At 63.7% G+C, this 57476-nt stretch carries 51 protein-coding genes and 1 other RNA gene (2 of these 52 running past the window's edge); 20 read left to right on the top strand and 32 right to left on the bottom strand.

Translation table 11 applies throughout. The features are described 5' to 3' along the window. The 3 genes in view from BG60_RS20965 to BG60_RS20975 are tightly spaced (at most 14 nt apart) and all read right to left on the bottom strand, a layout consistent with a single transcriptional unit that may run on beyond the window. Nucleotides 1-381, bottom strand: partial view of a MetQ/NlpA family ABC transporter substrate-binding protein gene (locus BG60_RS20965; protein WP_008342356.1) — the beginning only. The gene continues 414 nt to the left of window position 1, outside the view; only the first 381 of its 795 coding nucleotides appear in the window; it begins with the start codon at nt 379-381; its stop codon lies beyond the left edge, outside the window. Nucleotides 382-395: 14 nt separating this feature from the next. Continuing rightward, nucleotides 396-1049 (bottom strand): methionine ABC transporter permease, encoded by a 654-nt coding sequence (locus tag BG60_RS20970; protein ID WP_008342358.1) that lies wholly within the window; start codon nt 1047-1049, stop codon nt 396-398. Further along, nucleotides 1039-2073 carry a methionine ABC transporter ATP-binding protein gene (locus tag BG60_RS20975; RefSeq protein ID WP_008342360.1) on the bottom strand — a complete coding sequence of 345 codons (1035 nt, stop codon included), beginning with the start codon at nt 2071-2073 and terminating at the stop codon, nt 1039-1041. Before BG60_RS20975 ends, BG60_RS20970 begins: the two co-directional genes overlap by 11 nt. Nucleotides 2074-2237: 164 nt before the next feature. Here BG60_RS20975 and BG60_RS20980 point away from each other — a divergent pair, with 164 nt between their 5' ends. Beyond that, nucleotides 2238-3119, top strand: a complete 882-nt coding sequence (locus BG60_RS20980; protein ID WP_034472700.1) for an alpha/beta hydrolase — start codon at nt 2238-2240, stop codon at nt 3117-3119. Here BG60_RS20980 and BG60_RS20985 read toward each other — a convergent pair. Then, the gene (locus tag BG60_RS20985; RefSeq protein WP_034472703.1) at nt 3116-4039 is read right to left on the bottom strand and encodes a histone deacetylase family protein; all 924 of its coding nucleotides are present in this window, start codon (nt 4037-4039) and stop codon (nt 3116-3118) included. The genes BG60_RS20980 and BG60_RS20985 overlap by 4 nt on opposite strands. Before the next feature lie 308 nt (nt 4040-4347). Here BG60_RS20985 and mltB point away from each other — a divergent pair, with 308 nt between their 5' ends. Continuing rightward, the gene (mltB, locus tag BG60_RS20990) at nt 4348-5520 is read left to right on the top strand and encodes a lytic murein transglycosylase B (protein WP_008342366.1); all 1173 of its coding nucleotides are present in this window, start codon (nt 4348-4350) and stop codon (nt 5518-5520) included. 73 nt (nt 5521-5593) lie between these two features. Here mltB and cysM read toward each other — a convergent pair whose 3' ends face one another. From cysM to gyrA, 16 genes are all read right to left on the bottom strand, one after another. Further along, nucleotides 5594-6496, bottom strand: coding sequence for a cysteine synthase CysM (gene cysM / locus BG60_RS20995; RefSeq protein WP_034472705.1), 903 nt, complete (start codon nt 6494-6496; stop codon nt 5594-5596). A gap of 257 nt (nt 6497-6753) precedes the next feature. Further along, nucleotides 6754-7128, bottom strand: coding sequence for a ComEA family DNA-binding protein (locus BG60_RS21000; RefSeq protein ID WP_008342369.1), 375 nt, complete (start codon nt 7126-7128; stop codon nt 6754-6756). Nucleotides 7129-7203: 75 nt separating this feature from the next. After that, nucleotides 7204-8196: an ADP-glyceromanno-heptose 6-epimerase gene (rfaD, locus tag BG60_RS21005; protein WP_008342370.1), complete on the bottom strand. Its 993-nt coding sequence runs from the start codon at nt 8194-8196 to the stop codon at nt 7204-7206. Nucleotides 8197-8215: 19 nt separating this feature from the next. Then, nucleotides 8216-9190, bottom strand: a complete 975-nt coding sequence (gene rfaE1 / locus BG60_RS21010; RefSeq protein WP_008342371.1) for a D-glycero-beta-D-manno-heptose-7-phosphate kinase — start codon at nt 9188-9190, stop codon at nt 8216-8218. After that, a complete protein-coding gene (locus BG60_RS21015; RefSeq protein WP_034472707.1) occupies nt 9156-10559 on the bottom strand; it encodes a UDP-glucose dehydrogenase family protein in 1404 nt (467 codons plus the stop codon). Before BG60_RS21015 ends, rfaE1 begins: the two co-directional genes overlap by 35 nt. Nucleotides 10560-10641: 82 nt before the next feature. Next, nucleotides 10642-11817, bottom strand: a complete 1176-nt coding sequence (gene lapB / locus BG60_RS21020; RefSeq protein ID WP_008342373.1) for a lipopolysaccharide assembly protein LapB — start codon at nt 11815-11817, stop codon at nt 10642-10644. Nucleotides 11818-11855: 38 nt separating this feature from the next. After that, nucleotides 11856-12149 (bottom strand): LapA family protein, encoded by a 294-nt coding sequence (locus tag BG60_RS21025; protein WP_008342374.1) that lies wholly within the window; start codon nt 12147-12149, stop codon nt 11856-11858. Between the two features lie 295 nt (nt 12150-12444). Beyond that, on the bottom strand, nt 12445-12774 hold the full coding sequence (locus tag BG60_RS21030) for an integration host factor subunit beta (RefSeq protein ID WP_008342376.1): 330 nt from the start codon (nt 12772-12774) through the stop codon (nt 12445-12447). A 23-nt stretch (nt 12775-12797) separates the two neighbouring features. After that, nucleotides 12798-14528, bottom strand: coding sequence for a 30S ribosomal protein S1 (gene rpsA, locus BG60_RS21035; RefSeq protein ID WP_174447740.1), 1731 nt, complete (start codon nt 14526-14528; stop codon nt 12798-12800). Nucleotides 14529-14640: 112 nt separating this feature from the next. Next, on the bottom strand, nt 14641-15327 hold the full coding sequence (gene cmk / locus BG60_RS21040) for a (d)CMP kinase (protein ID WP_008342380.1): 687 nt from the start codon (nt 15325-15327) through the stop codon (nt 14641-14643). Between the two features lie 75 nt (nt 15328-15402). Further along, nucleotides 15403-16707 (bottom strand): 3-phosphoshikimate 1-carboxyvinyltransferase, encoded by a 1305-nt coding sequence (aroA, locus tag BG60_RS39630; protein WP_008342383.1) that lies wholly within the window; start codon nt 16705-16707, stop codon nt 15403-15405. 21 nt (nt 16708-16728) lie between these two features. Then, on the bottom strand, nt 16729-17649 hold the full coding sequence (locus BG60_RS39635; protein WP_034472710.1) for a prephenate dehydrogenase: 921 nt from the start codon (nt 17647-17649) through the stop codon (nt 16729-16731). 34 nt (nt 17650-17683) lie between these two features. Further along, nucleotides 17684-18766 (bottom strand): prephenate dehydratase, encoded by a 1083-nt coding sequence (gene pheA, locus BG60_RS21055; protein WP_034472713.1) that lies wholly within the window; start codon nt 18764-18766, stop codon nt 17684-17686. 26 nt (nt 18767-18792) lie between these two features. Next, nucleotides 18793-19875 (bottom strand): 3-phosphoserine/phosphohydroxythreonine transaminase, encoded by a 1083-nt coding sequence (gene serC, locus BG60_RS21060; protein WP_008342388.1) that lies wholly within the window; start codon nt 19873-19875, stop codon nt 18793-18795. A gap of 207 nt (nt 19876-20082) precedes the next feature. Then, nucleotides 20083-20697, bottom strand: a complete 615-nt coding sequence (locus BG60_RS21065) for a DUF2059 domain-containing protein (RefSeq protein ID WP_008342389.1) — start codon at nt 20695-20697, stop codon at nt 20083-20085. A gap of 150 nt (nt 20698-20847) precedes the next feature. Further along, nucleotides 20848-23493: a DNA gyrase subunit A gene (gene gyrA / locus BG60_RS21070; RefSeq protein ID WP_075583528.1), complete on the bottom strand. Its 2646-nt coding sequence runs from the start codon at nt 23491-23493 to the stop codon at nt 20848-20850. 732 nt (nt 23494-24225) lie between these two features. Here gyrA and ompA point away from each other — a divergent pair. The 4 genes from ompA to ssrA all read left to right on the top strand — a co-directional run bounded on the left by ompA (nt 24226) and on the right by ssrA (nt 26966). Beyond that, nucleotides 24226-24888, top strand: a complete 663-nt coding sequence (ompA, locus tag BG60_RS21075) for an outer membrane protein OmpA (protein ID WP_033537188.1) — start codon at nt 24226-24228, stop codon at nt 24886-24888. Nucleotides 24889-25080: 192 nt separating this feature from the next. Beyond that, on the top strand, nt 25081-25779 hold the full coding sequence (gene ubiG / locus BG60_RS21080) for a bifunctional 2-polyprenyl-6-hydroxyphenol methylase/3-demethylubiquinol 3-O-methyltransferase UbiG (RefSeq protein WP_008342396.1): 699 nt from the start codon (nt 25081-25083) through the stop codon (nt 25777-25779). A 4-nt stretch (nt 25780-25783) separates the two neighbouring features. After that, a complete protein-coding gene (gene gph, locus BG60_RS21085; RefSeq protein ID WP_008342397.1) occupies nt 25784-26548 on the top strand; it encodes a phosphoglycolate phosphatase in 765 nt (254 codons plus the stop codon). Nucleotides 26549-26607: 59 nt separating this feature from the next. Beyond that, nucleotides 26608-26966, top strand: a transfer-messenger RNA (tmRNA) gene (gene ssrA, locus BG60_RS36640). Nucleotides 26967-27348: 382 nt separating this feature from the next. Here the strand turns inward: ssrA and BG60_RS21090 are convergent. Both BG60_RS21090 and BG60_RS21095 read right to left on the bottom strand, forming a co-directional pair. Then, complete coding sequence (locus tag BG60_RS21090) at nt 27349-27618, bottom strand: hypothetical protein (RefSeq protein ID WP_008342435.1); 270 nt, start codon at nt 27616-27618, stop codon at nt 27349-27351. Nucleotides 27619-27712: 94 nt separating this feature from the next. Continuing rightward, nucleotides 27713-28783 carry a substrate-binding domain-containing protein gene (locus BG60_RS21095; protein WP_008342436.1) on the bottom strand — a complete coding sequence of 357 codons (1071 nt, stop codon included), beginning with the start codon at nt 28781-28783 and terminating at the stop codon, nt 27713-27715. 128 nt (nt 28784-28911) lie between these two features. On the opposite strand from BG60_RS21095, the gene BG60_RS21100 reads away from it, so the two are divergent. From BG60_RS21100 to BG60_RS21115, 4 genes are read left to right on the top strand one after another with little or no spacing between them, the layout of a single operon-like run. Further along, entirely contained in the window at nt 28912-29400 is a 489-nt protein-coding gene (locus tag BG60_RS21100) for an NAD(P)H-dependent oxidoreductase subunit E (protein ID WP_008342437.1), read from the top strand. Continuing rightward, on the top strand, nt 29397-30953 hold the full coding sequence (locus tag BG60_RS21105) for a formate dehydrogenase beta subunit (RefSeq protein WP_034472717.1): 1557 nt from the start codon (nt 29397-29399) through the stop codon (nt 30951-30953). Before BG60_RS21100 ends, BG60_RS21105 begins: the two co-directional genes overlap by 4 nt. A gap of 16 nt (nt 30954-30969) precedes the next feature. After that, nucleotides 30970-33891, top strand: a complete 2922-nt coding sequence (gene fdhF / locus BG60_RS21110; protein ID WP_034472719.1) for a formate dehydrogenase subunit alpha — start codon at nt 30970-30972, stop codon at nt 33889-33891. Between the two features lie 3 nt (nt 33892-33894). Next, nucleotides 33895-34140: a formate dehydrogenase subunit delta gene (locus BG60_RS21115; protein WP_008342440.1), complete on the top strand. Its 246-nt coding sequence runs from the start codon at nt 33895-33897 to the stop codon at nt 34138-34140. A 32-nt stretch (nt 34141-34172) separates the two neighbouring features. Here the strand turns inward: BG60_RS21115 and BG60_RS21120 are convergent, their stop codons facing one another. The 3 genes from BG60_RS21120 to BG60_RS21130 are packed head-to-tail and all read right to left on the bottom strand — an operon-like array spanning nt 34173 to nt 37347. After that, a complete protein-coding gene (locus BG60_RS21120) occupies nt 34173-35909 on the bottom strand; it encodes an FAD-dependent monooxygenase (protein ID WP_051996560.1) in 1737 nt (578 codons plus the stop codon). A 57-nt stretch (nt 35910-35966) separates the two neighbouring features. Next, nucleotides 35967-36962 carry a cation diffusion facilitator family transporter gene (locus tag BG60_RS21125; RefSeq protein ID WP_174447741.1) on the bottom strand — a complete coding sequence of 332 codons (996 nt, stop codon included), beginning with the start codon at nt 36960-36962 and terminating at the stop codon, nt 35967-35969. 25 nt (nt 36963-36987) lie between these two features. After that, entirely contained in the window at nt 36988-37347 is a 360-nt protein-coding gene (locus tag BG60_RS21130; RefSeq protein WP_085955275.1) for an ArsR/SmtB family transcription factor, read from the bottom strand. A gap of 131 nt (nt 37348-37478) precedes the next feature. On the opposite strand from BG60_RS21130, the gene BG60_RS21135 reads away from it, so the two are divergent. Then, nucleotides 37479-39338 (top strand): tetratricopeptide repeat protein, encoded by a 1860-nt coding sequence (locus BG60_RS21135; RefSeq protein ID WP_034472722.1) that lies wholly within the window; start codon nt 37479-37481, stop codon nt 39336-39338. A 51-nt stretch (nt 39339-39389) separates the two neighbouring features. Here BG60_RS21135 and tcuC read toward each other — a convergent pair whose 3' ends face one another. After that, nucleotides 39390-40685, bottom strand: coding sequence for an MFS transporter (tcuC, locus tag BG60_RS21140; protein WP_034472725.1), 1296 nt, complete (start codon nt 40683-40685; stop codon nt 39390-39392). Nucleotides 40686-40932: 247 nt separating this feature from the next. Between tcuC and BG60_RS21145 the strand changes: the two genes are divergently transcribed. The 3 genes from BG60_RS21145 to BG60_RS21155 all read left to right on the top strand — a co-directional run bounded on the left by BG60_RS21145 (nt 40933) and on the right by BG60_RS21155 (nt 43441). Then, nucleotides 40933-41445, top strand: a complete 513-nt coding sequence (locus BG60_RS21145; protein WP_034472728.1) for a GNAT family N-acetyltransferase — start codon at nt 40933-40935, stop codon at nt 41443-41445. Nucleotides 41446-41656: 211 nt separating this feature from the next. Continuing rightward, entirely contained in the window at nt 41657-42676 is a 1020-nt protein-coding gene (locus tag BG60_RS21150; RefSeq protein ID WP_152563224.1) for a hypothetical protein, read from the top strand. A 51-nt stretch (nt 42677-42727) separates the two neighbouring features. Then, nucleotides 42728-43441 carry a DUF2968 domain-containing protein gene (locus tag BG60_RS21155; RefSeq protein ID WP_034472732.1) on the top strand — a complete coding sequence of 238 codons (714 nt, stop codon included), beginning with the start codon at nt 42728-42730 and terminating at the stop codon, nt 43439-43441. 87 nt (nt 43442-43528) lie between these two features. On the opposite strand, the gene BG60_RS21160 is transcribed toward BG60_RS21155, so the two are convergent. The 5 genes from BG60_RS21160 to BG60_RS21180 form a co-directional block, all read right to left on the bottom strand. Further along, on the bottom strand, nt 43529-44935 hold the full coding sequence (locus BG60_RS21160) for a gamma-glutamyl-gamma-aminobutyrate hydrolase family protein (protein WP_008342450.1): 1407 nt from the start codon (nt 44933-44935) through the stop codon (nt 43529-43531). Nucleotides 44936-45097: 162 nt separating this feature from the next. Continuing rightward, nucleotides 45098-46855, bottom strand: coding sequence for a cation:proton antiporter (locus BG60_RS21165; RefSeq protein ID WP_034472734.1), 1758 nt, complete (start codon nt 46853-46855; stop codon nt 45098-45100). Between the two features lie 167 nt (nt 46856-47022). Further along, nucleotides 47023-47361 carry a P-II family nitrogen regulator gene (gene glnK / locus BG60_RS21170; RefSeq protein ID WP_008342452.1) on the bottom strand — a complete coding sequence of 113 codons (339 nt, stop codon included), beginning with the start codon at nt 47359-47361 and terminating at the stop codon, nt 47023-47025. 129 nt (nt 47362-47490) lie between these two features. Continuing rightward, nucleotides 47491-49545 carry an NAD(+) synthase gene (locus BG60_RS21175; RefSeq protein WP_034472737.1) on the bottom strand — a complete coding sequence of 685 codons (2055 nt, stop codon included), beginning with the start codon at nt 49543-49545 and terminating at the stop codon, nt 47491-47493. Nucleotides 49546-49601: 56 nt separating this feature from the next. After that, nucleotides 49602-50744, bottom strand: coding sequence for a GNAT family N-acetyltransferase (locus tag BG60_RS21180; protein WP_034472740.1), 1143 nt, complete (start codon nt 50742-50744; stop codon nt 49602-49604). Between the two features lie 165 nt (nt 50745-50909). Here BG60_RS21180 and BG60_RS21185 point away from each other — a divergent pair, with 165 nt between their 5' ends. Beyond that, the gene (locus tag BG60_RS21185) at nt 50910-51203 is read left to right on the top strand and encodes a GIY-YIG nuclease family protein (RefSeq protein ID WP_008342455.1); all 294 of its coding nucleotides are present in this window, start codon (nt 50910-50912) and stop codon (nt 51201-51203) included. 51 nt (nt 51204-51254) lie between these two features. On the opposite strand, the gene ppa is transcribed toward BG60_RS21185, so the two are convergent. After that, on the bottom strand, nt 51255-51782 hold the full coding sequence (gene ppa, locus BG60_RS21190; protein ID WP_008342456.1) for an inorganic diphosphatase: 528 nt from the start codon (nt 51780-51782) through the stop codon (nt 51255-51257). Nucleotides 51783-51970: 188 nt separating this feature from the next. On the opposite strand from ppa, the gene BG60_RS21195 reads away from it, so the two are divergent. From BG60_RS21195 to urtB, 5 genes are all read left to right on the top strand, one after another. Beyond that, entirely contained in the window at nt 51971-53410 is a 1440-nt protein-coding gene (locus BG60_RS21195) for an aldehyde dehydrogenase family protein (RefSeq protein WP_008342457.1), read from the top strand. A 10-nt stretch (nt 53411-53420) separates the two neighbouring features. After that, nucleotides 53421-54197 (top strand): SDR family oxidoreductase, encoded by a 777-nt coding sequence (locus BG60_RS21200; RefSeq protein WP_034472743.1) that lies wholly within the window; start codon nt 53421-53423, stop codon nt 54195-54197. 174 nt (nt 54198-54371) lie between these two features. Then, nucleotides 54372-55688 (top strand): MFS transporter, encoded by a 1317-nt coding sequence (locus BG60_RS21205; protein ID WP_008342460.1) that lies wholly within the window; start codon nt 54372-54374, stop codon nt 55686-55688. A 323-nt stretch (nt 55689-56011) separates the two neighbouring features. Next, on the top strand, nt 56012-57319 hold the full coding sequence (gene urtA / locus BG60_RS21210; protein WP_008342462.1) for an urea ABC transporter substrate-binding protein: 1308 nt from the start codon (nt 56012-56014) through the stop codon (nt 57317-57319). 77 nt (nt 57320-57396) lie between these two features. Continuing rightward, nucleotides 57397-57476: the 5' portion of an urea ABC transporter permease subunit UrtB gene (gene urtB / locus BG60_RS21215; RefSeq protein ID WP_008342464.1), read on the top strand. 1525 nt of this gene lie beyond the right edge of the window; the window shows 80 of its 1605 coding nt (coding positions 1-80); the start codon lies at nt 57397-57399; the stop codon falls past the right edge of the window.

A 57476-nucleotide genomic window follows, 5' to 3' on the forward strand; every position in this document is an offset into this window, starting at 1 on the left:
GCGCGCGCCGTTGGCAAGCGCCGACAGCGACTTCAGCTTCTTCGAGTAGATGCCCATCGGGAACGTCACCGTATCGGCGACCTTGACGAGCTTGTAGCCGCGATCCTTCACTTGCGCGTCGAGATACGGCAGATGCTGATAGCTGTTCGCATCGAGATCGCCGGCGGCGAGCGCGGCGTTCGGCTGCACGTAATCCGAGAACTCGACGACCGTGATCTTCAGCCCGTTTTTCGCGGCGACCTGCTTCACCACGTCCATGATCTGCGCGTGCGGGCCGCCGGTCACGCCCAACTTGATGGCTTCATCGGCGTGCGCGGCACCGTTGAACAGCGTTGCGCTCAACAGCGCGGCGGCGAACTTCAGAATGAATCGACGTTGCATGGTTTCTTGAGTGGTTATTTGTGACTGAGACGACGAACGAGCCAGTCGCCGAACGACTGAACGAGCTGCACGAACACGATGAGAATCACGACGACCGTGATCATCACTTCAGGAAGAAAACGCTGATAACCATAGCGGATGCCGAGATCGCCGAGACCGCCGCCGCCGATCGCGCCCGCCATCGCCGAATAGCCGACGAGCGACACGAACGTGATCGTCAATCCAGCGACGACGCCCGGCAGCGATTCCGGCAACAGCACTTTGAAGACGATCTGCGATGTCGTCGCGCCCATTGCCTGCGCGGCTTCGATGAGTCCGCGATCCACTTCGCGCAGTGCCGTCTCGACGAGCCGCGCGATGAACGGCGCAGCGGCGATCGTCAGCGGCACGACGGCGGCCGCGGTGCCGATCGACGAGCCGACGACGAGCCGCGTGAACGGAATCACCGCGACGAGAAGGATGATGAACGGCGTCGAGCGCACCGCATTCACGATGCCGCCGAGCACGCGATTCACGCCGATGTTCTGCAGCACGCCGTCGCGATCGGTGAGATAGAGCAGCACGCCGAGCGGCAAACCGACCGCCGCGCCGACGAGTCCCGAGATGCCGACCATGATCAGCGTTTCCCAGAACGACTGGACGAACATGTCGAACATTTCACTCAACATGGGACAACTCCTCCACGACGACGCCCTGCGAGCGCAAATATTCGATCGCTTCGGCGATCTTCACCGGCTGACCGCCCGCGAGCACCGCGAGCGAGCCGAACGCCTGCCCCTGAATCTCGTCGATCTGGCCGTGCAGGATGTTGAAATCGAGTTCGTAGCGGCGGATCGTCTCCGAGAGAATCGGCTGATCGACGCCCGAGCCCGTGAACGCGAGCCGCAGCAAATGACCGCTGCCGGTCTTGAGCCGCTCGATCACGCGTGCCTTCAATGCGGGCGGCAACTCGTGCGCGATCACGTCGCCGATCAGTGCGCGCGTGACTTCGTGATGCGGCTGCATGAAGACATCGACGACCTTGCCCTCTTCGACCACGCGCCCGGCGTCGAGCACCGCGACGCGATCGCAGACCTGTTTGATCACTTCCATCTGATGCGTGATGAGCACGATGGTGAGCCCGAGCTCGCGATTGATCTTGCGCAGCAGATCGAGAATCGCGCGCGTGGTTTCGGGATCGAGCGCGGACGTGGCTTCGTCGGAGAGCAGCACTGTCGGCTTGCTCGCGAGCGCCCGCGCAATCCCGACGCGCTGCTTCTGTCCGCCGCTGATCTGCGCGGGATACTTGTCCTTGTGCGTCGTGAGGCCGACGAGATCGAGCAGCGGCAACACGGCCGCTTCGATTTCCGCGCGCTTCTTGCCGGCGAGTTCGAGCGGCAGCGCGACGTTGTCGTACACCGTGCGCGAGCTCAGCAGATTGAAATGCTGAAAGATCATGCCGATGTCGCGGCGCGCGGCGCGCAGATCGTCCTTGCCGAGCGTCGTGAGATCGCGTCCGTCGACGATCACATTGCCTTCGCTCGGCCGCGTCAGCAGATTGATCGTGCGAACCAGCGTGCTCTTGCCCGCGCCGCTGCGCCCGATGATGCCGAACACTTCGCCGGCGGGAATCGTCAGATTGACGTTGTGCAGCGCTTCGACCCAGCCTCGGGGCCCCGCGAAACGCTGCGAAAGATTGCGTATTTCGATCATGAAAATGCAAACGGCGGAAGGCTTGTCGGGTGGAACCCACCCGCGCCGCCGGCCGCCGCTCGTTCTTAGCTGTTTGTATCGTGGCGGGGATTTTACAGGACGCGTTACATTCTGTTTAATAATGATTTCAGATCGGCTAATAACGTGGAGATATTTACTGCGCCATGTCACGCACTATCTATTCGACGAGCGCCGTCACGACGCGACACGGCGTCGAACTGTTTCTGCATCGCTGGCACCCCGCGCCGGGCATCGAACTCAACGCGCGGATCGCGCTCGTCCACGGTCTCGGCGAACACGCGGGCCGTTACGACGCGCTCGCGACCGCGCTGAACGCGGCGGGCATCGAACTGATCGCGATCGATCTGCGCGGACACGGGAAGTCGTCGGGCGAACGGGCGTGGGTTCGCGTCTTCACGGACTATCTGCGCGACACCGATGTCCTGCTCGAAGCGTGCGCGGCCACGCCGCCCGCCGGCACGCCGCTCTTTTTGATGGGCCACAGCATGGGCGGAACGATCGCGGCGCTCTACGCCGCCGAGCGTGCGCAGGCGAACAAGCTGGCCGGTCTGATCCTGTCGAGCCCGGCATTGAAGATCGGACCGGGCACGCCGCGCTGGAAGGCCAAACTGAGCCGCATCGTGGGCGTGGTCGCGCCGCGCGTCGCCGCGTTCAGCATCGATCCGGCGCTGCTGTCGCGCGCGCCGGGCGTCGTCGAAGCGTACAAGCGCGATCCGCTCGTGCATCACGCAGCCGTCTGCGCACGCACTGCCGCGCAGATTCTCGCCGGCATGGAGCGCGTGGCGGAAAAGCGCGGCGACATCAAGCTGCCGCTTCTCGTCTTTCACGGCAGCGCGGACGCGATCTGCGATCCCGCCGGCAGCCGCGAGTTCGAAGCCAACGCGGGATCGACCGACACCACGCTCATCGTCCACGAAGGCAGCGCCCACGAAACGCTCAACGATCTCGACCGCGAGCGCGTGATCCGCGAGCTGATCGACTGGACGCTCGTGCGCGCGGACTACGCGCGCGCTCGCGCCCGCTAGATTTCCGCCAGCACCCGCAGATGCGCAACGACGCTGCGGCCCAGCGCCGACAGGTTATAGCCGCCTTCGAGACAACTCACGATGCGCCCTTGCGCGTGGCGCTTCGCGACGCCGCGAATCTGCTCGGTGATCCACGCGTAATCGTCCTCGACAAGACCCATGTTCGCCATGTCGTCTTCGCGATGCGCATCGAAGCCGGCCGAGACGAAGATCATCTGCGGCTTGAACGCTTCGAGCCGCGGCAGCCACATCATGTCGACGACCTCGCGCACCTGCATGCCCTTAGTGCGCGCGGCGAGCGGCACGTTGACCATGTTCGCCGCGTGATTGTCGGCGCCGGAAAACGGATAGAACGGATGCTGGAAGAAACTGCACATCAGCACGCGCGAATCGCCGCTGAACGCGGCTTCGGTGCCGTTGCCGTGATGCACGTCGAAATCGACGATCGCGACCCGCTGCAGGCCGTGCACTTCCAGCGCATGCCGCGCGGCGATCGCGACGTTGTTGAAGAGGCAGAAGCCCATCGCGCGCGCGGGCTCGGCGTGATGGCCCGGCGGCCGGATGCTGCAAAACGCGTTGTCGTAACGGCCTTCGATGACGGCATCGGTGGCCGCGACCGCCGCGCCCGCCGCGCGCAATGCCGCGCGGTAGGACTGGGGGCACATCGACGTATCGGGGTCGAGTTCGCTTCGGCCCGATTCCGGCGTGCGGCTCTTGATGTAGTCGATGTGCGCCTGCGTATGCACGCGCGCGAGGTCGGCTTCGTCGGCGAGCGGCGCTTCCTCGCGCTCGATGAGCGAATCGATCCGGCTCGCGATCAGCTGGTCTTCGATCGCCTGCAGGCGCGCCGGACACTCGGGATGCCATTGGCCGTTGTCGTGCTGGAGGCAGTCGAGGTGGGAGTAGAAGCCGGTGGCCATGATGTCTCGCAATGCCGCTTGTCGTCGGCTCTCGTCTCGTATTTTTTCGTCATACGCGACCACTTGTCGCGTAATTGACGTTAAGTTACCACACCGTCCGGCACGGCCGCCCTCGCCCGGGCACATGGCCGATATGGGCGCGAAGCGTCGGTTATACTGCCCCGACGCCTTGCCGGCCGAGCGATTGCGCGCGGCATGTTGCAGGCTGTTGCGTTCCGTTGAGAATCGTTGCATCGATTCGACTTCACAGGCGTTTTTGGCCACTCGCGCATCCGGCATCGCCCCAACCGCCCCCAACCACGCACACTATGACTTTCCAGTTTGCTCCGTTCGTCTTCACGGCTTCATCCAGGCCGGCAAAGCGCGCACTCGTTGCTTCCCTCGTCTGCGCGCTCGGCTTTCTCTCCGGGAACAGTGCCTTTGCGCAGTCGCAGCAGCCGCAGGCCGCGACGCCGCAAGGGCAGGTGTTCGAAGAAGAGATCGTGCCGCAGCGCTACGCGAACAATCCGAATGTCGATGCGTTCATCAATGACATGGTCGCGCGCTACGACTTCGATTCGTCCGCGCTGCACGATCTGTTTGCGCGCGTGAGCTATTCGGCGACCGCGGCGAAACTGGTGTTGCCTTCGCCCACGCCGCAGGCCAAGAACTGGCGCGCGTACCAGGGGCGTTTCATCGAGCCGGTTCGCATCAACGCGGGCGTGAAGTTCTGGCGCGCGAATCAGGCGACGCTGCAGCGCGCGTCCGAGCAATTCGGCGTGCCGCCGGAGGTGATCGTCGGAATCATCGGCGTGGAGACGATCTACGGGAAGTACATGGGCAACTTCCGCGCGCTCGACGCGCTGACCACGCTCACCTTCGATTACCCGAACACGCCGAACCGCGTCGAGCGCATGGCGACGTTCCGCAAGAATCTCGAAGACCTGCTCGTGTGGACGCGCGATTCGCAGATCGATCCGACGACCGTCCTCGGTTCATACACGGGCGCGATCGGGATTCCGCAGTTCCTGCCGAGCAGCATCGTGCAATACGCGGTCGATTACGACGGCAACAGCCGCATCGATCTGCGCACGAGCCCGGCAGACGCCATCGGCAGTGTGGCGAACTATCTGAAGCAGAACGGCTGGGAACCGGGCCGGCCGGTCGTGTGGCGGATCGCCGGCGATGTCGGCAGTCAGGGCATCGCGCAGGCCGCCGCCGATGGCGCGCCGGAACCGAAATGGTCGCTCGCGCAACTGACGAAGGCCGGCATGCTGCTCAACGAGCCGGGCTTGAATATCGACGCAGAAGCGCCGACGCCGCTCACCGTCGTCGATTTGCCCACGCCCGGCCGCGCGACCGAATACACGCTCGGGCTGAAGAACTTCTACGTGCTGACGCGTTACAACCGCAGCTTCTTCTACGCGCTCGCGGTGTATCAGCTTGGCGAAGCGGTCAAGGCGCGCATGGTCGCGGGCGACACGGGCGCGAATTCGCAGTGACGTTTGTCCGCTACAGACGTAAAAAACCCCGGCTCGCCGGGGTTCTCTCATTGCGCGATCAGGATGCGCGGCATCACGCCGGGAACACGCCCGTCGAAAGATAACGATCGCCGCGATCGCAGACGATGAACACGATCGTCGCGTTCTCCACCTGGCGCGCGATGCGCAGCGCCACTTCGCACGCGCCGCCCGACGAAATGCCCGCGAAAATGCCTTCGACCGATGCGAGGCGTCGCGCCATCGCTTCGGAGGCCGCCTGACTTACGTTCTCCACGCGATCCACGCGGCTGCGATCGAAAATCTTCGGCAGATAGGCTTCCGGCCACTTGCGGATGCCCGGAATGCGCGAGCCTTCTTCCGGCTGAGCGCCGATGATCTCGATCTTTTCGTTCTGCTCTTTCAGATACTTCGACACGCCCATGATCGTGCCCGTCGTGCCCATCGACGAGACGAAGTGCGTAAGGCGGCCTTCGGTCTGACGCCACAGCTCCGGGCCCGTGCCTTCGTAATGCGCGAGCGGATTGTCCGGGTTCGCGAACTGATCGAGAATGATGCCTTTGCCGTCACGCTGCATCTGATCGGCGAGATCGCGTGCGTATTCCATGCCGCCCGTCACCGGCGTCAGCACGATTTCGGCGCCATACGCGGCCATGCTCTGGCGGCGCTCGATCGACAGATCTTCCGGCATCAGCAGCACCATCTTGTAGCCGCGCATTGCGGCGGCCATCGCGAGCGCGATGCCGGTGTTGCCGCTCGTCGCTTCGATGAGCGTGTCGCCCGGCTTGATGCGGCCGCGCTCTTCAGCTTTCCTGATCATCGACAGCGCCGGCCGGTCCTTCACCGATCCCGCCGGATTGTTGCCTTCGAGCTTGCCCAGCACGACGTTGTTGCGGCTGCGAATTTCATCGTCGACGATGCGGACGAGTTGCACGAGCGGCGTGTTGCCGATCGTGTCTTCGATAGTCATGTAAGCCATATGCGGAGCCGATTCGGATTCCCCGCGGACGACACTGCCTTTCCGCGCGGATTTTGATATAGGGATTCGTCGATTGTAGCCCACCGGTTCCGCCGATGCCGGCGCATCCCTGCTGCACGGATGGAATGCCGCTCGCGCGCGCCGTCCGCGCATGCAAAAAGCCCCGCGAGGAGGCCGTCCGCGGGGAGCCCAAGACATCCGAAGGCTGAAGGAGATCGATGGCGCGCCGCGCACCAGGGCGCGCCTCCGGGCCGTGCTTATTTCTTCACAATGACCGGTTTAGCTGATGCGGACGCCGAAACCGGCGTCGCGACAGCCGAGTTCGCGCCGCCAGGCGGTGCGGCGACGGCCGCGGTCTTCGTCGTTGCGCCGATTGTCAGTCCTTCCGCTTCCAGACGCTGGACGGTCTTGCCGCCCATGCCTTTGACGCGCGTGCCGAGATCGCTCGCGTCCTTGAACGGACCGTGCGCCTGACGTTCATCGAGAATGGCTTTCGCCTTCGCCGGACCGATGCCCTTGATGCCGCGCAGCGCGTCGGAGTTGGCGGTATTGACGTCGACGGCCGCGAACGCGCTACCGATGGAAAAGATGAGCGCGAACGCAGCGATCGACGAGAGTGCTTGCTTGAACATGACTGAGTCTCCGTGAAGAACCGGCCGGCACCAGCGCCAACCGTGAGACCCAGTTTAGAGAGGCTCGAAGCGCGTTTATAGCTGGCCGAATAGCCAACGCACGTAGCGATCGACACCTTCCTGAACCGTAAGAAACGAGGCGTCGTAACCGGCTGCGCGCAGCTTCGACTGGTCCGCCTGCGTGAAGCATTGGTACTTGCCGCGCAGCGCGTCGGGGAACGGCACGTACTCGATCAGACCGCGCTGCACGAGTTCGGCGAGCGAGAGCGCCGCTTCGCCGTTCAACGCGCGCAGCGAGTTCACGACCGTCGACGCGATGTCGTTGAACGGCTGCGCGCGCCCGGTGCCGAGATTGAAAATGCCCGACTTCTCCGGATGATCGAAGAAGAACAGATTCACCTTCACGACGTCTTCGACCGAGATGAAGTCGCGCGTCTGCTCGCCGGCCGCATAGCCGTTGTACTCGCCGAAGAGCTTGACCTTGCCTTCCGAGCGGAACTGATTGAAGTTGTGGAACGCGACCGACGCCATGCGTCCCTTGTGCGTTTCGCGCGGGCCGTACACGTTGAAATAGCGAAAGCCGGCGATCTGGCTTTCCGCCTTCGGCAGCACCTGCCGCACGATCTGATCGAAGAGGAACTTCGAATAACCGTACACGTTGAGCGGCTTCTCGACTTCGCGCTCTTCGACGAAACGGCTCGATCCGCCGTATGTCGCCGCCGACGATGCATACAGGAACTGCGCGCCCTGCGCGAGGCACGCGTCCATCACGTCGCGGCTGTAGCGGAAGTTGTTGTCCATCATGTAGCGGCCGTCGGTTTCCATCGTGTCCGAACAGGCGCCTTCGTGGAACACCGCGCGCACGCGGCCGAAATCGCCGCGCTTGAAGCGCTCGACGAACTCGGTCTTGTCGAGGTAATCGTCGATTTCGCAATCGACGAGATTCTTGAACTTGTCGGCGCGCGTGAGGTTGTCGACCGCGATCACGCGATTCTCGCCACGCTCGTTGAGCGCCTTGACGATATTGCTGCCGATGAAGCCGGCTGCACCGGTAACGATGATGGTCATGGCGTTATTTCAGATAAGGTCAGGCGAAGAGTTCGTTGTAGTCGACGGTCGCCGTACCGAGCTTGCCCACGACGATGCCCGCCGCGCGGTTCGCATAGACGATCGAGTCGACGAGCGGCACACCCGCGCCCAGCATGGTCGCGACCGTTGCGATGACGGTGTCGCCGGCGCCCGAGACATCATACACTTCGCGCGCTTCGGCCGATGTGTGCAGCACCTGGTCCTCGGTGAAGAGCGTCATGCCCTCTTCCGAGCGCGTGAGGAGCAGCGCTGAAAGATCGAGCTCCGCACGCAGTTTCCTCACGCGCTCGTGCAGATCTTCTTCCGATTTCCACTGGCCGATGACTTCGCGCAGCTCCGCGCGATTCGGCGTGATGAGCGTCGCGCCGCGATAACGGTCCCAGTCGTCGCCCTTCGGATCGACGAGCACGGGCTTTCCGGCGCGTTTCGCGTCGGCGATCATCTGCGTGACGTGCGTGAGGCCGCCCTTCGCGTAATCGGACATGAGGATCACGTCGTGCTGCGGCAGGATCTCGGTGAACCGTTCGAGACACGCGCGCAGCACTTCATGATTCGGCGTGTTCTCGAAATCGACGCGCAGCAACTGCTGCTGACGCGACAGCACGCGCAGCTTGATGGTCGTGAGCAGTTCGGGATCGCGCTCGAGATGCGCCGCGACCTTGCTTTCGCCGAGCAGCTCGACGATGCGCTCGCCCGGCTCGTCATGTCCCACTACGCAAAGCAGGCCGGCCTGCGCGCCGAGCGCCGCCGCGTTGCGCGCGACGTTCGCCGCGCCGCCGAGGCGGTCTTCCTTCTTCTGCACGTGCACGACCGGCACGGGCGCTTCGGGCGAGATGCGGTTGACGTCCCCGAACCAGTAGCGGTCGAGCATCACGTCGCCGACCACGAGCACGCGCGCCGCCGAAACGCGCGCAAGCGGGACGACGGGAATATCGGCGTTAGTTGTGGCTGCCGTTGCGGTCGAGTTCGACATGGGGACGTCCTATTGCAAAGTAGTCGATGCCCATTTCGGCCATCGCTTCCGGTTCATACAGATTGCGGCCGTCGAAGATCACCGGCGTCTTCAACGCGCTCTTCAAGTGCCAGAAATCCGGGCTCTTGAATTCTTTCCATTCGGTCACGATGACGAGCGCGTCGGCGTCCGTCAGCGCATCCTGTTGCGTGTTCACGAGATGCAGGCGCTGGAAGTCGTCGGGGCGATCCGCGAGATCGAGCGCGAACACGCGCTCTGCCTCGTCGCGCGCGACGGGATCGTAGCCGCGCACCGTGGCGCCGCGCTGCAGCAGCGCCTCGATGATGCGCCGGCTCGACGCCTCGCGCATGTCGTCGGTATTGGGCTTGAATGCGAGGCCCCACACGGCGAACGTGCGCCCGCGCAGATCCTCGCCCATGCGCTTCACGATCTTGTTGACGAGCACTTCCTTCTGATCGTTATTGACCGCTTCGACCGCCTCGAGCACGCGCAGCGTGTGGCCGTTTTCGCGCGCGGTTTGCGCGAGCGCCTGCACGTCCTTCGGGAAGCACGAGCCGCCATAGCCGCAGCCCGCATACAGGAAGTGATAGCCGATGCGCGGATCCGAGCCCATGCCCCGCCGCACCGATTCGATGTCGGCGCCGACGGTATCCGCGAGATTCGACAGATCGTTCATGAACGAGATGCGCGTCGCGAGCATCGCGTTGGCGGCGTACTTCGTGAACTCGGCCGAACGCACGTCCATGTACAGCGTGCGCTCGTGATTGCGGTTGAACGGCGTGTAGAGGCGCTTCATCTTCTCGCGCGCGAGGTTGCCCGCGCGGTCGTCGTCGATGCCGATCACGATGCGATCCGGGCGCATGAAGTCGTCCACAGCCGCGCCTTCCTTCAGGAACTCCGGATTCGACACGACCGAGAAGCCGTGCTTCTCCGACTCGCCGAGTCCGCGCGCCCGCAACTCTTCCTCGACGACGCGCTTCACTTGCAGCGCCGTGCCGACCGGCACCGTCGATTTATCGACGATCACCTTGAAGCCGTTCGAATACTTGCCGATATTGCGCGCGGCGGCGAGCACGTATTGCAGATCGGCTGAGCCGTCTTCGTCGGGCGGCGTGCCGACCGCGATGAATTGAATGTCGCCGTGCTCGACGCTCGCTTTCACGTCGGTGGAAAACTGGATGCGGCCTGCCGCGCGCGTGCGCCTCAGCATTTCCTGAAGGCCCGGCTCGTGGATCGGCACGCCGCCATTGTTGAGAATTTCGATCTTGCGCGGATCGACGTCCACGCAAAACACGTCATTGCCGATTTCGGCAAGGCACGCGCCGGTTACGAGACCGACGTAACCCGTGCCGACGATGGTCACTTTCATACGCTTTCCGGTTGTTCCTGAAATGCCGGTGGCAGAAGCGGCGCATTCGCGCGCCGCCCGATGTCATGCTCGCCGCGCTGGCTCAGGCCGAGCTCGTGATCGGCTCGACGCGACGCGGCGCGTACGTCTCCCAGCCGCTGCAGCCGGGGCATTGCCAATAGAATAGACGCGCACGGAACCCGCAAGTTTGACACGTATAACGCGGCAGATTCTTAGTGCGCTGTTTCACCAGATTACGCATCAGTTCGAGCTCGCCGCGGCGCGGCTCGTCGGCCGTCGCCTCCTGCGCCTCGAGCAGACGCGTCATGCCCGCGAGATTCGGCGCGCTTTGCATCTGCTTGCGTGCCAGCTCGTGCGCGGCTTCGAGACCGCGCAACTCTTGAACGTGCTTGTAGGCGACATCGAGCAGATCGTTAGACGGATAGCGCGTCGCGTAATCGATCAGCAGATCGACGCCCTCTTCCTTGCGCCCGAGCGCGGCGTACGCCTTCATCAGCTTCTCGGCGACGAGCGGCAGATACGCCTCGTTCTGCTCCTCGACGCGCTTCCAGTGCGCGATCGCGACATCGACGTTGCCGGCGGCCGCTTCGACATCGCCTGCCAGGATGGTCGCGCGCACGTTGTCCGGGTTCGATGCCAGCGCGAGCTTCAGTTCGGCGCGCGCACCATCTGGATTCTTGCGCTGAAGCGCTTCCTGCGCCAGCTCGCAGTGGAAATGCGCGATTTCCATATGCAGCGAGGGCGCGCCCATCTTTTCGATCTGCTCGGCCGTCGCGATCGATTTCGGCCAGTCCTTTTCGATCTCGTAGATGGTCAGCAGCGCGCGCTGCGCGCCGAGCGAATATTCGCCGGCGTTGAGCGACTTGAACGTTTCCTCGGCGCGATCGAGCAGGCCCGCCTTCAGAAAATCTTGTCCGAGTTCGTAGAGCGCGTGATCGCGTTCCGCGACCGGCAAATCGGCGCGACTCAACAGATTCTGATGCACGCGAATCGCGCGATCGGTCTCTCCGCGACGGCGAAACAGATTGCCGAGCGCGAAATGAAGTTCGATCGTTTCGGGATCGAGCTTGGCGACTTCGATGAACGCATCGATCGCCTTGTCGTGTTGCTCGTTGAGCAGAAAGTTGAGGCCGCGAAAATACGAGCGCGGCAGATTCGCATTTTCGGATAACAGCGCTTTCAAGTCATAGCGGGACGCCATCCACCCCAGCGCGAAAGCGACGGGGATGACAAGCAGCCACCAGAAGTCTAGATCCATGCGATTAGTCGTTGAGTGTCAGATGTCTGCGCGAAAGGTCAGATGAGCGGCGGCATCGGCGGTTCTTCCTTCACCACCGGCGTCTCGCGAGCGACGCGCAGCTCGCGCTTCAGACGCCCGTTCTCCATGCGCAGACGCACCCTGGCCGGCACAGCCGACACGAGCCCCGCGAGCAATCCCACCACGAAAAACGCGAGGCCGATCAGAATAAGCGGCGCCTGCCACGCGTAGCCCGCGAGAAAGTTCAGCGTCGCGGGCTGGGTATTGGCGAGCGCCAGCACCAGCAACAGCACGAATACCAGAACGCGGATCAGCCAGACGATGAATTTCATGTAGGGTCTCGCAAGAGCGGTTGCACCAGACGGCCCTTCCGTTTCGGCCGGGCCTGCGCGGTTGAACACCCAGGTCAAAGTGACCGGTATTGTAATTGATGCTCCCGAGCGCCGGCAGTCGCCCGCTCGACGCATGAATTTTTAGCAAACAACGCACCCGTCGCGCTGGATCGCTGCTATCGAAACGCCGCGCATAAAAAAAGCACCCCGAAGGGTGCTTTTCTGGTCGATTGCCTCGCAGGGCGACGCCGCGAACCGAAAATCCTGAAGGATCATCAGTCAGGATGCGTGCCGATCAGAGATCGTCGGCATCGTCGTCATTCGAAGCTTTCAGCGGCTCGCCCGCGCGGCCGTCGACGCGTTCGCGCAACTCCTTGCCCGGCTTGAAGTGCGGCACGAATTTCTCCGGCACCAGCACCTTTTCACCCGACTTGGGATTGCGCCCGACGCGCGACGGACGACGATTGAGCCCGAAGCTGCCGAAGCCGCGAATCTCGATGCGATGACCGTTGGCCAGAGCCTCCGACATCGCATCCAGCATCGTCTTCACCGCGAAATCCGCATCCTTGAGGACAAGTTGCGGAAATCGCGACGCCAACTGGGCGACCAATTCCGATTTGGTCATTCTGCAGCTGTGCCGTTAAGGGCTTAGCTGTTCTGGCCGTCGAGCTTGGCCTTGAGCAGCGCGCCGAGGTTGGTCGTGCCGGTCGCGGCGGCGTTCGAGTCGCCCTGCAGGCTGCGCATGGCTTCCTGCTGTTCGGCCGAATCCTTCGCCTTGATCGACAGGTTGATGCCACGCGACTTGCGATCGATGTTGATGATCATCGCGTTGACCTTCTCGCCTTCCTTCAGCACGTTGCGCGCATCTTCCACGCGGTCTTGCGCGATTTCCGAAGCACGCAGGTAGCCTTCGACTTCGCCGGACAGCGTGATGACCGCACCCTTCGGATCGACCGACTTCACAACGCCGTCGACGATAGCGCCCTTGTCGTTGATCGCCACGAAGTTGCTGAACGGATCGCCTTCGAGCTGCTTGATGCCGAGCGAGATGCGTTCCTTGTCGACGTCGATGCCCAGAACCACGGCTTCGACTTCGTCGCCCTTCTTGTACTTGCGAACGGCTTCTTCGCCGGTTTCCGACCACGACAGATCCGACAGGTGAACCAGGCCGTCGATGCCGCCAGGCAGACCGATGAACACGCCGAAGTCGGTGATCGACTTGATGGCGCCGCTGATCTTGTCGCCCTTCTTGAAGTTGCGGCTGAAGTCATCCCACGGATTCGGCTTGCACTGCTTCATGCCGAGGGAGATACGGCGGCGGTCTTCGTCGATTTCGAGAACCATGACTTCGACTTCGTCGCCCAGTTGAACAACCTTCGACGGCGCAACGTTCTTGTTGGTCCAGTCCATTTCCGACACGTGGACGAGGCCTTCGATGCCCGATTCCACTTCGACGAATGCGCCGTAGTCGGTGATGTTCGTGACCTTGCCGAACAGGCGCGTGCCCGACGGGTAACGGCGCGAGATGCCTTCCCACGGATCGTCGCCAAGTTGCTTGATGCCGAGCGAAACGCGGTTCTTCTCTTGGTCGAACTTGAGGATCTTGGCGGTGACTTCCTGGCCAACCGACAGGACTTCCGACGGGTGACGCACGCGGCGCCATGCGATGTCGGTGATGTGCAGCAGGCCGTCGATGCCGCCGAGGTCCACGAACGCGCCGTAGTCGGTGATGTTCTTGACCACGCCTTCGACGATCGCGCCTTCCTTCAGCGTCTCGAGCAGCTTCGCGCGCTCTTCGCCCTGCGTCGCTTCGATGACCGCGCGGCGCGACAGCACCACGTTGTTACGCTTGCGATCGAGCTTGATGACGCGGAATTCGAGCGTCTTGCCTTCGTACGGCGTCGTGTCCTTGACCGGACGCGTGTCGACGAGCGAACCCGGCAGGAACGCGCGGATGCCGTTGACCATCACGGTCATGCCGCCCTTGACCTTGCCGGTGATCGTGCCGGTCACGAGTTCGTTGTTGTCCAGCGCCTTTTCCAGCGACAGCCACGAAGCGAGGCGCTTCGCCTTGTCGCGCGACAGGATGGTGTCGCCATAGCCGTTTTCCAGCGCGTCGATCGCGACGGAAACGAAGTCGCCCGCCTGCACTTCCACTTCACCCGCGTCGTTCAGGAATTCTTCGAGCGGAATATAGGCTTCGGACTTGAGACCAGCGTTGACGACCACGAAGTTGTGGTCGACACGCACGACTTCGGCGGAGATCACTTCGCCGGCGCGCATGTCCTGCTTGGTCAGCGACTCTTCGAACAGAGCCGCAAAGGATTCGGTATTCGGGGTGGAGGTTTGCAGGTCGGACATAAAAATCGATATTTGCACGGCCTTTGCGCGGTGATTCGGAATGAACCGGCGGGTTTTACCCAGATGCGCAACGCCATACGGGGTTAAATGGTTTAACACACGCCCTGCCTCCCGGCAGAGCACCTTACTTCTACTGCACTACACGAATCTCGCTGAACCAGCCGATGATCTGCTCGACCGCTTGATCGATCGACAAACCGGAGGTGTCCAGCGTCTTCGCATCCGCCGCGGGCTTGAGCGGCGCGGCGCTCCGGTTCATGTCCCGGGCATCGCGTGCGCGCAAATCTCGCAGCAAGTCATCCATATTAGCAGAAAAACCTTTTTGCATCAATTGCTTATACCGCCGCGCCGCGCGCGCCTCGACGCTTGCAGTCAGGAACACCTTCAGCGTGGCGTCGGGGAAGATGACCGTGCCCATGTCGCGGCCGTCGGCGACGAGGCCGGGGCGCTTGCGAAAAGCCCGCTGGCGCGCGACGAGCGCCTGGCGCACTTCGGGATGCACGGCGATCGCGGAGGCGCGGTTGCCGACTTCTTCCTGCCGGATTTCGCCCGAGACATCGGCGCCATCGAGCTGCGCGCAACCTTCGCGGAACGTGATATGGAGCGCCTCGACCAGTTTTGCAAGGCCGGGGGCGTCGTCCTTGTCCACTTCGTAGCGAATGCTCGCGAGCGCCGCGAGCCGGTAGAGCGCGCCGCTGTCGAGCAGGTGGAAGCCGAGCGTCGCCGCGACGATCGCCGCGACCGTGCCCTTGCCCGACGCCGTCGGCCCGTCGATGGTAATCACTGGTGTTGGGTCGAAAGGACGGGTCGGTTTCATTGAGTCTGGCCGTTCTGGCCCGTTATTACGGTCATGGAAGTCGAAGTCATCGCGTTTCACGGTACAGCGCTCCCGTTACGCTTTCACGAGCGTCGAGAAGCGGTCGAAGTAGTCCGGAAAGGTTTTAGCCACACATTTCGGATCGTTGATGCGGACCGGCACGCCGCCGAGGCTCACGAGCGAAAAGCACATCGCCATGCGGTGATCGTCGTAGGTGTCGATCGCGGCGTTCGGCGTCAGTTTCGCCGGCGGCGTGACGACGAGATAATCCGCACCCTCTTCCACGGTCGCGCCGACCTTGCGCAACTCGTTCGCCATCGCGGCGATGCGATCCGTTTCCTTCACGCGCCAGCTCGCGATATTGCGCAGCGTCGTCGTGCCGCTGGCGAAGAGCGCGGCCACGGCGATCGTCATCGCGGCGTCGGGAATCAGGTTGAAATCCATGTCGATGGGCGCGAGCCTGCCATCGTCCGATTCGACGCCGCGCACTTCGATCCAGTCCTCGCCCATCATCACGTTCGCGCCCATGCGGTTCAGCGCGTCCGCGAAGCCGACATCGCCCTGAATGCTCGAACGACCGACGCCCTCCACGCGCACCGGTCCATGCCCGATCGCGCCCGCCGCCAGGAAATACGAGGCCGACGACGCATCGCCTTCCACCATGATCGCGCCCGGCGACTTGTAGCTCACGCCGGCGGGAACGGTGAAGCGCGCCCAGCCGTCGCGCTCGACCGTCACGCCGAAGCGCTCCATCAAACGAATCGTGATTTCGATGTACGGCTTCGAAATGAGTTCGCCTTCGATCTCGATCGTAACGGGACCGTTACGGCCTTCCACGACCGGCAGGCTCATCAGGAGCGCGGTGAGAAACTGGCTCGACACGTCGCCGCGCACGCGGATCGGCTTGTCGATGGCGATCTTCGCGGCGTGGATCCTGAGCGGCGGGAAGCCGTCGTTGAGCTCGTAATCGATCGCAGCGCCGATCTGGCGCAGCCCGTCGACGAGATCGCCGATCGGCCGCTCGTGCATGCGCGGCACGCCGTGGACGCGATATTCGCCGCCGTTCACGGCCAGCGCCGCGGTCAGCGGACGCACCGCCGTACCCGCGTTGCCGAGAAACAGCTCCGCCGATTTCGACGGAAACGCGCCGCCCGTCCCGCCGACGATCACGCGCTCGCCGTCCTCGCGCACGGCGACGCCCAGGTTCCGGAGCGCGGCGAGCATCACGCGCGTGTCGTCAGAATCGAGCAGATTCGTGATCGACGTTTCGCCGTGCGCAAGCGCCGCGAGCAGCAGCACGCGGTTCGAAATGCTCTTCGAGCCGGGCAGGCGCACGGTGCCGGACGCGCGGGAGAAAGGTCCGAGATCGAGATGTTCCATGTTGTTTCCTTGTTTCGCGGCTTACTTGGCGGCGATGTCGTTCGAAGGCTTGATGCCGCCGCGTTCCTGCCATTCTTTCCGGGCGACGCGCGAACGCGCGAACGCCGCTTCGAGCGCCGCGCCGTCCGAGGCGTCGATCGCCGCGCGAAAACGCGCGAGCACCGCGGTGTAATCGTCGAGCTCGGCGAGCAGCGCGGCGCGGTTCGCGAGACAGATATCGCGCCACATTTCGGGACTCGACGCCGCGATGCGCGTGAAATCGCGAAAGCCGCCTGCGGCGAACGAGAATTTCAGATCGGCATCGGGCGTGTCGAGAATCTGATCGACGAGCGCGAACGAGAGCACGTGCGGCAAATGACTCACCGACGCGAACACGCGATCGTGCTGCGCCTCGCTCATCTGACGCACGCACGCGCCGCTCGCGCGCCACATCGACGCGATGCGTTCGACGCCATCCGCCGCATTTTCCGGCAGCGGACACAGCACGACATTGCGATCGACGTACAGATCGGGCAATGCCGCATCGACGCCGCTCGACTCGCGCCCGGCGATCGGATGTCCCGGCACGAACTGCGCGACGCGCGCACCGAGCGCGCGCTTCGCCGCCGCGAAGACATCGGTTTTCGTGCTGCCGGCGTCGGTGACGATGGTTCGCGCGTCGAGAAACGGCGCGATGCGCACGAGCAGCGGCTCGGTCTGCGCGACGGGCGCGGCGAGCAATACCACGTCGGCGCCTTCGAGCGCCTTGGCGAGCGCGGCGTCGTCGTTGAGCGCGGCGGCTTCGTCGATCACGCCGAGTTCGATGGCGCGCTCGACCGACGCACGCGACCGACCCACGCCGACGACGCGACCTTCGAGCCCCGCGCGCTCACGCAACGCGCGCGCGAGCGATCCGCCGATCAGGCCGACGCCGAAGATAACCAGTTTATTGAAAGAGAACATCGATGCAGCCTGAAGCTGAAAACGAAGCGGCCGCTCAACGCGCCCGCGGATACGAACCGAGAATCTTCAGGAACGCGGACTTGCGCCCGAGTTCGTCGAGCGCGGCCGCAACCGCGGCATCGTCGCGATGGCCTTCGATGTCGATATAAAAGTAGTACTCCCACGCGCCCGAACGCGCGGGACGCGACTCGAAGCGCGTCATCGAAACGCCGTGTTTCGCGAGCGGCTCGAGCAGCTTGAAGACCGCGCCGGATTCGTTCTTCACCGTGACGATGAGCGACGTCTGATCGTGGCCGCTCGAATCCGTCGGCTGCTTGCCGACGATCACGAATCGCGTGCGATTGTGCGGATCGTCCTGAATCATCGAGAACACGACGCCGAGGCCGTAATGCGTCGCGGCGCGATCGCCCGCGATGGCCGCGACCGTCGGATCTTCGACCGCCATGCGCGCGGCTTCCGCGTTGCTCGACACCGCTTGCCGTTCCAAATGCGGCGCGTTCGCGGACAGCCAGCGCTGGCACTGCGCGAGCGCCTGCGGATGCGCGCATACGCGCTTCACGCCGTCGAGCGTGCCGGACGCGGTCAGCAGATTGTGATGGATCGGCAACGCGAGTTCGCCGCCGATCAAGAGCGACGTCTGCAGCAGCAGATCCAGCGTGCGCGACACCGCGCCTTCCGCCGAATTCTCGACCGGCACGACGCCGTACTGCGCCGCGCCCGCCTCGACGGCGCGGAACACTTCGTCGATCGACGGGCACGGCACGCCCTGAATCGAATGCCCGAAGTATTCGAACATCGCCTGTTCGCTATAGGTGCCGACCGGGCCGAGGAACGCAGCGCTGATCGTCTGTTCGAGCGCGCGGCTCGCGGCCATGATCTCGCGCCAGATCGACGCGATGTGCTCGTCGGCGAGCGGCCCGTCGCTCATTTCCTGCAGGCGCGCGATGACCTGCATCTCGCGCTCCGGACGAAACACGGGCGCATTGAAATGCTTCTTCACTTCGCCGACTTCGAGCGCGACGGAAGCGCGCTGATTCAGCAGCGCGATGAGTTGCGCGTCGAGCGCATCGATGCGCTCACGCAGCGGTTTGAGTCTTGTATTGAGATCGTCGTCCATGCGGTGCTTGATGTTTGAAGCCAGGTTTAAGCGCTTTCGCGCTCGAATTCCTTCATGTAATCGACGAGCGCTTTCACGCCCTCGATCGGCACCGCGTTGTAGATCGATGCCCGCATGCCGCCGACGGACTTGTGGCCCTTCAGTTGCAACAGCCCGCGCGCCTTCGCGCCGGCCAGGAAATCGGTGTTGCGCGATTCGTCGGCGAGGAAGAACGGCACGTTCATGCGCGAACGGTTCGGGCGCTCGACCTTGTTGACGTAGAAATCGCTCGAATCGATGGTGTCGTACAGCAGCTTCGCCTTTTCGACGTTGCGCGCTTCGATCGCCGTGAGGCCGCCCTGCTTCTTCAGCCACTTGAACACGAGACCGGCGATGTAGATCGCATACGTGGGCGGCGTGTTGTACATCGAGTTGTTCTCGGCGACGGTCTTCCACTCGAACGCCGAAGGACAGATGGATAGCGCGCGGTCGAGCAGGTCTTCGCGCACGATCACGACGGTCACGCCCGCCATGCCGATGTTCTTCTGCGCGCCGCCGAAGAGCACGCCGAACTTCGCGATGTCCATCGGGCGCGAGAGGATGTGCGAGGACGCGTCGGCGACGAGCGGGATGTCGCCCAGATCGGGAATCTCGAAGGCTTCGACGCCGTCGATGGTTTCGTTGCTGCACAGATGCACGTAGGCCGGATCGTCCGACAGCTTCCATTCGCTGAAAGCCGGCACGCGCGTGAAGCCTTCTTCGGTCTTGCCGCTCGCCGCGAGATGCGGCGTGCCGTACTTCTGCGCTTCCTTGAACGACTTCGTCGACCATGAACCGGTGACGACGAAGTCGGCGGTTTGCCGCTTGCCGAGCAGATTCATCGGCACGATGGCGTTTTCGCCGATGCCGCCGCCCTGCAGAAACAGAATGCGATGCGACGCCGGCACGTCCAACAGTTCACGCAGATCGGTGAGCGCGGCCTCGTGGATCGACATGAACTCCGCGCCGCGGTGACTCATTTCCATCACGCTCATGCCGCTGCCTTGCCAGTCGAGCATTTCATCGGCTGCCTGCTTCAGGACTTCTTCTGGCATGGCGGCTGGGCCGGCGGAGAAATTGAACACGCGCATCTGGAGGTCCCGGAAATCCGATTCGGCAGGCGCGAATTGCGCGGCAAATGCAGCGAAGACCGCGCAATCACCGTTTTCGCGCCCGAAAAAGAAATGGCTGCTTGCGCTCGCGCGCAAACAGCCATTATCGCACTGTCCTGAAAACCCGCCAATGCACGGGGCGGTGAGCCCCGCCGGCGGATTCCCGTCAGGCCGACGTCATCGAGCTTACTTGGCGCTCGGCTTGACGCTCGCCACTTCCTGATCGGCTTGCGTGCGCGTTGCCTTGATGGCTTGCGGCATGTACTTCTGCATCAGGCCATTCACGACGTCGCGGCCAACCTGGTCCTGAACCTGGATGAACTTGCGGCCAGTCGTGCTCTTGTAGAAGTTGGTCAGATCCTTGATCTCGTCCGTCGAGTAGTACTTCGCGTATGCGTCGTACTGAGCTTGCATCGCGTCCTTGCGGAAGGCGTCGGTGGCGAAAACCTGGCCGGCGGAGTCGACCAGCTTCGGCACTGCGTTCTTCTGCAGCGTCGGAACGGCGGCTTGCTTCTGCTTGTCGTTCATCGTCTTGTTCTCGGACAGCGCGTCCGAGAGGATCGCCGGCACGAGTTGCTTCGATTGCATCTGCGCGCTGTTACCGATCGCACCGACCAGCTTCTGCGCGTCGATCGCGTCGAGCAGGTCCTTGATCGCGGCTTGCTTGGCCGGATCAACCGGTGCTGCTGCGGCTGCCGGTGCGGCCGTTTGCGCGGGCGCCTGATTCTGAAGCGACTGAGCCATCGCGAAGGTCGGCACGAAAGCGGCCAGCAACATCCACTGCTTGAAACGTCCTTGCATTATTACTCCCTGTAAAAAATATCCAGTTCAGCACTGGCGACGAGCGTTGCCTGTCGTTTCGACGCCGGCAACCCGCTCATGTCACGTCGCGCAGCTTAACCAATCCGAGCTTTCAAAAGCGATAACGAGAGCGTTGAGACACAAAAAATATCAGGCGTTTTCTTCGCCTTCACCATTTTCCGCGTCACCCGGTTTCGCTGCAGAATCTTCCGAACCGGCGTCTGCCTCGAGTTCGGCCTCGGCTTCCGCTTCGGCGATATGCTGCAGTCCCGACAACTTCGTTCCCTCGTCAAGGCTGATGAGTGTAACACCTTGAGTTGCACGGCCCATTTCGCGGATTTCCGAAACTCGCGTGCGAATAAGCACGCCCGCGGTCGTGATCAGCATGATCTCGCTCTCCGGCTCGACGAGCGTCGCCGCGACGACGCGGCCGTTACGCTCCGACGTCTGGATCGCGATCATACCCTTCGTGCCGCGGCCATGACGCGTGTACTCGTTGATCGGGGTGCGCTTGCCATAGCCGTTCTCGGTCGCCGTCAGCACCGACTGATTCTCGCCGCCCGCAACGAGCATCGCGATGACCTGCTGCCCGTCTTCGAGCTGCATGCCGCGCACGCCGCGCGCCTCGCGGCCCATCGCGCGCACGTCGTTCTCGTCGAAGCGCACGGCCTTGCCCGCGTCGGAGAACAGCATGACGTCGTGCTGGCCGTCGGTGATGGCGGCGCCGATGAGGTAATCGCCCTCGTCGAGACCCACCGCGATGATGCCCTTCTTCATCGGACGGCTGAACGCTTCGAGCGGCGTCTTCTTGACCGTGCCGAGCGCGGTCGTCATGAACACGTACTTGTCGACCGAGAATTCCTTGACCGGCAGGACGACGTTGATCTTCTCGCCATCCTGCAGCGGGAACATGTTGACGATCGGACGGCCGCGCGAGTTGCGCGAGCCCTGCGGCACTTCATAGACCTTGATCCAGTACACGCGGCCGCGATTCGAGAAGCACAACATGTGATCGTGCGTGTTCGCGATGAAGAGCGTGTCGATCCAGTCGTCTTCCTTCATCTGCGTCGCCTGCTTGCCGCGACCGCCGCGCTTCTGCGCGCGATATTCGGAAAGCGGCTGCGACTTCACATAACCGGAATGCGACATGGTGACGACCATGTCCGTCGGCGTGATGAGGTCTTCGGTGTTGAGCTCGGTCGCGTTCATCTCGATACGCGAACGGCGGTCGTCGCCGAACTCGGCGCGAATCTGGCCCAGCTCCTCGACGATGATCTGGCGAATCCGCTCCGGCCGCGCGAGGATGTCGAGCAGGTCGGCGATCTGCGCCATCACTTCGCGATACTCGCCGACGATCTTGTCCTGCTCCAGACCCGTCAGGCGCTGCAGACGCATCTGCAGAATTTCCTGCGCCTGAACGTCCGACAATTTATACAGACCGTCTTCCTGCAGGCCGTATGCCGGATTCAGCCCTTCCGGACGATACGCCGCGCGGCCGCCCGAAGCCTCGGTCTCGGTACGCGTGAGCATTTCGCGCACGAGCGACGAATCCCACGGACGCGCCATCAGTTCCTGCTTCGCGATAGGCGGCGTCGGCGCGGCCTTGATGATCGCGATGAATTCGTCGATGTTAGCGAGCGCGACAGCGAGACCTTCGAGCACGTGCCCGCGATCGCGGGCCTTGCGCAGTTCGTATACAGTGCGCCGCGTCAGCACTTCCCGTCGATGCGACAGGAAGCACTCGAGCATCTCCTTCAGGTTCAGGAGCTTCGGCTGGCCGTCGACGAGCGCGACCAGGTTCATGCCGAACGTGTCCTGCAGCTGAGTCTGCTTGTACAGGTTGTTCAGAATGACTTCCGGCACTTCCCCGCGCTTCAGCTCGATCACGACGCGCATGCCCGACTTGTCGGATTCGTCGCGAATATCGGAAATGCCTTCCAGCTTCTTCTCGTTGACGAGTTCGGCGATGCGCTCGAGCAGCGTGCGCTTGTTCACCTGATACGGAATTTCGTCGACGATGATGGCCATGCGCTGGCCGCGGTCGATCTCTTCGAAGTGCGTGGCCGCGCGCATCACGACGCGCCCGCGCCCCGTGCGATAACCGTCGCGCACGCCCGCCACGCCGTAGATGATGCCGGCGGTCGGGAAGTCCGGCGCCGGCACGATCTCGATGAGTTCGTCGACGGTGGCCTCGGGCGTATTCAGCAGATGCAGGCAGGCGTCGACGATTTCGCGCAGGTTGTGCGGCGGAATATTGGTCGCCATGCCGACCGCGATGCCGGCCGAGCCATTGATCAGCAGATTGGGAATGCGCGCCGGCAGAACGAGCGGCTCGTTTTCGCTGCCGTCGTAGTTCGGCCCGAAGTCGACCGTTTCCTTGTCGATGTCGGCCAGAAGCTCGTGGCCGATCTTCGCCATGCGGATTTCGGTGTAACGCATCGCCGCGGCGTTGTCGCCGTCGACCGAACCGAAGTTGCCCTGGCCATCGACCAGCATGTAGCGCAGCGAGAACGGCTGCGCCATCCGAACGATCGTCTCGTAGACGGACGCGTCGCCGTGAGGATGGTACTTACCGATGACGTCACCGACGATACGCGCCGACTTCTTGTACGCGCGATTCCAGTCGTTGTTCAGCTCGTGCATCGAGTAGAGCGCCCGACGATGCACCGGCTTCAAGCCATCGCGTACATCGGGAAGCGCCCGCCCGACGATCACGCTCATCGCGTAATCGAGATACGAGCGGCGCATTTCCTCCTCGAGGGAGATTGGCAGAGTCTCTTTGGCGAATTGATCCATTATCCGTGTCTTGAACTATGCAGCGGCGACACGGCAGCGCGCGACGATTTCGCGAAACTCGCCCGTCAGCCGCACGACATGAGGCTGCCGCGGGGCGTAGCCGGCGTACGCTGCGCGCCCCATATGCGGCGCACGCCTCTGAGCGCTGCGTACGGTGCATATGCTGCGCATGTCATATTTATGCGTGCGAACGCAGCGCATCAGGAGATTCTACCATGCGCGACATTAGCGCCCTGACGACTGCTGTATACATACAGTGTGTTGCGCCCGTCCAGCCAGAATGTGCACGCCGAGTTCGCATTGCGCAACGTCGTACCAATTACTTACAAAAACCGGGGAACGATTTCCGTCCTTTCGTCACTTCGGCGGGCTATCATGCCGCCTCGTCTTTTTGCTGATCGATAAAGTACCCGCGATAAAAACACGCAGGAAATGGCATTCAGGCACGCAATATGCGCGGATTTCGCGCCTTCTTCGGGCCTGACCGTCTCCTGTCCCCTTCTTGTTGCGCATGCACCACATAAGGTTGCGGGCGCGCAGCGTGCGGGGATATTTTTATCGTTGCAAGGGAACGATATGGCAAAATGCCAACGCACAAACTTAGACACTGCTCGAAGTCTATACAGCGCGTTTTGTTCCGTAGGGAATGTTATACTTCGAGCAATGTATGACTTGTCTTCGTCTACAGGCTCGCAGTAAACCTGCGGTAATCTCAATTTCGAGAGGAGAAATATGAATAAACTTTCAAAGCTCGCGTTCATTGCAGCTACCGCAGTTATGGCTGCATCGGCCTCGGCACAGTCGGTGCCGGCCTCGCGACAAGCCGTGAATGACAACTGGGTGAACGGTACGGGCGAGTATGTGTGGATGAACGGCACGAACGAACTGTGCTGGCGCGACGCATTCTGGACGCCGGCTACGGCAAACGCGAAGTGCGACGGCGCGCTGGTCGCGCAAGTTGCACCGCCGCCGACGCCGGTCGCTCCGCCGCCGCCTGCTATCACGACGCAAAAGATCACGTATCAAGCTGACGCCCTGTTCGACTTCGACAAGGCTGTTCTGAAGCCGGCTGGCAAGACGGCGCTTGACGACCTGGCATCGAAGATCGGCGCGCTGAACCTCGAAGTCGTGGTTGCAACGGGTTACACCGACCGCATCGGTTCGGACAAGTACAACGATCGTCTGTCGCTGCGCCGTGCGCAAGCTGTGAAGGCTTACCTGGTCAGCAAGGGCATCGAAGCCAACCGTATCTACACGGAAGGCAAGGGCAAGCGCGACCCGGTCACGAAGGGTAGCTGCCAACAGAAGAATCGCAAGCAACTCATCGCTTGCCTCGCACCGGATCGTCGCGTGGAAGTCGAAGTTGTCGGCACGACGCGTCAGCCGCAGCAGTAATAGCGAGCAGGATTGCCGCAGATCAAACCCCCGCCTCCGCGGGGGTTTTTTTATGCCCGAAGCATTTCGCGCATTCGTTTAATGGGCCGCCGATTCAGGTAGGCTTCGGCTATGGCGCGTTTTGCCCGCCCATTGCGTCGCCTATATACTCGGTCCTAATCGATTCACGACTCAAACAAGGCACTCCCGAACATGACCAACGTCGATCCCCACGAACTGCAGAAATTCAGCGAGCTCGCGCATCGCTGGTGGGACCCGAACGCCGAGTTCAAGCCGCTGCATGAACTGAACCCGGTTCGGCTCGACTGGATCGACGCACACGCGCATCTGATGAGCAAACGCGTTCTCGACATCGGCTGCGGCGGCGGCATTTTGTCCGAGTCGATGGCCACGCGCGGCGCGAACGTCAAAGGCATCGACTTGTCGTCGAGCGCGCTCGGCGTCGCGGATCTGCACAGTCTCGAAAGCGGCGTCGAGGTCGCGTACGAAGAAATCTCGGCGGAAGCGCTCGCCGCGCGCGAACCGGGCTCATACGACGTCGTCACCTGCATGGAGATGCTCGAGCACGTTCCGAATCCCGCGGGCACCGTTGCCGCTTGCGCCGCGCTCGTGAAGCCGGGCGGCTGGGTATTCTTCTCCACGTTGAACCGGAACGCGAAGGCGTATTTGTTCGCCGTCATCGGCGCGGAATACATCGCGCGCATGCTGCCGCGCGGCACGCACGATTACGCGCGCTTTATCAAACCGTCGGAGCTCGCCACGTTCGCGCGCGCCGCCTCGCTCTTGCCCGTCGATATCAAGGGCATCACGTATCGGCCGATCTCCAGGCACTTCGGCCTGTCGAACGACACGAGCATCAACTACATGATGGCTTGCCGCCGCGAAGCCTGACGCCATGACCAACGACGATCCCTTGTCTACGGGCACCATCGATACCACGCCCCTTCCGGAAGACACGAATCCCCTGCCCCAGCGCCTCGCAGAAGGCGATGGCCTCGGGCTGTGCCAGGCCGTGCTGTTCGACCTCGACGGCACGATCGCCGACACCGCGCCCGACCTCGTCGCCGCGGTGAACAAGATGCGGCACGATCGCGGCCTCGAAATGCGCCCGCTCGAAACGTTGCGGCCATTCGCGTCGGGGGGCGCGCGCGGTCTGCTCGGCGGCGCGTTCGAGATCGGGCCGGAGCATCACGACTTCGCGTCGATGCGCGAGGAATTCCTCGCCAATTACGAAGCCGATTTGTGCATCGAGACAACGCTCTTTCCGGGCATCGCCGAGATACTCGATCAACTCGATGCGCGCGGCGTGCGCTGGGGCATCGTCACGAACAAGGTGACGCGGTTCGCCGCGCCGCTCGTGGCCTTGCTGGGACTCGACACGCGCGCGGGCTGCCTCGTCTGCGGCGACACGACGCCGCATTCGAAGCCGCATCCGGCACCGCTCCTGCACGCGGCCGAGCTGCTGGATGTGGCGCCGGAGCGCATCGTCTATGTCGGCGACGATTTGCGCGACGTGCAGGCCGGTTTCGCGGCTGGCATGATCACCGTTGCGGCAGCCTACGGCTATTGCGGCGACGATATTCCGCCGCGCCGCTGGCACGCCAATCACGTCGTCGATTCGCCTGAGGAGTTGCAGCATCTGCTGCGTGACATCGCCTGACTTGAAAGTCCCGCGATTCGCCTCATATGGCTTTTCGTGGGATAATTTCTCTTCCGCTTGGGGGCGACCTGGTTTCGACAGGGGTTGTGAAGCGGTCAGGGCATACCGAGGACCCGTCACCTCGTTAATCAATGGGAAAAACGTAACTGCAAACGACGATACGTTCGCACTGGCAGCCTAAGGGCTAGCCGTCCTCTCACTAATTCGCTGACGGGTTAGGGTAGCAATACCACGAGAGGTCATATACGTCAGATAAGCTTTGGTGGCGTCACGACGCCCGAGTCGAAAATCTAGTGAATCGCCGTAACGCAGCGTGTTCGTCCGCGTCGTTACGGTTAAATCAAATGACAGAACTAAGTATGTAGAACTGGTCGTAGAGCGCTTCTGGACGCGGGTTCGATTCCCGCCGCCTCCACCAAAACACCCCCGTGAAACCCGCGATCGCGCAAGCATCGCGGGTTTTTCTTTGGCCGCACGGCAGGCACAACGACAGACGAAAAAAAGCCCCGCACGGGGGCGGGGCAAACATCCTTGAGAGACATAGCGAGGACAGAGACAACCATCGCTACGTCCGAGAGAATAGGCGGCCACGCGCTGCGTTCGTATCGGAGCGGTCCGAATGCTGTTGCTTTGTGTCAATGACCAACAGATCGGAAGCCGGTTTACTCAGAAAACTCCGATTCTCGCCGTCCGAGCCTCAGCCTATTCTGAAGCTGCACTTCGGAACGTCGGAGGTTTGCGGCGGGCCAGGTGTCATTCCAAGTACCTTGGCCTCGCTCCGTGCGAGGTCTTTTTTTGCCTTAGTTCGAACCGTCCTGCGGACACTTCAGATTGCAGCCGTTCGGATCGCCGTTATCGCCACGGCGGCGCATGGCCGATTTGCCCTGCTGATATTTCGCTGACGGCGCCGACGCCGCGAACTGCATCTGCGGATGCTCGTTCAAACGGAATTGGTCCTGCAGCACGCCGCCCGGCACGCCCGGCGAGTTCTGGGCAAAGGCGACGGGAACCATATAGATCGCGCCAGCGACGAGCGCGGCGGAAGAACAAGCAAGCAACGAGAGTTTCATGGCAGTGAAGTCGACAGCAAAGCGTTAGGTTAGCTCAATTCGCCGTCGATGGCAGTTTTGCGTCCGCCCCGCTCTTTTACAGCGTGTTTCCGTTTCAGCCGTGCAGGCCTTCGTCGACATCGACGAGCAAGCCGCAGTGCGCCGGATCGTAGCCCTCCAGATGAGCGACGCTCTCCGTGAAGCCGTCGCTGCGCAAAATACGCAGCACCGACGCAAGCTGCGCCTCGTCGAGCCGGGCGCGCTCGCACGCGAAGAAGTAATCCTCGTCGATGATCGGGATGAAATCGAGCGCGAAATGATGAGCGGCGGGCTGCACGCCGAAGCCCAAATCGGCCATGCCGCTCGCGACGAACGCGGCGATCGCCGAATGCGTGAGCTCGGTGGTCGCGTAGCCGTTGATTTGATCGGGATCGACGCCCACGCTACGCAACGACAGATCGAGCAGCATGCGCGTGCCCGAACCCGGCTGACGATTGACGAAGCGCACGTCGCCGCGCGCGAGATCGCGCAAGCCGGAAATCTGCTTCGGATTGCCCTTCGGCAGAAACAGCCCTTGAGTGCGGCGTGTGAGCCGGATGAGCTGATGCCTGTTCCGGTCCAGAAACGGCCGATAAATGTCCGCGCAAGTGGAACGGAATTCGCCGATCGGCAAGTGAAAGCCCGCCAGTTCGCACTCGCCGCGCGCGAGGGCGCTCACCGCTTCGGCGCTCTCGCGATATTTGATGTCGACCGGCACGCGTTGATCGCCCAGCGCGCGCACGAGCGCCGCGACCGCGTAACCGTGCGACGCGTGAATCCGCACCTGGCTGACGCCGCCCGCGAGACGCCGGTTCAGCTCGATGGCCACATCGTTCGCCACCGCCTGCAACGGCGTTTCGAGCCGCTCGCCGCACACGCGCTGCGCGCGCAACACCGATTCGCCCAGTTCGGACAGCACCGAGCCGCGACCGCGCGATTTGGTGATGAGCGCACCGCCCAGCCGCGCTTCGATTTCGCGCAACAAACCCCACGCGTGACGATAGGACAAACCCTTAGCGCTCGCGGCGTTCGCGATGCTGCCCGTCTGCGCAACGAGCTTCAAAAGCGGCACAACCGCGCTGAGACTGGTTTCCCGGCCATCCGCGTCGCGCAGGATCAGCTCCGCGCGGCATTCGACGTCCACCATATGCACTCCCCCTTCCTATTGCCAAGATATATCACGACGCCTATTGTTCTTTTACAGGCTCGGCACCCGTAATTATATCCGTCCAAATATGTACCAACAAAACATATGCCGAGTGTTGGAGGAGCCCCATGACACATCCGCAGCTTTCCGCCGCTGCATCCGCTGAAATCGTGCGTCGCCATGCAGTACAAGGCGCGACGTTGATGACCATTCTTCACGCCATCCAGGACGAAGTCGGCTATGTGCCGGAGACGGCGATCGCGCCGCTCGCACAAACGCTGTCGCTGTCGCGCGCAGAAGTTCATGGCGTCGTCACGTATTACCATCACTTCCGGTCCGCCCCGCCCGCGCGCGTGACCGTGCAGCTTTGCCGCGCGGAAGCGTGCCGCAGCATGGGCACGGAAGCGCTGAAGGATCACATCGAAGGACACACGGGTTGCCGCTTCGACAGCGGCCATGCCGAAGAGACCGAGCTCGAATCCGTGTTCTGCCTCGGTCAATGCGCGCTCTCCCCGGCGATGACGATCAACGGCGAACTGCACGCGCGCGTGACGCCGGCGAAGTTCGACCGCCTGTATGCAGCGGCGCAGACGAAAGTCGCGGAGGTGACGGCATGACCCGCATCTATGTACCGATCGATTCCGCCGCGCTCGCGCTGGGCGCGGACGCCGTCGCGCAAGCCATCGCGAGCGAAGCGCTGAAGCGCGGCCTCGACGTCCAACTCGTGCGCAACGGCTCGCGCGGCCTCTTCTATCTCGAACCGCTCGTCGAGGTCGAGACGCCGGACGGGCGCATCGGCTATTCGAACGTCGACGTGGAAGACGTCGTCTCGCTCTTCGATGCGGGCTTCCACGAAGGCAGCGCGCATGAAAAGAACGTCGGCATCGTCGATGAGATTCCGTATCTGAAGAACCAGCAGCGTCTGACGTTCGCGCGCATCGGGATTACCGATCCGTTGTCGATCGACGATTACGTCGCGCTCGGCGGACTCCATGGCCTGCGCAACGTGCTCGACATGAACGGCGACGCCGTCTGCGCAGCGCTGCTCGATTCCGGCCTGCGCGGACGCGGCGGCGCGGCGTTCCCGGCGGGCATCAAATGGAAGACCGTGCGCGGCGCGCTGGCGGACCAGAAATACATCGTCTGCAATGCCGACGAAGGCGACTCCGGCACGTTCTCCGACCGCCTCGTCATGGAAAGCGATCCGTACATGCTGATCGAAGGCATGATCATCGCGGGCGTGGCGGTCGGCGCGACCAAGGGCTACATCTATGTGCGCAGCGAGTATCCGCATTCGATCGCGACGCTGAACCGTGCGATCGACAAGGCGCGCGACGCGGGCTGGCTCGGCGCGAGCGTGCTCGGCACGTCGCACGAGTTCGAGCTGTATGTCGCAAAGGGCGCGGGCGCGTACGTGTGCGGCGAGGAAACGGCGCTGCTCGAATCGCTCGAAGGCAAGCGCGGCATCGTGCGCGCGAAGCCGCCGGTGCCCGCGCTCACGGGTCTGTACGGCAAGCCGACGGTCATCAACAACGTCATCACGCTCGCGACGGTGCCGATCATCTTCGCGAAGGGCGCGGCCTTCTATCGCGACTTCGGCATGGGCCGTTCGCGCGGCACGCTGCCCTTCCAGATCGCCGGCAACGTGAAGCAAGGCGGACTCGTCGAACTCGCGTTCGGCGTGACGCTGCGCGAGCTGATCTATACCTACGGCGACGGCACCGCGAGCGGACGTCCCGCGCGCGCGGTGCAAGTCGGCGGTCCGCTCGGCACGTATCTGCCGGAAAGCCAGTGGGATATTCCGCTCGATTACGAGGAGTACGCGAAGGTCGGCGCGGTGGTCGGCCACGGCGGGCTCGTCGTTCACGACGACACATCGAACCTTGCCGAGCTCGCGCAATACGCGATGCACTTCTGCGCGCTCGAATCGTGCGGCAAGTGCACGCCGTGCCGCATCGGCTCGACGCGCGGCGAGGAAGTCATCGCGAAGATTCGCGAGGGCGATACGTCGGTGAAGCAGATCACGCTCTTGCGCGAACTGTGCGACACGATGGTGTCCGGCTCGCTCTGCGCGATGGGCGGCATGACGCCGTTTCCGGTGATGTCCGCGCTCGATCACTTCCCCGAAGATTTCGGCTTGCCCCGCACGCCCGCGCAGAAGGCGGCGTAAAGAAAAGGAGACAAACATGTCCAACACCATCAACGGCTGCGGCTCCGGCAACTGCGCGTGCAAGAGCGCGGCATCGGTGCAGCGCCGCGATCCGTTCGACGAAACCGACTACGGCACGCCGCTGCGTCATGCGGATGTCGACGTGACGCTGGAAATCGACGGCGAAAGCGTCACGGTTCCGGCCGGCACGTCCGTGATGCGCGCCGCGATCGAAGCCGGCGTCAACGTGCCGAAGCTCTGCGCCACCGATTCGCTCGAACCGTGGGGTTCGTGCCGCCTGTGCCTCGTCGAGATCGAAGGCAAGCGCGGCTATCCGGCATCGTGCACGACGCCCGTCGAAGCGGGCATGAAAGTACGCACGCAAAGCGACAAGCTGCAATCGCTGCGCAAGAACGTGATGGAGCTCTATATCTCCGATCACCCGCTCGACTGCCTCACCTGTCCCGCCAACGGCGATTGCGAGTTGCAGGACATGGCGGGCGTCGTCGGCTTGCGCGAAGTGCGCTATGGCTACGAAGGCGCAAACCATCTGAAGGACAAGAAGGACGAGTCGAACCCGTACTTCACCTACGATCCGTCGAAGTGCATCGTCTGCAATCGATGCGTGCGCGCGTGCGAGGAAACGCAAGGCACGTTCGCGTTGACCATCGCCGGACGCGGCTTCGAATCGCGCGTCGCCGCGAGCGAAAACGTGCCGTTCATGGAAAGCGAATGCGTGTCGTGCGGCGCGTGCGTCGCCGCGTGCCCGACCGCGACGCTGCAGGAAAAGAGCGTCATCATGCTCGGCCAGGCGGAGCATTCCGCCATCACGACGTGCGCGTATTGCGGCGTCGGCTGCTCGCTCAAGGCGGAGATGAAGGGCAACACTGTCGTGCGCATGACGCCGAACAAGAACGGCCAGGCGAACGAAGGCCACGCGTGCGTGAAAGGCCGCTTCGCATGGGGTTACGCGACGCACAAGGACCGCATCAAGAAGCCGATGATCCGCGCGAAGATCACCGATCCGTGGCGCGAAGTGTCGTGGGACGAAGCGCTCAACTATGCGGCGAGCGAGTTCCGCCGCATTCAGGACAAGTACGGACGCGATTCGATCGGCGGCATCACGTCGTCGCGCTGCACGAACGAAGAGACGTATCTCGTGCAGAAGCTCGTGCGGGCGGCGTTCGGCAACAACAACGTCGATACCTGCGCGCGCGTCTGCCATTCGCCGACCGGTTACGGCCTCAAGACGACGCTCGGCGAATCGGCGGGCACGCAGACGTTCGCATCGGTGGAACAGTCGGATGTGATCATCGTGATCGGCGCGAATCCAACCGACGGCCATCCCGTCTTCGGCTCGCGGCTGAAGCGCCGCGTGCGTGAAGGCGCGAAGCTGATCGTGATCGATCCGCGCCGCATCGATATCGTCGATACGCCGCACGTCAAGGCGCAGTATCACCTGCAATTGCGCCCCGGCACGAACGTCGCGATGGTCAATTCGCTCGCGCACGTGATCGTCACGGAAGGCTTGCTGAAGGACGATTTCATCGCCGAGCGCTGCGAGGAGCGCGCGTTCGGCCAATGGCGCGATTTCGTCGCGACGGAAGAGAACTCGCCCGAAGCGATGGAAAGCGTCACCGGCGTGCCCGCGAAACTGGTTCGCGAAGCCGCGCGCGTGTACGCGACGGGCGGCAACGGCGCGATCTATTACGGCCTCGGCGTCACGGAGCACGCGCAAGGCTCGACGACGGTCATGGGCATCGCGAACCTCGCGATGGCGACCGGCAATGTCGGCCGTGAAGGCGTCGGCGTGAATCCGCTGCGCGGCCAGAACAACGTGCAGGGCTCGTGCGACATGGGCTCGTTCCCGCACGAGCTGCCGGGATATCGGCATATCGGCGATGCTGCGACGCGCTCGCTCTTCGAAGAAGCGTGGGATGTGAAGCTGCAGCCGGAACCCGGCCTGCGCATTCCGAACATGTTCGATGCCGCGATGCACGGCACCTTCATGGGCCTTTATTGCCAGGGCGAGGACATCGTTCAGTCGGATCCGAACACGCAGCACGTCGCCGATGCGCTGTCGTCGATGGAATGCATCGTCGTGCAGGACATCTTCCTGAACGAGACGGCGAAGTACGCGCACGTGCTCTTGCCCGGTTCGACCTTCCTCGAAAAGGACGGCACCTTCACCAACGCCGAGCGCCGCATCTCGCGCGTGCGCAAGGTGATGCCGCCGCTCGCGGGCTTCTCCGACTGGGAAGTGACCATCAAGCTTTCGCGCGCGCTCGGCTACGAGATGAACTACGCGAACCCGTCCGAGATCATGGACGAGATCGCGCGTCTCACGCCGACGTTCCACGGTGTCTCGTACGAACGTCTCGACGAGCTCGGCAGCATCCAGTGGCCGTGCAACGAGCGCGCGCCGGACGGCACGCCGACCATGCACATCGACGAATTCGTGCGCGGCAAGGGACGCTTCGTCATTACGAAGTTCGTCGCGACGCCGGAAAAGGTCACGCGCAAATATCCGCTGCTGCTCACGACGGGGCGCATCCTGTCGCAATACAACGTGGGCGCGCAGACGCGTCGTACCGAAAACTCGCAATGGCACGACGAGGATCGCCTGGAGATCCATCCGGTCGACGCGGAAGATCGCGGCATCAAGATGGACGACTGGGTCGGCATCGAGTCGCGCGCGGGGCAGACCGTGTTGCGCGCGAAGATCTCGGAGCGCATGCAGCCGGGCGTCGTCTATACGACGTTCCACTTCCCCGAGTCGGGCGCGAACGTCATCACGACGGATTCTTCCGACTGGGCGACGAACTGTCCGGAGTACAAGGTGACGGCGGTGCAGGTGATGCCGGTCGAGCAGCCGTCGCAATGGCAGAAGGAGTATTCGCGCTTCAACACGCAGCAGCTCGAACTGCTCAACCTCGCCACGACTTCTTCAGGAAAATAAGCAATGGATGTCGATAACCTGATCGAGATGGCGAACCGCATCGGCGAATTCTTCGATTCGATGCCGGACCGCCCCGAAGCCGTCGATAGCGTCGCGGACCACATCCGCCGGTTCTGGGAGCCGCGCATGCGGCTCGCGATTCTCGCCGCGCTCGACAATCCGGAAGCGAGCGCGACGATGGAGCCGATCGTGCGCGAGGCGCTCAGTCTGCATCGAATAGATCTGACGCCGAAAGCTGCGACCGCCTGAAACTCCTCGAAGCCCTGCACCGCAGGGCTTTTTCAATCCTCCCGATACTCGCGTTGCGGCTGCCGCTCGATGTTCGTCTCCTGCGCGCCGAACCACGTTTCGCAGTGACGCAAGAGCGCGTGCACATCCGACGGCGCCCGCCCGCGCGCCGCGATATAGCCATCGGGACGCACGAGATAGAACGCGGGGCGCGTGCGGCCATAGTTGTCGGTGAGCGAGTTCGCGCCGTCGCCTTGCGTATCGGTGATGCGCCACACGCGCACCGCGTTCGGCAGGATCGCTTCGACGGACTGCGCGAGGCCGTCGAGATCGGGATCGCGCATCGCGTGGGCGACGGTGATCGTCGCGGGCGCGAGGGCGATATCGTCCTCGCCCGACGGATTCACGAGCAGAAACAGCGAGAAGCAGCCGGGATCGTGCAGATCGTAAAGACAGCCCACGCCCGGCAAACGCCCGAGCGGCCCGTCGACGACATGCACACGCGCATCGGGCGCGCGCTCGCCCGCGCGCGGACCGCCGTCGAGCAGACGCTCCAGCGTGAGCGGACTCTTGCGATAGTTGATCGACAGCTCGCTGACCGTGCGCCGCATCGCGTCGCGCAACGGACCGATCGCGGCGAGCGCGGGCATCACGTGATCGCGCATCAGCTTCATCGGGCCATGCTCGGCACCGGCCATCTGCGTGAGCATGCTCGATTGGCGCAGCACGTCGCGCTCGATCGGATGCCGCTCCATGTGATAAGTGTCGAGCAGCCGCTCGGGCGCGTTGCCCGCGAGCATGCGAGCGATCTTCCAGCCGAGATTGAATGCTTCCTGAATGCCGGTGTTCATGCCCTGCGCGCCGGCGGGACTATGCACGTGCGCCGAATCGCCGGCCAGGAACACGCGCTCCACGCGAAGCTTGTCGACCATGCGGCTATTCAGATGAAAGTACGACGACCACGTCATGTTCGACAGCGCGATCTTGTGATGCACGCGCCGCTCGACGAGCGCGCGGCATTCGTCGAGCGTCGGGCCGGCTTTCGCGCCGGCCGCGTTGACCGCGCTTGCGGCAGGCGCGGGCAGATCGGCGATCAGGCGCGCGCGGTCGCCGCCCATCGGAAAGAGCGCGGCCAAGCCTTCGCCCGAAGCGAAGATGTGAAATTCGTCGTCGGGCCAGTCGGAGTCCGCATCGAGATCGGCGAGCAGGTACGTTTGATCGAACGTCTTGCCGTCGAAACCGATGCCGAGCCGATGCCGCACGAAACTGTGCGCGCCGTCCGCGGCGATCAGATACGAAGGCCGCAGCAGCTCGTCGCGCCCGTTCGGATGGCGCAGCGTCGCGTGCAGACCGGCGGAGCCTTGCGACACATCGACCACTTCGACACCGCGCTCGATATCGACGCGACAGCCCGCCAGATGCTCGGCGAGCAGACGTTCGGTCTGCGACTGTTCGAGAAAGAGCAGATACGGATAACGCGTCTGCAGCGGATCGAAATCGAGGCGCGCGAGGCGCTGGCCGTTGGAATAGAGATTCGCGACGCGCGCGCGATGGCCGAGCTCGAGAAACGGCTTGACGACGCGATGCTGTTCGAAGAGTTCGAGCGTGCGCGCCTGAATGCCGATCGCGCGTGAATGCGGCGACGGCTCGCGCGCGCGGTCGACGAGCCTCACCGGAATGTGTGCGCGCGCGAGACTCATCGCGGCGGCGAGGCCCGTCGGACCGGCGCCGACGATGAGAACGGGCGCCACGTCCAGCTTGTCGTTCGGATTCAGCTTTGGCGCGAACATGCAGTCGGTCCTCCCTGAAACGTCACGCGCTCTAGTGTACGCCCGCGAACCGCTCGCTCAGTGGGCGTGGCCGCGCTCGCTGAGCACGCACGCCTGGCATGCCTCGCCGAACTCGACCTGCACGGTCGCGTGATGCATCGAATATTCGCTGCGCAAGGTCGTGACGACGTCCTGCACGAACGCATCGCCGGGATGGCCTTGCGGCATCACGAGATGCACGGTGAGCGCGTTTTCGGTCGTCGAGAGCGCCCAGACGTGCAGGTCGTGGACGTCGCGCACGCCGGGAAGCCCGGTCAGATATCGCTCGATGCGCGACATGTCGACCGAAGGCGGAACGGCGGCCATCGCGAGGCGCATCGCGTCGCGCCCGAGTCCCCAGGTGCCGTAGACGATCACCGACACGACGATCAGGCTCATCAGCGGATCGAGCCAGCTCGCGCCCGTGAACAGGATGATGAGGCCGCTCACCGCGACGGCGGCGGAGATCGCGGCATCGGCGGCCATGTGCAGGAACGCACCGCGCACGTTGAGGTCTTCCTTGCTGCCGTGCATGAAGAGCCACGCGGAAAAGCCGTTCACGACCATGCCGAGCGTCGCGACGATGAACACGTCGAGGCCCGCGACGGGCGCCGGGTCGAAGAGACGCTCGATCGCTTCGAGGACGATCGCGCCGCACGCGAACAGCAGGAGCGCGGCGTTGGCGAGCGACGCCAGAATCGACGAGCTGCCGAGACCGAACGTATAGCGCGCGTTCGGCCGGCGCTTGCCGAGCCACACGGCGCCCCACGCGAGCAGCAGGCCGAGCACATCGGAGAGATTGTGGCCGGCGTCGGCGAGCAGCGCGGTCGAATGCGCGAGAAAGCCGTAGATGGCCTGCACGATCACGATCAGCAGATTCAGGCCGACCGCGAGCGCGAACGTGCGGCCCTGCCCTTCCTGCGGCGCGTGATGATGGTGATGTCCATGTCCGCCGTGCGCGTGCCCGTGCGCGTGCCCGTGCGCGTGCTCGTGCCCGTCGTGATGCTCGTGTTTGTCGTGCTGATGCGTGCTCATCGGCGTGCTCGTTGTTCGGTGAGTGTCATTCGATGTCCGCGGCATCGGCCTGCGGCTCCGCGATGTGCTCTCGCAACTCGGCGAGCATCGTGCTGATATGGCGATCCGCCGCCACGTAGAAAACCTGCTTGCCCTGGCGTTCGGCCCGCACGATTCGCGCCGCGCGCAAGAGCCGCAGATGATGGCTCACCAGCGACGCGGACAACCCGAGCAACTCCGCGATCGCCCCCACCGCGCGCTTGCGTTCGACGCATGCGAGCACGATGCGCAGGCGCGTCGGGTCGCCGAGCAGACGGAACAGATCGGCGAGCGGCACGACGCGGTCATCCGAAGTGATCGGGACGGCGGCGGAAGAATCGGAAACCGGATCGGAAGCCACGGACATCGTCAACATATGAATAGATGTTCATATGTTAAGTGCCATCGCCGCAACAAGTCAACGTCGCTTTGGCGGGGCGCTGTCCCCGGTGTGGGAAAATGCGAGGTTTGCTTTTCCGGGACAGCAGTTTCCCCGTCATGGACACCGTATTCGCCCGCGGTTTCGCGGCCCATCGCGACGGTCGCCTGACCGACGCGGAGCGCGACTATCAGGCCGCGCTCGCCGCCGAACCCCATCATGTCGACGCCTTGCACTATCTCGGCGTGCTGCGCCATCAACAGGGCCAGCACGCGGAAGCGGCCGAGCTCGTGCGCCGCGCGGTCGACCTGCGCCCGACCGATGCCGGCCTGCAGCTCAATCTCGGCAACGCGCTGAAGGCGCTCGGCCGTCTCGACGACGCGATCGAGCGCTTTCGCAACGCGCTCACGCTCGCGCCGGGCTTTCCGCTCGCGCAGTACAACCTCGGCAACGCCTACACGGCGGCCGGCCGTCACGAAGACGCCGCCGACGCGTTCGAAAAGGCGCTGCGCCTGCAGCCGAACGACGCCGCCGCGTGGAACAACTTCGGCAACTCGCTTTCCGCGCTGCAGCGCTTCAAAGACGCCGCGCAGGCGTTCAGGCGCGCGCTCGCGCTGCGTCCCCGTCATGCCGGCGCGCACAACAATCTCGGCATGGCGTTGAACGCGCTCGGCGATACCCTCGGCGCGATCGCGCACTTTCGCGCCGCGCTCGACGCCGAGCCCAACTACGTCGCCGCGCACTTCAATCTCGGCAATCTCCTCGAAACGCACGGCCATCCGGAAGACGCGCTGCCAGCGCTGCAGAAAGCCGTCGCCTTGCATCCGCATTTCGCGCCGGGCTATTTCGGGCTTGGTCACGCGCTCGCGAAGCTGGGCCGTCACGATGACGCCATCGCGCACTTCGAGCGCGCGGTCGGGCTCGATCCGAAATACGGCGTCGCCTGGCTGTGCCTCGGCAACGCGCGGCTTGCGCTCGGCGCGCATCAGGCGGCGCTGCGCGCATTCGACGAAGCGTTGCGCATCGATCCTTCGATGCCCGCCGCGCATCTGAACCGGGCGCTGGCCCTGCTCGCCATCGGCGATTACGCGCGCGGTCTCGCCGGTTACGAGTGGCGTCTGCAGACGCCCGGCAGCGAGCCGCCGCCGCGCCTGCCACGCTGGAACGGCGAACCGATGCCGGGCCGCACGCTGCTCGTGCGCGCCGAGCAGGGCTTTGGCGACACCTTGCAGTTCGCGCGTTTCGTGCCGTTCGCGGCGAAGCTCGCCGGCAAGCTGGTGCTCGAAGTGCAGCCCGCGCTCGTGCCGCTGCTCGCGCCTGCCGCGCATGCCGCGCGCGTCGAACTGAAGAGCAAGTCAGATGGCGTCCCGGTGCACGCCGACGCGTTCTGTCCGCTGTTAAGCCTGCCGCTCGCGCTCGGCATGACCGAGCTCGACGCGATCCCGGCGCGCGCGCCCTATCTCGTCGTGCCCGCCGAATACCGGCGCAAGTGGCGCGGCTCGATCGGTGGCCAGCACAAGCGCAAGATCGGCATCGCCTGGTCCGGACGGATGCAGCCGGGCGAAACGCGCTCGATCCCTGTCGCCGAGCTCGCGCCGCTGTTCGCGCTCGAAGGCATCGACTGGGTCGTGCTGCAGCCGTTCGTCACGGGCCGCGAGCGTGACTTGCTGGGCGCGCATCCGAACGCGGCATCGATTCATCTGCTGGAAAACCGGCTCGAAAACTTCGCCGATACGGGCGCGATCGTCGATCGGCTCGACGCCGTCGTCTCCGTCGATACGTCCGTCGCGCACCTCGCGGGCGCGCTCGGCAAGCCGCTCTGGGTAATGCTGCCGTTCGCCGCCGACTGGCGCTGGGGCATCGGCAGCGCCGAATGCGCGTGGTATCCGGGCGCGCGGCTCGTGCGTCAGCGCGCGCCGGGGCAATGGCGCGAAGTCATCGACGACACCGCGGCGGCGCTGGCTGCGCTTCCCGAATAAGAAATCCCCGCTTCATCATCGGCGGGGATTTTTTTCGACTGTTCAGCCGGATCACGCCGTCTTGTACTGATTGCGCGCCTCGGGCGACCGATACAGCACGAGCGTCGCGATCAGGCCGCACACCGCGGCAAGTCCCATCCACAGTCCGGGCGCGGCCTTGTTGCCGGTCGCGTGGATCAGATACGTCGAGATCGCGGGCGTGAAACCGCCGATGGTCGTCGCGAGGCTATAGGCCATCGAGAAGCCGGTCGTGCGTACATCGACGGGCATTACTTCGGTCAGCGCCACCACCATCGCGCCGTTGTAGCTGCCGTACAGGAACGAGAGCCACAGTTCGCACATCAGCAGACGCACGAACGACGGCTCCGCGACGAGCCATTGCACGACCGGATACGACGTCAGAATGGTGAGAATCGTAAAGACGAGCAACACCGGGCGGCGGCCGACGCGATCCGAGACCGCGCCCATCAGCGGCAGCCAGACGAGATTCGAGATGCCGACGCATACGGTCACGACGAGCGCATCGATCGCGGAGAGCTTCAGCACTTCCTTGCCGAAGGTCGGCGTGTACGCGGTGATCATGTAGAACGACACCGTCGTCATGATGACCATGCCCATGCCGGCCAGCACGATGCCCCAGTTCTGCCCGATCGAGCGCGCGATCTCGCCCATGCTCGGACGATGCTTCCGCGCGAGGAACTCGTCTGTTTCACGCAGCGAGCGCCGCACGATGAAGAGAAACGGCACGATCAGGCAGCCGATCAAAAACGGCACGCGCCAGCCCCACGCGGTCATCTGCTCGGGCGGAAGGAGCCGGTTCATGATGACGCCGATCAGGGCGGCGAACACGACGGCGACCTGCTGGCTGCCCGACTGCCACGAACAATAGAAGCCCTTGTTGCCCCTGGTCGCGATTTCGGACAGATACACGGAGACGCCGCCCAGCTCCACGCCGGCCGAGAATCCTTGCAGCAGCCGCCCGCCTAGTACGATGACCGGCGCGAGCGCACCGATGGTCGCGTAGCCCGGCACGAGCGCGACGCACGCGGTCCCGGCGGCCATCAGCCCGAGCGTGAGGATCAGGCCCTTGCGCCGGCCGTGATGATCGATATAGGCGCCGAGCACGATGGCGCCGACCGGCCGCATCAGAAAGCCCGCGCCGAAGACGGACAGCGCGAGCATCAGCGAGGCGAATTCGTTGCCGCTCGGAAAATAGGTTTTGGCGATCGCCGAGGCGTAATAGCCGTAGACCATGAAGTCATACATTTCGAGGAAGTTTCCGCTGACGACGCGAAACACCGTCTTGAACTTCGACTCGTTGGCGGGTGCTACGTGGGCTGTGGACATGAATTTCTCGAAAGAGCTGTGGGCGCACTTCAGTTTTTGGTTTCGGCGTGGCCGCAAGACCGTAGACGGTCGCCGTGCTCGGCCGGCCGCGACGACGGGACGACTTGTGCCATCTTTTGTAAGCGCAACGTCGACAATCTTAACGCCGCGCCGCTCGCGACTGTACACAACTTCGCGCAATATCGCCGAAATAAAGCTTAAAATACGATTACGTATGCCTAACTTTTAACTGACAGCACCTCAAAAGATGAACGCGAATATCAGGCTACGCACGGCGACCGCCGAAGACACCGCCCTCATCGCCTCGATGCACGCGTCGAGTTGGGCGTCGGCGTATCGGGGCATCCTGCCGGACGAGTATCTCGACCGCGATCTGAGCGCGGAGCGCGCCGAACATTGGATCGCACGCATGAAGGATGTCGCGGCCGGCGCGGCGACCGTGTTCATCGCGGAGCACGAGGGCGAGCCGGTCGGCTTCATCTGTCTCGTCGAGCCGGATGCGGCGGGCAGCGTGCTCGTCGACAATCTGCACGCGCTGCCGGGACATCGCGGCCTCGGCACCGGCACCGCGATGCTCGAGGAAGCGGCGCGTTGGGCACGCGCACGCGGGGCGCGGGAACTGTATCTTTCCGTGCTCGAAGAGAACGCCGCGGCGATCGGCTTTTACGAATCGCGCGGCTGGCAACTCGCGGCGCGCGAAGCGGATCACATGGCGGGCGTCGCGCTTTTCTCTCTTCGATACGTGTATCCGCTCGACTGAGCACACGAGGATCGGCTCGGTCAATAAGCATTCCTGTCAAAAATCGACAATAGGAATCTTCTGGTCGTCGGGGACGTGACCGTTTCGTATGATCGCGGGTCGAAATTTCGGCGATTCTCGCGTCGAACCCGCGGTGCTGTCTCCATACACCGCGATGGTCCGGGTGAGTTGTCGCGTTGCCCACGCCCGGGCGCATGCATGTGGAATCTTCATGTCCGAACCCTTGATCGTAGTGGAAGGCAATCTGCGTCTGCCGGCGCTGCGCGTGCTGAAGGATCCGTCCTTGAAATTCGGTTGCGAGTGGACGCCCGCGTGCGCGCGACCTGTCCAGTCGGAATCCGAAGTCGCGCTGTTCGCCGCGCGCTTCGCCACGGCTTATGTGCCGGCGCCGAGCCTGTCCGACACCAGTTCGCCCTATCGCGCCACGAGCCTGTGGGGCGTGTTCGGCAAAGAGGACATTCCCCGCGCGATGCTGCGCCTCATGCAAGGCTCGAATGCCCCGAGCAACGCCAGCGACTCGCGCACCGATCCCATCCAACTGGCGGTCAACGCTCCGACGACCGCGCGGACCTATCGCCTGAGCGCGCCGGTCGCGACTGCGATCGCGGCGGCTTGCGGCGTGTTCATCGTATGGCTCGTGCTCGGATATCCGTCGGACTCGAAGCGCGACGCCGCACCGGCCGCGCAGAGCGAGACGCGCACGCAGCAAGCCGAGCCCGCATCGGCTCCGGCGCCGGTCGCGGCGACCGCCGTATCGACGGCCGATCAACCCGCGACGGACGCGCAGCCTTCGGTCGCGGAGCCTCCCGCCTCGCTCCCGGCCGCAACCGCCAATGACTCCGTCGCGCCAGGAATCGTGACTGCTGACAATCCGAAGTCACCTGCGGCATCGACGGCAGGACCGGAAAAGAACGGCGGTCGTGTGCGAGCCGTACTGACGCCGCGAGGGAAGCCGGCCTTTTACCGCATCCCTGCGTCGGACGCGCGCGTCGTGAAGCAGGAATCGGCGCGACCGGCGCGGGCGACGCGGGTCGAAAAAATCGCGAGCCGGTCCGCCAAGCACGGACCCGCGCGGCGCACGCGCTCGACGCCGGCCGCAACAATCGCGAGCCAGTCGAAGGCGTCGGAATCGACGAATCCGGCCACGCTCTACGCGATGCTTCAGCACTCACCGACACTCGACAGCAACGCGGCCTCGTCCGGTCGCGCATCCGCGAACAGCGCGCGCTGAAGCGCGCAATACGCATCAGAACGATCAACCATTCCCGGCCACGACGCCAACATGAAGCAACTACGTCATCATCTCCGTTACGCGACGCTCGCCCTCGCCTTGTCCCTGTGTGGTTTCCTTGCGCCTTTCGGCAGCACGTTCGCGGCGCCCGCAACGGCGGCGAAATCCGCCGCAAGCGAGCCCGCGCAACCCGCGCCCGTAGACCTCTCCGACTTGACCGCCAACTCGAACGCGCCGCGCGTCGAGGGGAACATCGCCGAGTTGCAGAGTCTCGTGCAGGCGGGAAGCCTCACCGAGTTGCGCGCCACGCGCAACGGCAGTTACGGGGCGCGGCTCTACTTCCTCGCGCAGGAAATGCTGTATTACGTCGCGCTGTCGCAGGACGCGCGGTTGTGGCGCGTCGTGAAGACACAGGACGCGGCCCGCGCGGAAACGATCTACGCGCAGTTCTCACGCAAGAGCTTCGAGCTTGCCGATGGCGAAATCCGCCGCGCGCAATTGCAGGCGCAGAAAGCGCTGCTCGATCGCGTGATCGCGAAATCGGCGGATCGCGCCAACCGTCTCACCGCCGATCTCGAACTCGCGCAGCAGCAGGATTCGCAGGTGTCGCAACGTCAGCAGCAATTGCAGGCCGAATCGGCCGTGCTGCAGACGGACAAGCTCGAAGCCGAACGTAAGCTGCGCACGCTGCAGTTGCAGGTCGAGCAGCTTCAAAAGCAGACGGAAGCCGGACTCGCGCCGGTGAGCGCGTCGCCGTCGCGTTGATCTGCGCGATACGCATCTGAAAACGAAGAAGGCCCGCTCGATCCGAGCGGGCCTTCCTGCTTGGCGACGTCGGAAACGCGTCTCGCGTCAGAAGCGTGTTTCGCGCGCGACGCGCAGAAACGTATCGAGCAGCGGCGTGCAATCGAGCAGTTCCGCGCCGCCCGCGCGATGAAACTCCGGATGCCACTGCACGCCGACGACAAACGGCGCCTTCCGGTAGCGCACCGCCTCGATGATCCCATCGGAGGCCGACACCGCCTCGATGTTCAGATCGCGCCCGATCGTCTTCACCGCCTGATGGTGGATCGAGTTGACGATCGCCTCGCGCTGGTTGGGGAACATGTTGACGAGCGTGGAGCCTTCGGGGAAGCGGATCGAATGCCTATGCTGGTCGTACTGCTCGTTGACGTGGATGCCGGCCGTGGGCACATCGGTGGCGATGTCGCCGTAAAGCGTGCCGCCGAACGCCACGTTGATGAGCTGACAGCCGCGGCACACGCCGAGCACCGGCTTGCCCGACTCGACGAACTCATGCAGCAACTCCAGTTCGTACATATCGCGCACGCGGTCGCCCGGCCATTCGGGACGCGTCGTCGCTTCTTCGTACGACTGCGGCGAGACGTCCGCGCCGCCTTGCAGCAGCAGGCCGTCGAGATGCTTCGCGTAGTCGCGCAGACGGATATTGCTCGTGTGCAGCATGCCCTGATTGCCGACCGTCGGAATCATGAACACGAGCACGTCGCGCGACATCACCCAATGCGCGATGGATTCCTCGAGATATTGCAGCGTCTTGCCGCGCAACCCTTTCGCGCCCGGCTCCGGATGAAAGATCCGCGCCGACACGCCGATGCGCAACGTGCGCTGAGTCATGCGCTGTCCCGCGCGATCGAAAATCTGCCGCGCGCGCGCCGCGATCACGCGGCCAAAGACGGACCACGCCGAATCGGATTGCTTGAGATACGCGGGTTGAGGCTGCGCGGACGTCTGCTCGGTGGCGGGCAGCGGCGGCGGGTTGAGCTTGCCGAAGTCCGGCGCCTCGGTGAATTCGGGCGGCAGAACGGTGGCGCGGCCAGTCGGGGAATCGGATGACGCGGATTGCGCGTTGGCGGTGCTGGCGGCTTCCGCATCGGTCGCGGCCTCGAAGTTTTCGGCGAGGCTCGCACGCGGTTTCGCCGATGCGCGCTGCTTCTCGCGCACCGCGGCTTCCTGCGCGGCGGTCGCGCTAGCCGCCGATGCGCGCGCCTCGCGGGCGTCCTGCAGCGCGTCGTCGCGGCGGGCTTGCGCCGTGTCGGCCGGCTCGACGTTCGACGCGCTCGAAGGCGCATCCGTCGATGCCCGTTCGGTCGCGCTCGCCTGCGGACCGGGCGCCGAGGCCGCGGCGGCGGCTTCGGGCGAGGCCGTCGGGTTCGCGCTGCGCGGGGCGGCTTGTGAATCGGCGCCGCTGCGGCGGGCGTCGGTGCTGCTTGCGTCGTTGGACGTTTTGTTATCGCTCATTCCTGATTCAGGCGCTCGAACGCCATAAGGAGAGTGGACAAACCCCGATTATCCGCCTGAGACCTGCACGGGGCAAACCAGCACACATTTGGTCACATTGGCTCACATTATCGCGGGAACCCGGTGCGGGCCGCTGTCGGGGCTATCCCGTGACGAAGACCCTCAATGGTCGCGCGGCTCCTCGAAGGTCTCGCGCAAGGCGATCTGCATCGTCGCGTGGATTTTCACGCACCAGCGCCACAACACGGTCAGCAACAGCGCGACGCACACGAGTACGCCGACCATCAACCCGAACGGCGGCAGGATCCCGCCCGACAGTGCCGCGACGAGCAGGAAGACGCCGAACATCGCGACGATCGGAATGAGCCCGGAAATCGCCGAACGGATCGCGCTCGTGAAGCGCCCCGCTTTCGCGGGCTGCACGCTCACTTCGGCGAGCAGCAGCGCGAGCGATTCGAGCTTGCGATACACCGCGACGAGAAACGGCAGCGCGATCACCAACGCGGCGCCCCACAGCACGACGCGCTGCGCGTTATCGGTGTCGAGCCAGCGCGCGAGATAGCCCGACGCGAACGGCGCCGCATACGACGCGCCGAGAAAAATCGCCGCGACGAGCGCGAGATTCACCGCGATCTGCATGACGATGCGCCGCGTCATCGAGAAAAGCGTCGGGCCGCCGGACGCGGGCGTCAGGCTCGCGAGCCACTGCGAATACAGGCCGAAGGTATGCGCGAGCGGCGCGGGCATCGCGCGGGAAAGGCGCATCGTGAGCGGATCGGCGGCGCGGATCAGATACGGCGTGAAGAGCGTCGTGAGCGCGGACACGGCCACCGCGATCGGATAGAGAAAGCTGCTCGTGACCTTCAGCGACAGGCCGAGCGACGCGATGATGAACGAGAACTCGCCGATCTGCGAGACGCTCATGCCGACGCGCATCGACGTGCGGCCGTCCTTGCCGGCGAGAAACGCGCCGAGCCCGCACGACACGATCTTGCCGAGCACGACGGCAATCGTGATGACGGCGATCGGCCACGCGTAGTCGACGAGCACCGTCGGGTTCAGCAGCAAACCGATGGTGACGAAGAAGATCGCCGAGAACATGTCGCGCACCGGCGCGATCAGATGCTCGATGCGCGCGAGATGCCGCGACTCCGCCATGATCGCGCCGATGAGAAACGCGCCGAGCGCGATCGAATAATCGAGCTTCACGACGAGCAGGCAGAAGCCGAAGCAGAAGCCGAGCACGGTGACGAGCAGCATCTCGTCGCTCTTCGCCTTCGCGACGTAGTTGAGCGCGCGCGGCACCGTGAGAATGCCGACGACCAGCGACACCGTCATGAAAAGCAGCAGCTTGCCGAGCGTGACGACCGCGACGCCAGCGCTTACAGACCCCGTCTGCGCGATGCCGGAGAGCAGCACGAGCATCGCGATCGCGAGTATGTCTTCGACGATCAGAATGCCGAACACGATCTGCGCGAAGTGCTCGCCCTTCATGCCGAGTTCGGAAAGCGCCTTCACGATGATGGTTGTCGACGAGATCGCGAGCATCGCGCCGAGAAAGAGCGAGTCCATCGAGCTCCAGCCGAACCATCGCCCGATCTCGTAGCCGACCCAGATCATCAGCACGATTTCCGAAAGCGCGGCGACGAAGGCGGTCGCGCCGACCTTGAAGAGCTTGCGCAAGCTGAATTCGAGCCCGAGCGAAAACATCAGGAAGACGACGCCGAGTTCGCCGAGCGTCTGGATGGTCGCTTCGTCGTGGATCAGATTGAACGGCGGCGTGTACGGCCCGATGATCACGCCCGCCGCGATATAACCCAGCACGACCGGCTGCCGCAGACGGTGAAAGAGCACCGTCACCACGCCCGCGATGGCCATGATCACTGCGAGATCCTGAATGAAGCCGATCGCGTGATGCATCAACTATTTCCTTACAAAATGATAATGGGATAGCCGATGTTACCGCACGGACGCGGATTCCTGCCCTCCGGCAAGCGATCTTTTGGACGCGCATCGCGCTGGTGCAAGCGCAAAGAAAAGGCCCGCGCAAATGGCGGGCCTCGATGAAAACGAAAGAACGACGGCGCTCAGACTGCCGCTTCGTTTTCCTCGCCGGTGCGAATGCGGATCACGCGCTCGACATCGGCGACGAAGATCTTGCCGTCGCCGATCTTGCCCGTGCGCGCGGCGCCGATGATCGCGTCGATGACCTGATCGGTTTGATCGTTCGCGACGACGACTTCGATCTTCACCTTCGGCAGGAAGTCGACGACATACTCTGCACCACGATAAAGCTCGGTATGCCCCTTCTGACGGCCGAAGCCCTTCACTTCCGTGACCGTGAGACCGGTCAGGCCCACTTCGGCCAGCGCTTCGCGAACTTCGTCGAGCTTGAACGGTTTGATGATGGCGGTGATGCGTTTCATGGCGTGCCTCGCGTAAAGATCGATTCAAGGGGTTCGAAAAAAGGTCGTGTCCCGCGCGGGACAGATGTTTTCGATTCTAGCCGCGTTTCATCGAGCAGGCGGTCCGTATATTCGCGAGGACGTCGGATATCACTCCTTCGTCGGCACGCGTTCGAGGTCCGCGAGCCACACCGTCGCCTGGCCGTCGCTCGGCGCGCGCCAGTCGCCGCGCGGCGAAAGCGAGCCGCCCGAGCCCACCTTCGGCGCGTTCGGCACGCATGAGCGCTTGAACTGACTCGTGCGGAAGAACCGATCCAGGAAGATGCGCAGATTTTTGCGGATCGCGCCGATGTCGTATTGATTCCGCGTAACGGTCGGGCCTTCCGGCCACGCGCCCGCATCGCGATCGCGCCATGCATGCAACGCGAGAAACGCGACCTTCGTTGGTGCAAAGCCGAAGCGCAACGTGTAGTACAGATTGAAGTCCTGCAATTCGTACGGGCCGATGACGCTCTCCGTCTTCTGCTCCACCACGCCGCTCGTCTTGCCGGGGATGAGTTCCGGGCTGATATCGGTGGAGAGGATGTTTTCGAGCACATCGGTTCCGCTTCCGCCGATCTGTCCCGACTCGGCAACCCAGCGCACCAGATGCGTGATCAGCGTCTTCGGCACGCTCGCGTTCACGTTGTAGTGGGACATGTGATCGCCCACTCCGTAGGTGCACCAACCAAGTGCGAGCTCGCTCAGATCGCCCGTGCCGATGACGATCGCATGGTTGAAGTTCGCGAGCCGGAACAGATGGCTCGTGCGTTCGCCCGCCTGCACGTTCTCGTACGTGATGTCGTATTGTTCGGCGCCCGTGCTGTGCGGATGGCCGATGTCGGCGAGCATCTGCACGCAGCTCGGACGAATGTCGATCTCGCTCGCCGTGCAGCCGACGACTTCCATCAGCTCGCGCGCCTGCTTGAGCGTGCGGTCGCTGGTGGCGAAGCCGGGCATCGTATAGGCGAGGATGTTCGAGCGCGGCAGACCGAGGCGGTCCATCGCTTTCGCGCACACGAGCAGTGCATGCGTCGAGTCCAGCCCGCCCGATATGCCGATGACCACCTTCGACATCCCCGACGATTGCAGCCGTTGCAGCAACGCCTGCACCTGAATGTTGTAGACCTCGTTGCATCGTTCGTCGCGGCGCGCGGCATCGGCGGGCACGTACGGAAAGCGCGCGACCCGGCGTTCGAGCGGCAGCTTTTCATCGTCGGGAATCGATAGTGGAAATTCGATCACGTCGAATTGCGCGACTTCGCCGGCGTGGCGATGCGTCGAGCGGCCGAACGTGGTTTGCCGCATGCGTTCGCGCGAGAGGCGTTCGAGATCGATATCGGCGTAAATGAGGTGCGACTTGTCCGAGAAGCGCTCGGACTCCGCCAGCAGCTCGCCGTTTTCGTAGATGAGGCCTTGCCCGTCCCAGGCGAGATCGGTGGACGATTCGCCATTGCCCGCCGATGTGTACAGATACGCCGCGACGCAACGCGCAGACTGCTGCCCGACGAGCTGATGCCGATAAGCCGACTTGCCCACGACGATATTCGACGCCGACAGATTCACGAGCACGGTCGCGCCCGCAAGCGCCGCGAACGACGACGGCGGAATCGGCACCCACACGTCCTCGCAAATCTCGACGTGAAACCGGAAGAGCGGAAGATCCTCGATCTGAAACAGCAGCGACGCGCCGAACGGCACGTCCTGACCGCATAGCGTGACCGTGTTTTCGGCGGCGGCATCGGCGGGACTGAACTGGCGCGCCTCGTAGAACTCGCCGTAGTTCGGAAGATAGCTCTTCGGCACGACGCCGCGAATAAAGCCGCCGGCGATGACGATCGCGCAGTTGAAGAGCTTGTGCTCGGCGCGCACCGGCGCGCCGACGATCATCGCGATATCGAGTTGCTTCGATGCGTCGAGAATGCTTTGCAGCGCGTCCTCGCACGCGTCGAGCAACGCGCGCTGATGGAAGAGATCGTCGCACGTATACGCGGACACCCCGAGCTCGGGAAACGCGACGAGCACCGCGCCGTGCGCGGCGGCTTCTTTCGCGAGTTCGATCGTCTGCGCCGCGTTGAACGCGGGATCGGCGACCTTGCAGGACGGAACGCCGACCGCGACGCGCGCGAAATCGTGGCTGTACAGGTTGAAGAAATTTCTGCTCATGGCTGACATGGATGTGCGCGAGTTGCAGCGAAGGGGGTCGAATCGATTATCGCATCTCAGGTTTTCTTCCTGAACGGCGTGTGCGCTTCGAGTTCCTCGATGTGCTGATCCATCGCCTGCGTTTCGGCATCGAGAAATTCGGCGATCGCGTGCGCGAAACGCCGATCCGCGATCCAGTGCGCGGACCATGTCGGCGTCGGCAACAGTCCGCGCGACATCTTGTGCACACCCTGCGCGCCGCCCTCGAAACGCGCGAGCCTATGTTCGATGCAATACGCGATGCCCTGCATGTAGCACGTCTCGAAGTGCAGCCCGGAGACGAACTCCCGCGTGCCCCAATAGCGGCCGTACATCGTGTCGCCGCCGATCATGTTGAGCGCGCACGCGAGGCGCTCGCCGTCCGCTTCGGCGATGACGAGCAGCATGCTGTCGGGCGCATCGGCGTGAATGCGGCCGAAGAACTCGCGCGTCAGATACGGCGCGTTCCAGTGCTCGCGATACGTGTTGTCGTAACAGTCGTAGAAGAAGTCGAGCGCGGCATCGTCGATTTCGCCACCGCGCAGGCACTTGTACGTGACGCCCGCATCCGCCACGCGCCGGCGATCCTGCTTCACTTTCTTGCGCTTGTCGTGGCTCATCGTCGCGAGGAAGGCGTCGAAGCTCGCGTAGCCATCGCCGGGCACATTCTCCCAGTGGAACTGCACGCCTTCGCGCAGCATGTAGCCCGCGTCGGTGAGCGCCTCGACATCCTGCGCGTGTGGAAACAGCACGTGCAGCGACGACAGTTCGAGTCGCCGCGTCAATTCGATCGCGCCGCGCGCGAGCAGCACGCGATCCTCGTGATGCGCGGCGATGAGGCGCGGGCCCGTGACCGGCGAAAACGGCACCGCCGACAGCGCCTTCGGGTAGTAGCGCAGACCGTGGCGCTCGAAGGCATCGGCCCAGGCGTGATCGAACACGTATTCGCCGCGCGAATGCGACTTGATGTAGAGCGGCATCGCGCCGGCAAATTCGCCGCCACGCTTCAGTATCAGATGATGCGCGCGCCAGCCGGTGCGCTTGACGGCGCACTCCGTCTCCTGCAACGCCGAGAGAAACGCGTGACGCACGAACGGGTTTTCGCCGGCGAGCCGGTTCCAGTCGTCGGCGGCGATGTCGGCGAGCGCATCGACCACATGAATTTCGACCTCGCGATTCAACAGGCTACCTCGCTGTGATTGACCGACGAGCGCGCCCGAACCACCGCAGAGCGCGCCCGAAAGCGGCTATTCTCGCGCAAGTCGCAGCGGCGCGCCGATGCGGACAAAACGCCCCGGCGCGGTGCTTTCGGCGATAATGCGCGGCAAATCTTTCATCGTTCTCCCATGCCCTGGTTTCTGTACCTGATCGAATGCGCCGACGGCAGCCTCTACACGGGCATCGCGACGGACGTCGAGGCGCGCTTCACCGCGCACGCGAGCGGCAAGGGCGCGCGCTACACGCGGGCGCGAAAGCCGGTGCGCGTGCTGGCGTCGTTCGAACTGGCGGGGAAATCGGAGGCGCTGCGCGCGGAATATCGCGTCAAGCAACTGACCGCGCAGCAGAAGCGCGCGTTGATTGCGGGGGAAAGGACGCTGGAGTCGTTGTTGCCTCAGACCGAAGCAAGCGAAGAAGAATAAAAAACGCCGCCGCGTGGGTGACACGCGGCGGCGTTTTGTCGGAGAACGCGCTTACTTCTTGTAGTTCGCGACGCCTTCCGAGATTTCCTTGTGCGCGGCGTCGATGCCGGCCCAGCCTTCGACCTTCACCCACTTGCCCTTTTCGAGCGCCTTGTAGTTCTCGAAGAAGTGCTTGATCTGGTCTTTCAGATACTCGGGCACGTCGTCGATCGACTTGATGTTCGCCGTCATCGGGCAGACCTTGTCGTGCGCCACCGCGACGAGCTTCGCGTCCACGCCCGATTCATCGGTCATCTGCAGCATGCCGACCGCGCGCGCGCGCACGACCGAGCCCGCCAGCAGCGGATACGGCGTGATGACGAGCACGTCGACCGGGTCGCCGTCGCCGGAGAGCGTCTGCGGAATGAAGCCGTAGTTCGCCGGATAGCGCATGCCGGTGCCGACGAAACGGTCGACGACGAGCAGGCCCATGTCCTTGTCCGCTTCGTATTTGACCGGATCGCTCTGCGCGGGAATTTCGATGATGACGTTGAAATCGTGCGGGAGATCTTTGCCGGGAGGTACGTTGTTGAAGCTCATGAGCGCTCTCTGGAGAAGTTGAGATCGGAGATGGAATCGCACGGGCGGACGGTGTCTTGCGGCCCGTCGCGCTTGTCTGCGCGTGATTTCGCCATTATAGCCAATCGACCCCGCGCGCCCGACGCACGTTCCCGGTTGGCGCGATAATCGGTTTCCGGCTCCAGAACATCCGATTTCAGGAGACATGCATGGAAGACGCGAAGCATTTCATCGATAACCGCTGGATCGCGGCATCGGGCAACGAGACGATTCCGGTCGTCGATCCGTCCGATGGCCAGGTCTTCGCGCAGATCGCGCGGGGCACCGCGGCGGACATCGACCGCGCGGTCGCCGCCGCCCGCGCGGCCTTCGACGGCGGCTGGGGCGCGACGAGCGCGGCGGAACGCGGGCGCATCCTCGCGCGCCTGTCGATGCTGATCGGCGCGTGCCACGAGGAGATCGCGCAGGTCGAGGCGCGCGACACCGGCAAGCCACTGAAGCAGGCACGCGCCGACGCCACCGGCATCGCGCGCTATTTCGAGTTTTACGCGGGCGCCGCCGACAAGCTCCACGGCGAAACCCTGCCCTATCAGCACGGCTACACCGTGCTCACGATCCGCGAGCCGCACGGCGTGACCGGGCATATCGTGCCGTGGAACTATCCGCTGCAGATTTTCGGGCGCAGCGTCGGCGCGGCGCTCGCCACGGGCAACGCGTGCGTCGTGAAGCCGGCGGAGGACGCGTGCCTGTCGCTGTTGCGCATCGCGGAACTGGCGGCGGAAGCCGGCCTGCCGGATGGCGCGCTCAATATCGTCACCGGATACGGTCACGAAGCGGGCGCGGCGCTCGCGCGGCATCCGGGCATCGATCACATCTCGTTCACCGGCTCGCCCGCGACGGGCGCGGCCGTCACCAAGATGGCCGCCGACAATCACGTCCCCGTCACGCTGGAACTCGGCGGCAAGTCGCCGCAAATCGTATTCGCCGATGCCGATTTCGACGCCGCCCTTCCCGTGCTCGTCGCCGCGATCGTGCAGAACGCCGGACAGACGTGCTCGGCGGGCAGCCGCGTGCTGATCGAGCGCGCGGCGTACGAACCCTTGCTGGATCGTCTCTCGGAGGCGTTCGCGGCGCTGAAGGTCGGTCCGAGCAAGCTCGATCTCGACTGCGGCCCGCTCATCAGCGCGAAGCAGCAGCAGCGCGTGTGGGATTTTCTGTCCGATGCACAGCACGACGGCATTCCGATGGCCGCGCACGGCGAAGTCGTCGGCGATGCGCCCGAAGCGGGCTTCTATCAGGCGCCGACGCTGTTGCGCGACGTCCCGCCGACGCATCGTCTCGCGCGCGAGGAAGTGTTCGGCCCGGTGCTCGCCGCGATGCCCTTCGACGACGAAGCCGACGCGCTCCGACTCGCCAACGGCACCGACTACGGGCTCGTCGCCGGCATCTGGACCCGCGACGGCGCGCGTCAGATGCGGCTCGCGCGCCGCGTGCGTTCCGGACAGGTGTTCATCAACAACTACGGCGCGGGCGGCGGCATCGAATTGCCGTTCGGCGGCGTCAAGCATTCGGGACACGGACGCGAGAAAGGCTTCGAGGCGCTGTACGGCTTCACGACGCTCAAGACCATCGCCATCAAACACGGATAAGGAGACACGCATGCGACTGCAAGGCAAAACCGTCATCGTGACGGGCGGCGGCTCGGGATTCGGCGAAGGCATCGCGAAGACGTTCGCGCGTGAGGGCGCGAACGTCGTCGTCAACGATCTGAACGGGCCGGCCGCCGAGCGCGTCGCGAGCGAGATCGCGCTCGCATCGTCGCCGGAGGTGAAGCACGGCCGCGCGATCGCCGTTCAAGGCGATGTGACGCAGCGCGCCGACTGGCAAACGCTCTTCGATGCCGCGATCGGGGACTTCGGCAGCGTGCAGGTCGTCGTCAACAACGCGGGCACGACGCACCGTAACAAGCCCGTTCTCGACGTCACCGAGGCCGAATTCGACCGCGTCTACGCGGTGAACGTGAAGAGCATCTATTGGAGCGTCGAGCAGTTCGTGCCGTACTTTCGCGAACGGGGCGGCGGCGCGTTCATCAATATCGCGTCGACGGCGGGCGTGCGGCCGCGTCCGGGACTCGTCTGGTACAACGGCAGCAAGGCGGCGGTCATCATCGCGAGCAAGGCGCTCGCGGTCGAACTGGGCGCGGACCGCATCCGCGTGAACTGCATCAATCCGGTGATGGGCGAGACCGCCCTGCTCTCCGAGTTCATGGGCATGGAGGACACGCCCGAGAACCGCCGCAAGTTTCTCGCGACGATACCGCTCGGCCGGCTTTCGACGCCTCAGGACATCGCCAACGCGGCGCTTTATCTCGCATCCGACGATGCGGAGTTCATCACCGGCGTCGCGCTCGAAGTGGACGGCGGACGCTGCGTCTGACGCTTGCCCGCGCACGCCGCGCGCCGCGTGCGGCGGGCGCGGGCATCGGTGCTTTCCCTAGCAGAAACGGGCGTTTTGCGGTGCGGCCGACGGGCTAGAATCCTTACGCGCCTGTAATCGCGAGCGGGCCCGTCCGCTCGCCTGGCGCACACAAAAATATTGGAGACAAGCATCATGGCCAGCACCGCCAAACCCATGCCGCGCCCCGGCGCGGGCACGCCTTCCGCGTTCGAGGAGGCCACTTACCGAAAGGTCGTCTGGCGTCTCGCGCCGCTTCTGCTGATCTGTTATGTGGTGGCGTATCTCGACCGCGTGAACGTCGGCTTCGCCAAGCTGCAGATGGCCGCCGATTTGCAACTGTCGGATGCCGTGTACGGCTTCGGCGCGGGCATTTTCTTCTTCGGCTACTTCATCTTCGAGATTCCGTCGAACATCATCTTGCATCGCGTCGGCGCGCGCGTGTGGATCGCGCGGATCATGATTACGTGGGGCGTCATTTCGGCGCTCACGATGTTCATCACCACGCCGACGATGTTCTACGTCATGCGCTTTCTGCTCGGCGCGGCGGAAGCGGGCTTCTTCCCCGGCATCATTCTTTATCTGACGTACTGGTTTCCGGCGCAGCGGCGCGGGCGCATCACGACGCTGTTCATGACGGCGATCGCGCTTTCGGGTCTGATCGGCGGGCCGATCAGCGGCTGGATCATGGATGCGTTCCACATGAAGAACGGCTGGCACGGCTGGCAATGGCTGCTGCTGCTCGAAGGCATTCCGTCGATCATCGTCGGCATCGTCGTGTTCCTGAAGCTCGACGATCGTATCTCGAAGGCTTCTTGGCTCACGCAGGAAGAACGCGAACTGCTCGAACGCAACATCGCGGCGGATAACGTCCAGAAGGAAGATCTGTCGCTGGGCAAGATCTTGTCGAGCCCGAAGGTGTGGCTGATGAGCATCATCTACTTCTCGTTCGTGATGGGACTGTATGGCGTGAGCTTCTGGCTGCCGACGATCATCAAGTCGATGGGGATCAAGGATGCGCTGCATGTCGGCCTGCTCTCCGCGATTCCTTATGGCGCGGCGGTGATCGGCATGCTGTACGCGGCGCGCAGCGCGGATCGTTCCGGCGAGCGTCGCTGGCATATCGCGATTCCGGCGTTGATCGGTGCGATCGGGCTGGTGCTGTCGGTGGTGTGGTTCAACAACACGACGCTCGCGATGCTCGGCCTCACGCTCGCCACGATGGGCATTCTCACGACGCTGCCGCTGTTCTGGAGTCTGCCGACGGCGTTTCTTGCCGGCACCGGGGCGGCTGCGGGTATTGCGATGATCAACTCGCTTGGGAATCTTGCCGGGTTTTTGAGTCCTTATCTCGTGGGGTGGTTGAAGCAGGTCACTGCTTCTAATTCGAGTGGGATGTATATGCTCGCGGGTTTTCTCGTTCTTGGGGCTGTGCTTGTGCTTAGTGTGCCGGCGCGGTTGGTTAATCGGTAAGGTTGCGTTCCGCTTTCTTTTTCGCGGAAGCCTGTGATCGCGTCGGTCTGCTGGCACTGCCCTTGTGCAGGGCAGTCCCAATAGACCGACGCGTAATCGCGAGCCGGCGAAAAAGAACGAAACCCGCACCGCAACGATGCACATCCCCCGTGCATGCACCAAAACCTCGCCCGCTAACCCCCATCCCCCGAAGTAAAACTTCCCTGCGATTCCCCGCAAACCCCCGCCATTAGGGCAAAAGACCCCAATTGGCATACCCCTTGCAGAACGCTCCGAGCAATCGTCATTGCTCAAACAACCACATCGGCAAGGGGAACACAGAAATGAAACGACGCAGTCTGCTGAAGTTCGGCTCCATGTCGGGCGCGCTCGCCCTTGCGGGCCAACTTCCGATCACGAAAGCCCACGCCGCCGATACCGGTCCGATCAAGGTCGGCATCCTCCATTCGCTGTCGGGCACGATGGCGATCTCCGAGACGTCGCTGAAAGACACGGCGCTCATGACCATCGCCGATATCAACAAGAGCGGCGGCGTCATGGGCCGGCAGATTCAGCCCGTCGTCGTCGATCCCGCTTCGAACTGGCCGCTCTTCGCCGAGAAGGCGCGTCAGCTTCTCACGCAGGACAAGTGCGCGGTCGTGTTCGGCTGCTGGACCTCGGTGTCGCGCAAGTCCGTGCTGCCGGTGTTCGAGGAACTCAACGGCCTGCTCTTCTACCCCGTGCAGTACGAAGGCGAAGAGATGTCCCGCAACGTGTTCTATACGGGCGCCGCGCCGAATCAGCAGGCGATTCCCGCCGTCGAATATCTGATGGGACCGGAAGGCGGCAGCGCCAAGCGCTTCTTCCTGCTCGGCACCGACTACGTGTACCCGCGCACGACCAACAAGATCCTGCGCGCGTTCCTTCACTCCAAGGGCGTGAAAGATGCAGACATTCAGGAGGTCTACACACCGTTCGGACATAGCGACTATCAAACCATCGTCGCGAACATCAAGACCTTTGCCCAAGGGGGAAAGACGACTGTCATCTCTACGATCAACGGCGATTCGAACGTACCGTTCTACAAGGAACTCGGCAACCAGGGCCTGAAAGCGACGGACGTGCCTGTCGTCGCGTTCTCGGTCGGCGAAGAGGAACTGCGCGGCATCGACACGAAACCGCTCGTCGGCCATCTTGCCGCATGGAACTACTTCATGTCGGTGAAGAACCCGAACAACTCGAAGTTCGAGAAGGAATTCTTTGCGTACGCAAAGGCGCAGAACCTTCCGGGCGGCGACAAGCGCGTCACCAACGATCCGATGGAAGCGACCTTCGTCGGCATCCACATGTGGAAGCAGGCCGTCGAAAAGGCGAAGAGCGCCGATGTCGACAAGGTCCGCACCGCGATGGTCGGTCAGACCTTCGCCGCGCCTTCCGGCTTCACGCTGACGATGGACGGCAACCATCATCTGCATAAGCCCGTGATGATCGGCGAAATTCGCGGCGACGGTCAGTTCAACGTCGTCTGGAAGACGAAGACCGCCATACGCGCGCAGCCGTGGAGCCCGTATATCGCGGGCAACGAGGGCAAGCCGGATGTCGTCAGCTCGATTCCCGCGTTCCTGCGCCGTCAGCGTGTGCGTGTCGCGTAACGCGTGACGTCGATGCAGCGAGGCCGCGCGTTTCATGCGATGCGCGCGGCCTTTCGAGTTCTAACGGAAAGGCCCACATGACCGGCTCCCTCAAGCGCGCGCTCTTTGCGCTCATCCTCGCGATGACGTCGCTCGCGGCCCACGCGCTCACCAACGA

Source organism: Caballeronia zhejiangensis, from assembly GCF_000698575.1.
GTDB classification, from domain to species: domain Bacteria; phylum Pseudomonadota; class Gammaproteobacteria; order Burkholderiales; family Burkholderiaceae; genus Caballeronia; species Caballeronia zhejiangensis.

Excerpts from the sequence above, each read along its gene's own strand:
- BG60_RS20970 (WP_008342358.1), bottom strand. The coding sequence starts at position 1,049 with ATGTTGAGTGAAATGTTCGACATGTTCGTCCAGTCGTTCTGGGAAACG.
- BG60_RS20975 (WP_008342360.1), bottom strand. The coding sequence starts at position 2,073 with ATGATCGAAATACGCAATCTTTCGCAGCGTTTCGCGGGGCCCCGAGGC.
- BG60_RS20980 (WP_034472700.1), top strand. The coding sequence starts at position 2,238 with ATGTCACGCACTATCTATTCGACGAGCGCCGTCACGACGCGACACGGC.
- BG60_RS20985 (WP_034472703.1), bottom strand. The coding sequence starts at position 4,039 with ATGGCCACCGGCTTCTACTCCCACCTCGACTGCCTCCAGCACGACAAC.
- mltB (WP_008342366.1), top strand. The coding sequence starts at position 4,348 with ATGACTTTCCAGTTTGCTCCGTTCGTCTTCACGGCTTCATCCAGGCCG.
- cysM (WP_034472705.1), bottom strand. The coding sequence starts at position 6,496 with ATGGCTTACATGACTATCGAAGACACGATCGGCAACACGCCGCTCGTG.
- BG60_RS21000 (WP_008342369.1), bottom strand. The coding sequence starts at position 7,128 with ATGTTCAAGCAAGCACTCTCGTCGATCGCTGCGTTCGCGCTCATCTTT.
- rfaD (WP_008342370.1), bottom strand. The coding sequence starts at position 8,196 with ATGACCATCATCGTTACCGGTGCAGCCGGCTTCATCGGCAGCAATATC.
- rfaE1 (WP_008342371.1), bottom strand. The coding sequence starts at position 9,190 with ATGTCGAACTCGACCGCAACGGCAGCCACAACTAACGCCGATATTCCC.
- BG60_RS21015 (WP_034472707.1), bottom strand. The coding sequence starts at position 10,559 with ATGAAAGTGACCATCGTCGGCACGGGTTACGTCGGTCTCGTAACCGGC.
- lapB (WP_008342373.1), bottom strand. The coding sequence starts at position 11,817 with ATGGATCTAGACTTCTGGTGGCTGCTTGTCATCCCCGTCGCTTTCGCG.
- BG60_RS21025 (WP_008342374.1), bottom strand. The coding sequence starts at position 12,149 with ATGAAATTCATCGTCTGGCTGATCCGCGTTCTGGTATTCGTGCTGTTG.
- BG60_RS21030 (WP_008342376.1), bottom strand. The coding sequence starts at position 12,774 with ATGACCAAATCGGAATTGGTCGCCCAGTTGGCGTCGCGATTTCCGCAA.
- cmk (WP_008342380.1), bottom strand. The coding sequence starts at position 15,327 with ATGAAACCGACCCGTCCTTTCGACCCAACACCAGTGATTACCATCGAC.
- aroA (WP_008342383.1), bottom strand. The coding sequence starts at position 16,707 with ATGGAACATCTCGATCTCGGACCTTTCTCCCGCGCGTCCGGCACCGTG.
- BG60_RS39635 (WP_034472710.1), bottom strand. The coding sequence starts at position 17,649 with ATGTTCTCTTTCAATAAACTGGTTATCTTCGGCGTCGGCCTGATCGGC.
- pheA (WP_034472713.1), bottom strand. The coding sequence starts at position 18,766 with ATGGACGACGATCTCAATACAAGACTCAAACCGCTGCGTGAGCGCATC.
- serC (WP_008342388.1), bottom strand. The coding sequence starts at position 19,875 with ATGCGCGTGTTCAATTTCTCCGCCGGCCCAGCCGCCATGCCAGAAGAA.
- BG60_RS21065 (WP_008342389.1), bottom strand. The coding sequence starts at position 20,697 with ATGCAAGGACGTTTCAAGCAGTGGATGTTGCTGGCCGCTTTCGTGCCG.
- gyrA (WP_075583528.1), bottom strand. The coding sequence starts at position 23,493 with ATGGATCAATTCGCCAAAGAGACTCTGCCAATCTCCCTCGAGGAGGAA.
- ompA (WP_033537188.1), top strand. The coding sequence starts at position 24,226 with ATGAATAAACTTTCAAAGCTCGCGTTCATTGCAGCTACCGCAGTTATG.
- ubiG (WP_008342396.1), top strand. The coding sequence starts at position 25,081 with ATGACCAACGTCGATCCCCACGAACTGCAGAAATTCAGCGAGCTCGCG.
- gph (WP_008342397.1), top strand. The coding sequence starts at position 25,784 with ATGACCAACGACGATCCCTTGTCTACGGGCACCATCGATACCACGCCC.
- BG60_RS21090 (WP_008342435.1), bottom strand. The coding sequence starts at position 27,618 with ATGAAACTCTCGTTGCTTGCTTGTTCTTCCGCCGCGCTCGTCGCTGGC.
- BG60_RS21095 (WP_008342436.1), bottom strand. The coding sequence starts at position 28,783 with ATGGTGGACGTCGAATGCCGCGCGGAGCTGATCCTGCGCGACGCGGAT.
- BG60_RS21100 (WP_008342437.1), top strand. The coding sequence starts at position 28,912 with ATGACACATCCGCAGCTTTCCGCCGCTGCATCCGCTGAAATCGTGCGT.
- BG60_RS21105 (WP_034472717.1), top strand. The coding sequence starts at position 29,397 with ATGACCCGCATCTATGTACCGATCGATTCCGCCGCGCTCGCGCTGGGC.
- fdhF (WP_034472719.1), top strand. The coding sequence starts at position 30,970 with ATGTCCAACACCATCAACGGCTGCGGCTCCGGCAACTGCGCGTGCAAG.
- BG60_RS21115 (WP_008342440.1), top strand. The coding sequence starts at position 33,895 with ATGGATGTCGATAACCTGATCGAGATGGCGAACCGCATCGGCGAATTC.
- BG60_RS21120 (WP_051996560.1), bottom strand. The coding sequence starts at position 35,909 with ATGTTCGCGCCAAAGCTGAATCCGAACGACAAGCTGGACGTGGCGCCC.
- BG60_RS21125 (WP_174447741.1), bottom strand. The coding sequence starts at position 36,962 with ATGAGCACGCATCAGCACGACAAACACGAGCATCACGACGGGCACGAG.
- BG60_RS21130 (WP_085955275.1), bottom strand. The coding sequence starts at position 37,347 with ATGTCCGTGGCTTCCGATCCGGTTTCCGATTCTTCCGCCGCCGTCCCG.
- BG60_RS21135 (WP_034472722.1), top strand. The coding sequence starts at position 37,479 with ATGGACACCGTATTCGCCCGCGGTTTCGCGGCCCATCGCGACGGTCGC.
- tcuC (WP_034472725.1), bottom strand. The coding sequence starts at position 40,685 with ATGTCCACAGCCCACGTAGCACCCGCCAACGAGTCGAAGTTCAAGACG.
- BG60_RS21145 (WP_034472728.1), top strand. The coding sequence starts at position 40,933 with ATGAACGCGAATATCAGGCTACGCACGGCGACCGCCGAAGACACCGCC.
- BG60_RS21150 (WP_152563224.1), top strand. The coding sequence starts at position 41,657 with ATGTCCGAACCCTTGATCGTAGTGGAAGGCAATCTGCGTCTGCCGGCG.
- BG60_RS21155 (WP_034472732.1), top strand. The coding sequence starts at position 42,728 with ATGAAGCAACTACGTCATCATCTCCGTTACGCGACGCTCGCCCTCGCC.
- BG60_RS21160 (WP_008342450.1), bottom strand. The coding sequence starts at position 44,935 with ATGAGCGATAACAAAACGTCCAACGACGCAAGCAGCACCGACGCCCGC.
- BG60_RS21165 (WP_034472734.1), bottom strand. The coding sequence starts at position 46,855 with ATGCATCACGCGATCGGCTTCATTCAGGATCTCGCAGTGATCATGGCC.
- glnK (WP_008342452.1), bottom strand. The coding sequence starts at position 47,361 with ATGAAACGCATCACCGCCATCATCAAACCGTTCAAGCTCGACGAAGTT.
- BG60_RS21175 (WP_034472737.1), bottom strand. The coding sequence starts at position 49,545 with ATGAGCAGAAATTTCTTCAACCTGTACAGCCACGATTTCGCGCGCGTC.
- BG60_RS21185 (WP_008342455.1), top strand. The coding sequence starts at position 50,910 with ATGCCCTGGTTTCTGTACCTGATCGAATGCGCCGACGGCAGCCTCTAC.
- ppa (WP_008342456.1), bottom strand. The coding sequence starts at position 51,782 with ATGAGCTTCAACAACGTACCTCCCGGCAAAGATCTCCCGCACGATTTC.
- BG60_RS21195 (WP_008342457.1), top strand. The coding sequence starts at position 51,971 with ATGGAAGACGCGAAGCATTTCATCGATAACCGCTGGATCGCGGCATCG.
- BG60_RS21200 (WP_034472743.1), top strand. The coding sequence starts at position 53,421 with ATGCGACTGCAAGGCAAAACCGTCATCGTGACGGGCGGCGGCTCGGGA.
- BG60_RS21205 (WP_008342460.1), top strand. The coding sequence starts at position 54,372 with ATGGCCAGCACCGCCAAACCCATGCCGCGCCCCGGCGCGGGCACGCCT.
- urtA (WP_008342462.1), top strand. The coding sequence starts at position 56,012 with ATGAAACGACGCAGTCTGCTGAAGTTCGGCTCCATGTCGGGCGCGCTC.